Annotated in this window: 57 protein-coding genes (2 of these 57 running past the window's edge); 25 read left to right on the plus strand and 32 right to left on the minus strand. The window is 62.7% G+C overall.

Features of this window, described 5'->3' with window-relative positions; genetic code table 11:
• The 3 genes in view from ACQKPS_RS04435 to ACQKPS_RS04445 are tightly spaced (at most 9 nt apart) and all read right to left on the minus strand, a layout consistent with a single transcriptional unit that may run on beyond the window.
• Positions 1-575, minus strand: partial view of a COX15/CtaA family protein gene (locus tag ACQKPS_RS04435; RefSeq protein WP_283723534.1) — the 5' portion only. It extends 505 nt beyond the left edge of the window; only the first 575 of its 1,080 coding nucleotides appear in the window; the start codon lies at positions 573-575; its stop codon lies beyond the left edge, outside the window.
• Positions 576-584: 9 nt separating this feature from the next.
• Complete coding sequence (locus tag ACQKPS_RS04440) at positions 585-1,166, minus strand: hypothetical protein (protein ID WP_254482457.1); 582 nt, start codon at positions 1,164-1,166, stop codon at positions 585-587.
• Positions 1,135-1,872 carry an SURF1 family protein gene (locus ACQKPS_RS04445; RefSeq protein ID WP_254482455.1) on the minus strand — a complete coding sequence of 246 codons (738 nt, stop codon included), beginning with the start codon at positions 1,870-1,872 and terminating at the stop codon, positions 1,135-1,137. Before ACQKPS_RS04445 ends, ACQKPS_RS04440 begins: the two co-directional genes overlap by 32 nt.
• Positions 1,873-1,935: 63 nt before the next feature.
• Here ACQKPS_RS04445 and ACQKPS_RS04450 point away from each other — a divergent pair, with 63 nt between their 5' ends.
• Complete coding sequence (locus tag ACQKPS_RS04450; protein WP_254482453.1) at positions 1,936-2,139, plus strand: twin transmembrane helix small protein; 204 nt, start codon at positions 1,936-1,938, stop codon at positions 2,137-2,139.
• Here the strand turns inward: ACQKPS_RS04450 and ACQKPS_RS04455 are convergent, their stop codons facing one another.
• From ACQKPS_RS04455 to coxB, 4 genes are read right to left on the minus strand one after another with little or no spacing between them, the layout of a single operon-like run.
• Entirely contained in the window at positions 2,140-3,027 is an 888-nt protein-coding gene (locus ACQKPS_RS04455; protein WP_254482452.1) for a cytochrome c oxidase subunit 3, read from the minus strand.
• Between the two features lie 16 nt (positions 3,028-3,043).
• Positions 3,044-3,610 carry a cytochrome c oxidase assembly protein gene (locus ACQKPS_RS04460; protein WP_254482451.1) on the minus strand — a complete coding sequence of 189 codons (567 nt, stop codon included), beginning with the start codon at positions 3,608-3,610 and terminating at the stop codon, positions 3,044-3,046.
• A 10-nt stretch (positions 3,611-3,620) separates the two neighbouring features.
• Positions 3,621-5,210 (minus strand): cytochrome c oxidase subunit I, encoded by a 1,590-nt coding sequence (gene ctaD, locus ACQKPS_RS04465; protein ID WP_254482450.1) that lies wholly within the window; start codon positions 5,208-5,210, stop codon positions 3,621-3,623.
• A 43-nt stretch (positions 5,211-5,253) separates the two neighbouring features.
• Positions 5,254-6,381: a cytochrome c oxidase subunit II gene (gene coxB / locus ACQKPS_RS04470; RefSeq protein ID WP_254482449.1), complete on the minus strand. Its 1,128-nt coding sequence runs from the start codon at positions 6,379-6,381 to the stop codon at positions 5,254-5,256.
• 369 nt (positions 6,382-6,750) lie between these two features.
• On the opposite strand from coxB, the gene ACQKPS_RS04475 reads away from it, so the two are divergent.
• Positions 6,751-7,395 carry a hypothetical protein gene (locus ACQKPS_RS04475; RefSeq protein ID WP_254482445.1) on the plus strand — a complete coding sequence of 215 codons (645 nt, stop codon included), beginning with the start codon at positions 6,751-6,753 and terminating at the stop codon, positions 7,393-7,395.
• Positions 7,396-7,503: 108 nt separating this feature from the next.
• On the plus strand, positions 7,504-8,586 hold the full coding sequence (locus ACQKPS_RS04480; protein ID WP_254482442.1) for a hypothetical protein: 1,083 nt from the start codon (positions 7,504-7,506) through the stop codon (positions 8,584-8,586).
• A gap of 2 nt (positions 8,587-8,588) precedes the next feature.
• Here ACQKPS_RS04480 and ACQKPS_RS04485 read toward each other — a convergent pair whose 3' ends face one another.
• The 6 genes from ACQKPS_RS04485 to prlC all read right to left on the minus strand — a co-directional run bounded on the left by ACQKPS_RS04485 (position 8,589) and on the right by prlC (position 16,920).
• A complete protein-coding gene (locus ACQKPS_RS04485; protein WP_427602942.1) occupies positions 8,589-10,109 on the minus strand; it encodes a SulP family inorganic anion transporter in 1,521 nt (506 codons plus the stop codon).
• A 191-nt stretch (positions 10,110-10,300) separates the two neighbouring features.
• Positions 10,301-11,020: a carbonic anhydrase gene (locus ACQKPS_RS04490; RefSeq protein WP_176508424.1), complete on the minus strand. Its 720-nt coding sequence runs from the start codon at positions 11,018-11,020 to the stop codon at positions 10,301-10,303.
• A gap of 283 nt (positions 11,021-11,303) precedes the next feature.
• Positions 11,304-12,362: a PA0069 family radical SAM protein gene (locus ACQKPS_RS04495; RefSeq protein ID WP_427602945.1), complete on the minus strand. Its 1,059-nt coding sequence runs from the start codon at positions 12,360-12,362 to the stop codon at positions 11,304-11,306.
• 79 nt (positions 12,363-12,441) lie between these two features.
• Entirely contained in the window at positions 12,442-14,445 is a 2,004-nt protein-coding gene (locus ACQKPS_RS04500) for a M3 family metallopeptidase (RefSeq protein ID WP_427602947.1), read from the minus strand.
• A 145-nt stretch (positions 14,446-14,590) separates the two neighbouring features.
• Positions 14,591-14,872: a YheV family putative zinc ribbon protein gene (locus tag ACQKPS_RS04505; RefSeq protein ID WP_054884391.1), complete on the minus strand. Its 282-nt coding sequence runs from the start codon at positions 14,870-14,872 to the stop codon at positions 14,591-14,593.
• Positions 14,869-16,920, minus strand: coding sequence for an oligopeptidase A (gene prlC, locus ACQKPS_RS04510; RefSeq protein WP_427602949.1), 2,052 nt, complete (start codon positions 16,918-16,920; stop codon positions 14,869-14,871). The genes ACQKPS_RS04505 and prlC overlap by 4 nt, the downstream gene beginning before the upstream one ends.
• A gap of 102 nt (positions 16,921-17,022) precedes the next feature.
• Between prlC and ACQKPS_RS04515 the strand changes: the two genes are divergently transcribed.
• Together ACQKPS_RS04515 and ACQKPS_RS04520 are read left to right on the plus strand one after the other, a co-directional pair.
• Entirely contained in the window at positions 17,023-17,571 is a 549-nt protein-coding gene (locus ACQKPS_RS04515) for a gamma carbonic anhydrase family protein (RefSeq protein WP_283723524.1), read from the plus strand.
• A gap of 20 nt (positions 17,572-17,591) precedes the next feature.
• Positions 17,592-18,242 carry an HAD family hydrolase gene (locus tag ACQKPS_RS04520; RefSeq protein ID WP_427602951.1) on the plus strand — a complete coding sequence of 217 codons (651 nt, stop codon included), beginning with the start codon at positions 17,592-17,594 and terminating at the stop codon, positions 18,240-18,242.
• Positions 18,243-18,276: 34 nt separating this feature from the next.
• On the opposite strand, the gene ACQKPS_RS04525 is transcribed toward ACQKPS_RS04520, so the two are convergent.
• A complete protein-coding gene (locus ACQKPS_RS04525) occupies positions 18,277-19,359 on the minus strand; it encodes an aminopeptidase (protein WP_427602953.1) in 1,083 nt (360 codons plus the stop codon).
• A 67-nt stretch (positions 19,360-19,426) separates the two neighbouring features.
• Here ACQKPS_RS04525 and ACQKPS_RS04530 point away from each other — a divergent pair, with 67 nt between their 5' ends.
• On the plus strand, positions 19,427-19,840 hold the full coding sequence (locus ACQKPS_RS04530; protein WP_254482426.1) for a hypothetical protein: 414 nt from the start codon (positions 19,427-19,429) through the stop codon (positions 19,838-19,840).
• A 55-nt stretch (positions 19,841-19,895) separates the two neighbouring features.
• The gene (locus ACQKPS_RS04535) at positions 19,896-20,309 is read left to right on the plus strand and encodes a DUF2057 domain-containing protein (RefSeq protein ID WP_254482425.1); all 414 of its coding nucleotides are present in this window, start codon (positions 19,896-19,898) and stop codon (positions 20,307-20,309) included.
• Between the two features lie 30 nt (positions 20,310-20,339).
• Here ACQKPS_RS04535 and ACQKPS_RS04540 read toward each other — a convergent pair whose 3' ends face one another.
• Together ACQKPS_RS04540 and ACQKPS_RS04545 are read right to left on the minus strand one after the other, a co-directional pair.
• Positions 20,340-20,573: a DUF1161 domain-containing protein gene (locus ACQKPS_RS04540; RefSeq protein ID WP_254482424.1), complete on the minus strand. Its 234-nt coding sequence runs from the start codon at positions 20,571-20,573 to the stop codon at positions 20,340-20,342.
• A 73-nt stretch (positions 20,574-20,646) separates the two neighbouring features.
• Positions 20,647-21,072 (minus strand): OsmC family protein, encoded by a 426-nt coding sequence (locus tag ACQKPS_RS04545; protein ID WP_427602956.1) that lies wholly within the window; start codon positions 21,070-21,072, stop codon positions 20,647-20,649.
• A 153-nt stretch (positions 21,073-21,225) separates the two neighbouring features.
• On the opposite strand from ACQKPS_RS04545, the gene ACQKPS_RS04550 reads away from it, so the two are divergent.
• The gene (locus ACQKPS_RS04550; RefSeq protein WP_427602958.1) at positions 21,226-22,230 is read left to right on the plus strand and encodes an LLM class flavin-dependent oxidoreductase; all 1,005 of its coding nucleotides are present in this window, start codon (positions 21,226-21,228) and stop codon (positions 22,228-22,230) included.
• A gap of 37 nt (positions 22,231-22,267) precedes the next feature.
• Here ACQKPS_RS04550 and ACQKPS_RS04555 read toward each other — a convergent pair whose 3' ends face one another.
• Entirely contained in the window at positions 22,268-22,489 is a 222-nt protein-coding gene (locus tag ACQKPS_RS04555) for a DUF1161 domain-containing protein (RefSeq protein ID WP_427602960.1), read from the minus strand.
• 104 nt (positions 22,490-22,593) lie between these two features.
• Entirely contained in the window at positions 22,594-22,809 is a 216-nt protein-coding gene (locus ACQKPS_RS04560; protein WP_003253076.1) for a dodecin, read from the minus strand.
• A 149-nt stretch (positions 22,810-22,958) separates the two neighbouring features.
• On the opposite strand from ACQKPS_RS04560, the gene ACQKPS_RS04565 reads away from it, so the two are divergent.
• Positions 22,959-23,282 carry a DUF883 family protein gene (locus tag ACQKPS_RS04565; protein ID WP_054884402.1) on the plus strand — a complete coding sequence of 108 codons (324 nt, stop codon included), beginning with the start codon at positions 22,959-22,961 and terminating at the stop codon, positions 23,280-23,282.
• On the opposite strand, the gene ACQKPS_RS04570 is transcribed toward ACQKPS_RS04565, so the two are convergent.
• Positions 23,279-24,175, minus strand: a complete 897-nt coding sequence (locus ACQKPS_RS04570; protein ID WP_254482418.1) for a LysR family transcriptional regulator — start codon at positions 24,173-24,175, stop codon at positions 23,279-23,281. The genes ACQKPS_RS04565 and ACQKPS_RS04570 overlap by 4 nt on opposite strands.
• 110 nt (positions 24,176-24,285) lie before the next feature.
• Here ACQKPS_RS04570 and trpB point away from each other — a divergent pair, with 110 nt between their 5' ends.
• Positions 24,286-25,503, plus strand: coding sequence for a tryptophan synthase subunit beta (gene trpB / locus ACQKPS_RS04575; RefSeq protein WP_054884404.1), 1,218 nt, complete (start codon positions 24,286-24,288; stop codon positions 25,501-25,503).
• Positions 25,500-26,309 carry a tryptophan synthase subunit alpha gene (trpA, locus tag ACQKPS_RS04580; protein ID WP_254482417.1) on the plus strand — a complete coding sequence of 270 codons (810 nt, stop codon included), beginning with the start codon at positions 25,500-25,502 and terminating at the stop codon, positions 26,307-26,309. The genes trpB and trpA overlap by 4 nt, the downstream gene beginning before the upstream one ends.
• A gap of 119 nt (positions 26,310-26,428) precedes the next feature.
• Here trpA and ACQKPS_RS04585 read toward each other — a convergent pair whose 3' ends face one another.
• On the minus strand, positions 26,429-26,761 hold the full coding sequence (locus ACQKPS_RS04585) for a DOPA 4,5-dioxygenase family protein (RefSeq protein WP_254482415.1): 333 nt from the start codon (positions 26,759-26,761) through the stop codon (positions 26,429-26,431).
• Between the two features lie 50 nt (positions 26,762-26,811).
• On the minus strand, positions 26,812-27,711 hold the full coding sequence (locus ACQKPS_RS04590) for a choline sulfate utilization transcriptional regulator (RefSeq protein ID WP_427602963.1): 900 nt from the start codon (positions 27,709-27,711) through the stop codon (positions 26,812-26,814).
• A 108-nt stretch (positions 27,712-27,819) separates the two neighbouring features.
• Between ACQKPS_RS04590 and betC the strand changes: the two genes are divergently transcribed.
• On the plus strand, positions 27,820-29,337 hold the full coding sequence (gene betC, locus ACQKPS_RS04595) for a choline-sulfatase (RefSeq protein WP_427602965.1): 1,518 nt from the start codon (positions 27,820-27,822) through the stop codon (positions 29,335-29,337).
• A gap of 14 nt (positions 29,338-29,351) precedes the next feature.
• Entirely contained in the window at positions 29,352-30,287 is a 936-nt protein-coding gene (gene choX / locus ACQKPS_RS04600; protein ID WP_427602967.1) for a choline ABC transporter substrate-binding protein, read from the plus strand.
• Between the two features lie 133 nt (positions 30,288-30,420).
• Here the strand turns inward: choX and aroE are convergent, their stop codons facing one another.
• Both aroE and hemF read right to left on the minus strand, forming a co-directional pair.
• A complete protein-coding gene (gene aroE, locus ACQKPS_RS04605; protein ID WP_283723515.1) occupies positions 30,421-31,245 on the minus strand; it encodes a shikimate dehydrogenase in 825 nt (274 codons plus the stop codon).
• A gap of 25 nt (positions 31,246-31,270) precedes the next feature.
• Positions 31,271-32,182 carry an oxygen-dependent coproporphyrinogen oxidase gene (gene hemF, locus ACQKPS_RS04610; RefSeq protein WP_254482406.1) on the minus strand — a complete coding sequence of 304 codons (912 nt, stop codon included), beginning with the start codon at positions 32,180-32,182 and terminating at the stop codon, positions 31,271-31,273.
• Between the two features lie 135 nt (positions 32,183-32,317).
• On the opposite strand from hemF, the gene ACQKPS_RS04615 reads away from it, so the two are divergent.
• Positions 32,318-33,295, plus strand: a complete 978-nt coding sequence (locus ACQKPS_RS04615; RefSeq protein WP_254482405.1) for an NADPH:quinone reductase — start codon at positions 32,318-32,320, stop codon at positions 33,293-33,295.
• 123 nt (positions 33,296-33,418) lie between these two features.
• Here the strand turns inward: ACQKPS_RS04615 and ACQKPS_RS04620 are convergent, their stop codons facing one another.
• Positions 33,419-33,976: an L-threonylcarbamoyladenylate synthase gene (locus tag ACQKPS_RS04620; RefSeq protein WP_427602970.1), complete on the minus strand. Its 558-nt coding sequence runs from the start codon at positions 33,974-33,976 to the stop codon at positions 33,419-33,421.
• A 43-nt stretch (positions 33,977-34,019) separates the two neighbouring features.
• Positions 34,020-35,117, minus strand: a complete 1,098-nt coding sequence (dprA, locus tag ACQKPS_RS04625) for a DNA-processing protein DprA (RefSeq protein ID WP_427602972.1) — start codon at positions 35,115-35,117, stop codon at positions 34,020-34,022.
• Between the two features lie 207 nt (positions 35,118-35,324).
• Here dprA and def point away from each other — a divergent pair, with 207 nt between their 5' ends.
• From def to ACQKPS_RS04650, 5 genes are read left to right on the plus strand one after another with little or no spacing between them, the layout of a single operon-like run.
• Entirely contained in the window at positions 35,325-35,831 is a 507-nt protein-coding gene (gene def, locus ACQKPS_RS04630) for a peptide deformylase (RefSeq protein WP_054884415.1), read from the plus strand.
• A 60-nt stretch (positions 35,832-35,891) separates the two neighbouring features.
• The gene (gene fmt / locus ACQKPS_RS04635) at positions 35,892-36,824 is read left to right on the plus strand and encodes a methionyl-tRNA formyltransferase (protein ID WP_427602974.1); all 933 of its coding nucleotides are present in this window, start codon (positions 35,892-35,894) and stop codon (positions 36,822-36,824) included.
• Positions 36,821-38,131 (plus strand): 16S rRNA (cytosine(967)-C(5))-methyltransferase RsmB, encoded by a 1,311-nt coding sequence (gene rsmB, locus ACQKPS_RS04640; RefSeq protein WP_254482399.1) that lies wholly within the window; start codon positions 36,821-36,823, stop codon positions 38,129-38,131. The genes fmt and rsmB overlap by 4 nt, the downstream gene beginning before the upstream one ends.
• 24 nt (positions 38,132-38,155) lie before the next feature.
• The gene (gene trkA / locus ACQKPS_RS04645; protein WP_099816075.1) at positions 38,156-39,529 is read left to right on the plus strand and encodes a Trk system potassium transporter TrkA; all 1,374 of its coding nucleotides are present in this window, start codon (positions 38,156-38,158) and stop codon (positions 39,527-39,529) included.
• Positions 39,530-39,540: 11 nt separating this feature from the next.
• Entirely contained in the window at positions 39,541-39,855 is a 315-nt protein-coding gene (locus ACQKPS_RS04650) for a tetratricopeptide repeat protein (protein WP_283723510.1), read from the plus strand.
• Positions 39,856-39,901: 46 nt separating this feature from the next.
• On the opposite strand, the gene ACQKPS_RS04655 is transcribed toward ACQKPS_RS04650, so the two are convergent.
• Both ACQKPS_RS04655 and ACQKPS_RS04660 read right to left on the minus strand, forming a co-directional pair.
• Positions 39,902-40,789, minus strand: a complete 888-nt coding sequence (locus ACQKPS_RS04655) for a lysophospholipid acyltransferase (protein WP_427602977.1) — start codon at positions 40,787-40,789, stop codon at positions 39,902-39,904.
• Positions 40,790-40,829: 40 nt separating this feature from the next.
• A complete protein-coding gene (locus ACQKPS_RS04660; protein WP_254482396.1) occupies positions 40,830-41,381 on the minus strand; it encodes a DNA-3-methyladenine glycosylase I in 552 nt (183 codons plus the stop codon).
• 83 nt (positions 41,382-41,464) lie between these two features.
• Here ACQKPS_RS04660 and glyQ point away from each other — a divergent pair, with 83 nt between their 5' ends.
• The 4 genes from glyQ to ACQKPS_RS04680 all read left to right on the plus strand — a co-directional run bounded on the left by glyQ (position 41,465) and on the right by ACQKPS_RS04680 (position 45,825).
• Positions 41,465-42,412: a glycine--tRNA ligase subunit alpha gene (gene glyQ, locus ACQKPS_RS04665; RefSeq protein WP_003253126.1), complete on the plus strand. Its 948-nt coding sequence runs from the start codon at positions 41,465-41,467 to the stop codon at positions 42,410-42,412.
• Positions 42,409-44,460: a glycine--tRNA ligase subunit beta gene (glyS, locus tag ACQKPS_RS04670; protein ID WP_427602979.1), complete on the plus strand. Its 2,052-nt coding sequence runs from the start codon at positions 42,409-42,411 to the stop codon at positions 44,458-44,460. The genes glyQ and glyS overlap by 4 nt, the downstream gene beginning before the upstream one ends.
• Before the next feature lie 3 nt (positions 44,461-44,463).
• Entirely contained in the window at positions 44,464-44,991 is a 528-nt protein-coding gene (gmhB, locus tag ACQKPS_RS04675) for a D-glycero-beta-D-manno-heptose 1,7-bisphosphate 7-phosphatase (protein WP_254482394.1), read from the plus strand.
• Between the two features lie 63 nt (positions 44,992-45,054).
• Complete coding sequence (locus ACQKPS_RS04680) at positions 45,055-45,825, plus strand: lysophospholipid acyltransferase family protein (RefSeq protein ID WP_254482393.1); 771 nt, start codon at positions 45,055-45,057, stop codon at positions 45,823-45,825.
• A 177-nt stretch (positions 45,826-46,002) separates the two neighbouring features.
• Here the strand turns inward: ACQKPS_RS04680 and ACQKPS_RS04685 are convergent, their stop codons facing one another.
• Together ACQKPS_RS04685 and ACQKPS_RS04690 are read right to left on the minus strand one after the other, a co-directional pair.
• Complete coding sequence (locus tag ACQKPS_RS04685) at positions 46,003-47,622, minus strand: MFS transporter (RefSeq protein ID WP_427602981.1); 1,620 nt, start codon at positions 47,620-47,622, stop codon at positions 46,003-46,005.
• Between the two features lie 96 nt (positions 47,623-47,718).
• Entirely contained in the window at positions 47,719-49,365 is a 1,647-nt protein-coding gene (locus tag ACQKPS_RS04690; protein ID WP_427602983.1) for a GMC family oxidoreductase, read from the minus strand.
• A 119-nt stretch (positions 49,366-49,484) separates the two neighbouring features.
• Here ACQKPS_RS04690 and ACQKPS_RS04695 point away from each other — a divergent pair, with 119 nt between their 5' ends.
• The gene (locus ACQKPS_RS04695) at positions 49,485-50,372 is read left to right on the plus strand and encodes a LysR family transcriptional regulator (RefSeq protein ID WP_254482390.1); all 888 of its coding nucleotides are present in this window, start codon (positions 49,485-49,487) and stop codon (positions 50,370-50,372) included.
• Here ACQKPS_RS04695 and ACQKPS_RS04700 read toward each other — a convergent pair.
• The 3 genes from ACQKPS_RS04700 to ACQKPS_RS04710 are packed head-to-tail and all read right to left on the minus strand — an operon-like array spanning position 50,361 to position 53,357.
• Positions 50,361-51,179, minus strand: a complete 819-nt coding sequence (locus tag ACQKPS_RS04700; protein ID WP_283723505.1) for a sulfite exporter TauE/SafE family protein — start codon at positions 51,177-51,179, stop codon at positions 50,361-50,363. The two genes, ACQKPS_RS04695 and ACQKPS_RS04700, sit on opposite strands and share 12 nt — an antisense overlap.
• Complete coding sequence (locus ACQKPS_RS04705) at positions 51,176-52,432, minus strand: NAD(P)/FAD-dependent oxidoreductase (protein ID WP_427602986.1); 1,257 nt, start codon at positions 52,430-52,432, stop codon at positions 51,176-51,178. The genes ACQKPS_RS04700 and ACQKPS_RS04705 overlap by 4 nt, the downstream gene beginning before the upstream one ends.
• A 40-nt stretch (positions 52,433-52,472) precedes the next feature.
• Positions 52,473-53,357 (minus strand): MBL fold metallo-hydrolase, encoded by an 885-nt coding sequence (locus tag ACQKPS_RS04710; RefSeq protein WP_254482387.1) that lies wholly within the window; start codon positions 53,355-53,357, stop codon positions 52,473-52,475.
• Positions 53,358-53,580: 223 nt separating this feature from the next.
• Between ACQKPS_RS04710 and ACQKPS_RS04715 the strand changes: the two genes are divergently transcribed.
• Positions 53,581-54,687, plus strand: partial view of a sigma-54 interaction domain-containing protein gene (locus ACQKPS_RS04715; RefSeq protein WP_427602988.1) — the 5' portion only. 183 nt of this gene lie beyond the right edge of the window; 1,107 of the gene's 1,290 nt are visible here — the first part of the coding sequence; its start codon is at positions 53,581-53,583; its stop codon lies off the right edge, out of view.

Genomic DNA, 54,687 nt, shown 5'->3' on the forward strand with positions numbered 1-54,687 from the left:
ACCCAGCCGCCCAGGGCGATCTGGCCAATCACCACCAGCAGGGCCAACGCGGCTATCCGCCGTAGGCTGAGCGGCAACTTCGGCAAGGGCGCAAAGGCCCGCGACAGACGCAGGGACAACAGGAACAACAGGCTCAAGGTGGTAAACCCGCCCAGCAGATGCGCGGTAACCACTTGCGGCCACAGCTTGAGGGTGACGGTCCACATGCCAAACGCTGCCTGCGCCAGCACCACGCCCAGCAACAGCAGGGGCAGGCGATAAGGCTGGCCATCGCGGGCATGCCGGCGCAGCGCTTGCAGGGCAAGCAGGGCGATCACCACGGCGAGCGTGCCGGCAAAGTAGCGGTGGACCATCTCGGCCCAGCCCTTGGCCTCTTCCACGGGGTGGTCGGGAAAGTGCAGTTCGGCATGCGCCAGCTGCGCTTCGCTGTTGGGCACGCTGATGAAACCATAGCAGCCAGGCCAGTCGGGGCAGCCGAGCCCGGCGTGGGTCAGGCGGGTATAGGCACCGAGCAGGACGACCAGCAGTGCCAGCAGGGTGGCGAACACAGCAAGGCGGAATCCGGGTCTGGCCATGGCAGGCTCCTAGCCGATATTGGACAGCTTGAGCAGGTGGCGCAGGTCGTCGAGCACGTGTTTGCCGTTGACCTTGCCGTCGTAGCGCAGCACCAGGTTGCCGTGCGGGTCGACAATCCACAGTTGCGGGCCGGGTTCGCCGACCTTCTGCAGGTAGCGCGGGGCATCCAGCGGATAGCGTTGCAGCTGTGGATACTCACGCCCCAGCAGCACCTGATAGTCGCTGGACAATGGCTGGGCAGCGGCCAAGGCATGGCTGGCTCGGCCGGCGTCGCGGCCCAGGCCGACCTGGATCTGCCGCACCAGGTACACCAGGCGTTGGCAATCCTCGGCGCAAGCACCGGGCGCGGTCACCAGCAGTTGCCAACGCGGGTCCTCGCCTGCAATGCCTATGTCGGCGCGGCTCTCGCCATTGCCGATCATCGCGCCGTGGTAGCTACGCCCTTCCGGCACCCAGAACTTAAGTTTGTACATGCAGGTGGCCAGGATCATTGGCCCGAGCACCACCAGCAGGATCAAGATCAGCTGCAAACGCCCGCGGGCTCTGGGCTTGCTACGTTCAGGCAGGTCCAGTGGAGTGGCGGTGGCCATGCTGTTTCTCCTTGTTGTTGTGCCAGCCGAAATAGAGGTAGAGCAGTACCAGAGCAATGGCCAATGCGAACCACTGCACGGCGTAACCGAGGTGTTTTTCCGGTCCCATGGCGACGATCGGCCAGTCCAGTCGATACGCAGCCGGGCCGGGTTCCAGGCGTAATTCATGGGCAAAGCCTTCGCGATCGAGCTGCTGCCACACGTGAGTAGCGTCGACCGCAGTGAGCAGGTGCGGCCATTGCCCGCCGACGGGGTCGGGATGGAGCTGGAAACTGCTGCCTGGCGCCACATACACCGACGCGTTCAGCGCCAAGGCTTGCTCGGGGGTGTCGAAATGCACCGGCAAGCGACGGTCCGGCCATGGCAGCCAGCCACGGTTGACCAGCAGCCATAGGCCACTGGCCTGGTCATGGAAGGGTTGCAACAGCTCGACGCCGGCCTGGCCGTCACGCATGCGGTTGTCCAGCAGCACGCTGTGCCCGGCGTCAAAACGGCCGTAGAGGTGGACCCGGCGGTAGGCTGAGTCAGGCGTCTGCAACAACTGGGTGGTGGCCAGCGGGGCATCGGCCTCACGCTGGGCATAGACCTCCAGCAGGACGCGCTTCTCTTCAGCCCGGCCAAGCTGCCAACAGCCAAGCGCGATCAATCCCGGCAGCAGCGCGAGCACTACCAGGGTCGGTATCCAGCCTGGTCGGAACCGCCTCATCGCAGCCTCGCCGGGCCAATCGCTATACTTATCCACATCACCGCATCCCCCCGGAGTATCGCCATGCTCAAGGCCGCGATTGTCCTGATGCTGTTGGCCACGGTCGCCAGCCTGTTCAGTGGCCTGGTGTTTCTGGTCAAGGACGATGACAACTCGACCCGCTTGCTGAAAGCCCTGACCGTGCGGGTGACCCTCGCGGCCCTGACCATCGGCCTGGTGGCCTGGGGCTTCATTAGTGGCCAGCTGGTGTCTCACGCACCGTTCTGATCACAGCACATACACAAAGATGAACAGCCCGACCCACACCACATCGACGAAGTGCCAGTACCAGCTCGCGGCCTCGAAACCGAAGTGCTTGTCGGGGTTGAAGTGCCCGCGCAGGATGCGCACGAACATCACCATCAGGATGATCGTACCCAAGGTCACGTGGGCACCGTGGAAGCCCGTGAGCATGAAGAACGTGGCGCCATAAATGCCCGAGCCCAAGGTCAGCCCCAGCTTGGTGTAGGCCTCGTGGTACTCGTAGGCCTGCAGCGTGATGAAGCTGACACCCAGCAGGATGGTCAGCGCCATCCAGAATTTCAGCGGCCCACGATGGTCACGGCGCAGGGCGTGGTGAGCGAGGGTAATGGTCACGCTGGAGCTGACCAGCAGGATGGTATTGATGAGCGGCAGGTGCCAGGGGTCGATCACTTCCTTGGGCGGCGGGAACAGTTTCGGGTCGGGCGTGTGCAACAGCGGCCAGGTAAACTCGAACGTCGGCCATAGCATGTGCGCTACCCCTTTGGCCCCATCACCGCCCAGCCACGGCCCGGCGAGCACCCGCACATAGAACAGCGCACCGAAGAAGGCCAGGAAGAACATCACTTCCGAAAAGATGAACCAGCTCATGCCCCAGCGGAACGAGCGGTCCAGCTGCGGGCTGTACAGCCCGGCCCGGCTCTCGCGGACCACCGAGCCGAACCAGCCGAACAGCATGTAGGCCAGGAACAGCGCACCGATGAAGAAGATCAGCGGCCCGTGCGACGAGGGGTGGCCGGCCTTCATGTCGTTGAACCAGATGCCAAGCCCGAACACCGTGATGAACATGCCGATGGTGGCGATGATCGGCCATTTGCTCTGCGCAGGAACGTAGTAGTGCTCATGACTTGCCATTGCTGTTCTCCTTCCCTCAACGGGCGCCCTGGACGTCCTGTACCGCGGCATGGGCGACCGGCGGGTGACGCGCAGTGATGTCGAACAAGGTGTAGGCCAGTGTCAGGTGTTTCACGCTGGCCGGCAGGTCGCGGTCGACGATGAAGCGCACCGGCATCTCGATGCGTTCGCCAGGCTGCAGCACCTGCTGGGTGAAGCAGAAGCACTCGGTCTTGTGGAAGTACGCCGCGGCCTCGGCCGGGGTGATGCTGGGTATCGCTTGCGCACTCATCGGCCGGTTGGTCGGGTTGTGCGCGATGAAGATCATCTGGTTCACCGCTCCCGGGTTGACCTCGAGCTCGTCACCGGTGGAGTAGAAGTCCCAGACCATGTCGCTGGCGTTGGTCGACATGAACTGCACCCGCACCGAGCGCGTCGGGTCGCTGACCTGGCTGCCCTCGTACTGCACGCCCGTCTTGCCGTTGATGCCGAAGGCCTTGCACATCACGTCATACATCGGCACCAGGGCAAAGCCGAAGGCGAACATCACCACCGTCAGCAGCAGCAGGCGAGTGACCAGGCGCTTGAGTGACGAGCCGTTCATGGCGGCGCTCCTACTTCACTTCCGGCGGGGTCTGGAAGGTGTGGTAGGGCGCCGGCGATGGGATCGACCATTCAAGGCCCTCCGCTCCATCCCAGGGCTTGGCCGGGGCGGGTGCGCCGCCACGGATGCACTTGATGACGATGAACAGGAAGAAGACCTGCGTGGCGCCAAACAGGAAGGCGCCGATCGACGACACCATGTTGAAGTCGGCGAACTGCAGGTTGTAGTCCGGAATACGCCGCGGCATACCGGCCAACCCCACGAAGTGCATGGGGAAGAAGGCCATGTTCATGCCGACGAAGGACAGCCAGAAGTGCAACTTGCCCAGGGTTTCGTCGTACATGTGGCCGGTCCATTTCGGCAGCCAGTAGTAGGCCGAGGCAAAGATGCCGAAGATCGCCCCGGGCACCAGCACATAGTGGAAGTGCGCCACCACGAAATAGGTGTCGTGGTACTGGAAGTCCGCCGGGGCGATGGCCAGCATCAACCCGGAGAAGCCGCCAATGGTGAACAGGATGACGAAGGCGATGGCGAACAGCATCGGCGTCTCGAAGCTGAGCGAGCCCTCCCACATGGTGCTGACCCAGTTGAACACCTTCACCCCGGTGGGCACGGCGATGAGCATGGTGGCGTACATGAAAAACAGCTCGCCGACTACCGGGATGCCGACCACGAACATGTGGTGGGCCCACACGATGAACGAGAGGAAGGCAATCGCGCCGGTGGCGTAGACCATCGAGGTGTAGCCAAACAGTGGCTTGCGCGAGAACGCCGGGATGATCGAGCTGACCGCACCGAACGCCGGCAGGATCATGATGTACACCTCGGGATGGCCGAAGAACCAGAACACATGCTGGAACAGCACCGGGTCACCGCCACCAGCGGCGCTGAAGAAGCTGGTGCCGAAATGGATGTCCATCAGCATCATGGTCACTACCCCAGCCAGCACCGGCATTACCGCGATCAACAGGAATGCGGTGATCAGCCAGGTCCAGACGAACAGCGGCATCTTCATCAGGGTCATGCCCGGGGCGCGCAGGTTGAGGATGGTGGCGATCACGTTGATCGCGCCCATGATCGAGCTGATGCCCATCAAGTGGATGGCAAAGATGAAGAAGGTGACGCTGGCCGGCGCATAAGTGGTCGACAGCGGGGCGTAGAAAGTCCAGCCGAAATTCGGCCCGCCGCCCGGGCTGAACAGGGTCGAGACCAGCAGCAGGAAGGCCGCCGGCAGCAGCCAGAAGCTGAAGTTGTTCATGCGCGGCAGGGCCATGTCTGGCGCGCCGATCATCAGCGGGATCATCCAGTTGGCCAGGCCGACGAACGCCGGCATCACCGCGCCGAAGACCATGATCAGGCCATGCATGGTGGTCATCTGGTTGAAGAACGCCGGCTCGACGATCTGCAACCCGGGCTGGAACAGCTCGGCGCGAATCACCATGGCGAACGAGCCGCCGAGCAGGAACATCATGAAGGCGAACCACAGGTACATCGTGCCGATGTCTTTGTGGTTGGTGGTCAGCACCCAGCGCATCAAGCCCTTGGCCGGGCCGTGGGCGTGGTCATGGCCGTGGGCGTGGTCGTCGATCACTGCACTCATGTCCTGTCTCCTGCAATCCACTGATTGCCGCGCAAAACCCGGTTCACTTGGCTTCTGCCTGCTTGAGCGCCAGCACGTCCTTCGGCGTGACCATGTCGCCCTTGTTGTTGCCCCAGGCGTTGCGCTCGTAGGTAACCACGGCGGCGATGTCGACTTCCGAGAGCTGCTTGCCGAACGCGGCCATTGCGGTGCCGGGGCGGCCATGGAACACCACGCCCAGATGGTCTTCCTTCGGCCCGGTGGCCACTTTCGATCCCTTGAGCGCCGGGAACATCGGTGGCAGGCCCTGGCCCTCGGCCTGGTGACAGGCCACGCAGGTGGTGTGGTAGACCTTGTCGCCACGCTCGACCAGTTCTTCGAGGGTCCAGTCCTTGCTGGTCAACTCCTTGAGCTTGGCCGCCTCGGCCTTGCGTTCGCCGAGCCAGGTGTCGTAGTCGGCCTTGGACTTGACCTCGACCACCACCGGCATGAAGCCGTGGTCCTTGCCGCACAGCTCGGTGCACTGGCCGCGGTAGATGCCGGGCTTCTCGATACGGGTCCAGGCTTCGTTGACGAAGCCGGGGATGGCGTCGCGCTTGACCGCGAAGGCCGGCACCCACCAGGAGTGGATGACGTCGGCGGCGGTTACCAGGAAGCGCACCTTGGCACCCACCGGCAGTACCAGCGGCTGGTCGACTTCGAGCAGGTAGTGCTCGTCCTTGGGTGCCTTGTTGTGGATCTGATCAGCCGGGGTTGCCAGGTTGCTGAAGAACTCCACGTCCTGGCCCAGGTACTTGTAGTGCCACTTCCACTGGTAGCCGGTGACCTGGATGTCGATGTCCGATTCGCTGGCATCGTAGATGTCGATCAGGGTCTTGGTGGCCGGAATGGCCATGGCCACGAGGATCAGGAAGGGGACGATGGTCCAGAGGATTTCCACCCAGGTGTGCTCGTGGAAATGTGCTGGCTGCTGCCCGGTGGAGCGGCGATGGATGACCATCGACCAGAACATCGCGCCGAATACCACGACGCCGATGATCACGCAGATCCAGAAGATCGTCATGTGCAGGTCGAACACGGCGTTGGAGACTTCCGTCGCCCCCGGGTGCATGTTCACGGTCCAGGCGGCGTTGGCCTGGCCAAGAACCGACCACAACAGCAGGCCCATCCAGACAGGTGGATGTCGCATCATTGCGGGTTCCCCTTCTCGTTCTTGTAGTCCCGGAGGCGTGGCCTGCGGCAAGAGGGAACGGCGGTCAAGACTGCCTGGCTTCGACGACCGAGCCCCTGCAAAAAGCAGTCGGGCCTCATCAACGAATCACGTTCAAGCGGAGTATAGACAGCGACCAATGCCACGCAACGACGCTGGCGAAATCAACCTGAAGAAACGCTCGAACCCGAGCAAAAGCCCGGGCTTGAGCGGATATGGCAAAATAGTGGCGATCGCATATGCCGAACTGCGCACACGTTTGCGGGATTTATAACAAATGCGTCTTAGGTATTCTGTATACCGAGCTAACTTAGTGTCTTCCGTTTGAAACGTCTTGTCCCTGGAGTTGTCATGAACATCGCTGCTGTACGCGAGCAGATTAGCCAAGCCCACGATCATGAAAGCCGCACCGGCCAACTGAAAAAGCGTCTCGAGCTGCAACTGCCTCACCTGCACCCCTCGATCCAACTGCCTGAGCAGGACGCCCAGGGTACTTTGGCGCGCTTCGTCAGCGCTTACATCGATCAGGTTCCGGAACTGCTGGAAGCCGCCCACACTGTGGCGCGCGAAGCCGGGATCGAGTCGCAGATCAAACCTGTACTGAAAATTGCCGAAGCCTATTTCCTGCAGCCGCCAAGCGTGATGCAGGGGCATGTCGGCCTCGACTGTCTGCTGGATGAAGCCTACCTGGCGCACCGTCTGGTAGAGGAGGTCAACGACCTGTACATCCGCCACTTCCAGCAACCCCTGATCCCGGTCGATACCACGGTGGCCAACCTCATCGCCCACCAACTGATCGGCGAAACCTTCGCCAACCAGCTGGATGAGGTGGTGCATCATTCGGTGGACGAGATGCTGGACGACGAAAGCTTCGCCGCAGAGTCGGTGGAAGCCTACCGTGAAACGCTCAGCAGCCCGCAAACCGGTGAAGCCTGGAAACGCTGGCCATGCCTGTCGCGCCAGCTGAATGTGGAGTTCGGCCAGGCCAGCGCCTGACCTGCAGCCCGGGCGAGGGAAAACGCTCCCGCTGCTGCACCCCGCCTTCGATCATTACTGTCATCAGGCCGCCTCCGGGCGGCCATTTTCCACTTTCAGGTGATGACAATGACGATCAGAAGAAACAGGATTTATACGGACCTGCTGCGCGGAACCTATCCAACGATATGGGGCAACTGGGGCCTCAATCCCTCCATCAAGCCGGGCGCGGTCGGCATCATCGACGCCGACACCGGCGACTTCAAGCTGGTCGTCGATTGCCTTCCGGGCGTCGAAATCAGCAAGAGTCAGCAAAGCCGCAAGTGGGATTTCAAGTCATCTGGCGTGACGTGCAACCGCATCAACGCCAATGTCGGCGGGATGATCTTTGACCCGAACACAGGTGCCGAGGTCAAACCCGATGCTGCGCTGGAATGGACCTTCGACAAGGAGAATTCCATTACCTCGGAGTTCGCGATCAGCGGTGAGCACGCCATCAGCAACCTTGCCATCGTTGCCGATCAGTACGATTGGCTGCTCGGCCAGGCGCGCAAGTTGAACATGGCGACCAGCGCTGGCATCTCCGAAGGCTTCGGCGTGGTGACCTCGGTGATCTACGCCAGCAGTGGCCTGAATGCGGTGGCAAAGAAGAGCAAAGCCAGCTTCACCGTCTCAGGTAGCGCAAGCGGGCTCAACCGCCTGCTCGGTGAAGACGGCATCAACGGCAGTGGCAAGGCGAGCTACGTGTTCACCAGCAACGCCAGTGAAGTCGAGATGCATACCTTGCCGGCAAAAAGCGGTGAGGTAGCAACCGAACCACTGCCTGTCGCCTACACCTTTGCCTCGTTCGCAGGCAGCCGCGTGCTGATCCCCAGCTGGGTCGGCAAGATCGGTGTGCTGAACCTGCTGGTGGATAGCAAGGCGTCATCCTTCACCACCTACACCACCAAGGTCACACTGACCTACCAGACCCCCGAAGGCCCGATCAAAGAGTCCAGGACCATCGTCGGCGGAAGTTCGACCAGCTTCGGGGAAATCCCCCTGACCGCCACTGAGATGGTACTGACCGCGGAGTTCATCAACCTCGGCTCCAACACGCGCAAGTCGATGAGGTGGAACACGCCCGCCAGCGAGTGGCTGGGCGGCACCCGCACCGTGAACCTGACAGGTACATGGCCGGGTGCACCGGGGATGATCGAGGTCAAGCGCTGACCTCAGGCGCCAGCAACACTGCGCAAGCGGCCCTCCACCCTGCGCTTGAGGCCTCGCTGCTCGATACGCAGCGTGGAGCCGCTGGTCTTGCTCCAATCCTCCAGCAGTTCCAGGCATGAATGGTCGATGTAGGTCAGGTTGGCCAGCGGAACATGCAGGGTGGTGCCGGCTGGCACGCTATCCAGCACCTGGGTCAGTGCTGGTACCTTGAGGAACGTAGCCGCCCCGCTCAGGCGCAACTCCATATGGCCGCGGGGCTCGAGCTGGACAAGGCAGATTTTCAGGCGCGCGGCCTTGAACGCCAGCTTCAGCAGTGTCAGGGCAAAGCCCAGCAGTACCCCCGTCAACAGGTCGGTGAAGATGATCGCCATGGCCGTCGCCACGTAGGTGAACATCGGCATCCGCCCATAGCGGCTCAGGCCTCGCAGCGCCTTGAAATCGACCAGTTTGATGCCGGTGAACACCAGCACACCCGCCAGGCTCGCCACCGGAATCTGCTGCAGCACGCTACTCAGCACCACCACGAACGCCAGCAACCACAGTCCATGCAAGATCGCCGAGACACGGGTTTGCGCGCCTGCCTGGACGTTGGCCGAACTGCGCACGATCACCCCGGTCATCGGCAGGGCGCCGAGTACACCACAGAGCATGTTGCCGATACCCTGCGCCGACAGTTCACGGTCGAAGTCCGAGCGTTGGCCGCTGTGCATGCGGTCTACCGCTGCTGCCGACAGCAGCGTCTCGGCACTGGCGATGAAGGCCAAGGCGAATGCCGCCACCAACAAACCTGGATCAGCAAGCTTCAGCAGGTCGTCCGGGCGTATCCAGTCGATGGCTTCGGACAGGTCTGCCGGTACTTGCACCCGATTCACCGGCAGCGCCAGCCACATGGCGATCGCGGTCATCGCCGTCACGCCCAGCAAGGCGCCCGGCACGAAGCGCAGCTTTTGCGGCCGCAGGCGTTCCCAACCCCACATGATGGCGATCGTGCCCAACCCCAGCGCGCCAGCCATCCAACCGGAGCCGGCGCTTTCCTGAGGCAGGGCCGCAGCCAAGGTGGCTGGGAACTCCAGAAGGTTCTGCAGGCCCGACGGCTGGGGCGCCGTGTCGAACATCACGTGCACCTGTGACAACACGATCAGCACACCAATACCCGCGAGCATGCCGTACACCACGGCAGGCGCCGTGACACGGAACCAGCATCCCAGGCGCAAGCGCCCAGCCAGCAATTGCAGAATCCCCGCGAGTAGCAGGATAGGCCCAAGCATCGCCATGCCATGTTGACGCACCAGCTCGAACACCAGCACCGCCAGGCCTGCTGCCGGGCCGCTGACTTGCAGCGGCGAACCCGCCAGGAAGCCAACCACAATGCCACCGATGATACCGGTGATCAGCCCCTTGGCTGGCGGCATGCCCGACGCAATCGCAATACCCATGCATAACGGCAGGGCGACCAGAAAGACCACCACCGACGCCAGCAACTCGCGCGGCAGGGCCGCTTTCAACTGTGTCATGTTCACCATCGTTCTCCTTTCTCTGTCGCACGGCCATTCCCCTGGCCGTGGGCACGTGTGGCCCCTGACGAGCGCGCAGGCGCGAGCCGCCAGCGAGTTCGCCGGCAGGGCAGTCAGGGCATTTTCAAGGCAGCCGAAGGCCGCGCCACACCCGCGATGGGTGCAGCCGGCTATTCAATGTTCAGCTGTGGACGGGTCGCTTAGTAGCGGCCTCTCGGAGTAGCGCAGGGCACGGGCTCGCCTGCGGTCAGTGGCATGAAGCTGTCACTGGCTGCGTCGTAGGCCTCGATCTTGCTGGTCTCGATGTCGTAGACCCAGCCATGGATGAACAGCTCACCCGCTGCCAGGCGCGAAGCCACCGACGGGTGGGTGCGCAGGTGATGCAGCTGGGCGATGACGTTTTCCTTGGTCAGCACTTGCATGGTTTCGTGCTCGCTACCGCAAGAACAGTTGTTCTCGACCACGGTGCGGGCCACTTCGGCGTGACGCAACCAGGCGGAAACAGTCGGCATCTTGGTCAGCGACTGCGGGTTCAGCACCGCTCGCATGGCGCCACAGTCAGAGTGGCCGCAGACGATGATGTGGTGCACTTTCAGCGCCAGCACGGCGTACTCGATGGCGCTGGAAACGCCGCCGTTCATCTGGCCATAAGGCGGCACTACGTTACCGACGTTACGGGTGACGAACAGGTCGCCCGGCGAGCTCTGGGTAATCAGCTCGGGAACGATACGCGAGTCGGCACAGGTGATGAACATGGCGCGCGGGGTTTGCGCGGTGGCGAGCTTCTTGAACAGCTCCTGCTGCTCAGGGAAGACGTCATGGTGAAAGCGCAGGAAGCCGTCGACGATGTGCTTCAGAGCGGCATCGGCGCTCTCCGCTGGAGCTGGCGGAACGACCTTGGATGGGTCCTTTACGGGCATGATTCATCCTCTTGACGGTGTGTTGGTAAATCCATTTTACCGGTGAAAGATTCTGGCTATGCGCAGATTTAGATGACACGCACGGGCGATAAATCACAGTCTTCGTTGACCGGATCCCTACGCTAGCGAGGAAAACTTAATTGAAACTTAATTCGGAGGCTCTAGAACGGGTGTTCCAGATCGAAAAGGCGGGATCTGAATAATAGCAAAAAAGCATCAACTGCCAAGCGTCATTAGCACAATTATTATCTCGGATTAGCTGAGCTGGGGATGGCCCTTGTTATCAGAACAGCGCCATTTGCCCGCCCGGCGGGCAGAACGCCGAGCAGTCAAGGGCCTGTGCCTCGCGCCCGGCAAAGTCCAGGCGCTTCATCGCCTTGGCAAAACGTTGTGCGAGCAATTCGGCAAAGACTCCTTCGCCACGCATCCGTGCACCAAAGCGGCTGTCATACAACTCGCCACCTCGGCTCTGCCGTATCAGGCTCAGCACATGGGCCGCGCGTTGCGGGTAATGGTCCTGCAGCCACTGCTCGAACAATGGCGCCACTTCCAGCGGCAGGCGCAGCATCATGTAGGCGGCGCTCTGCGCACCCGCCTCCTTGGCAGCCTCCAGCAAGTGCTCCAGTTCGCTGTCGTTGATCATCGGAATCATCGGCGAGCACAAGACACCTACCGGCACACCGGCTTCGCGCAAGACGCGGATGGCCCGCAACCTCGCCTTGGGTGAAGCTGCGCGGGGCTCAAGCACCCGCTTGAGGTCGTCGTCCAGGGTAGTGAGGCTGATCATCACCCGTGCCAGGCGTTGCCTGGCCATGTCCGCCAGCAGGTCGAGGTCGCGCAAAACCAGCGCGCCCTTGGTGACGATGGTCACCGGATGGCGAAAACGCAACAGTACTTCCAGCACCCTTCGTGTCAGCTGTTGCTCACGCTCGATGGGCTGATAGGGGTCGGTGTTGGAGCCCAGGTTGATCGGCGCACAGACGTAGCCCGGTTTGCTCAACTGCTGTGCAAGCACCTCGGCGGCATTGGTCTTGGCTATCAGCTTGGTCTCGAAATCCAGGCCAGGGGAGAGGTCCCAGTAGGCATGCGAAGGGCGGGCATAGCAGTAGATGCAGCCATGCTCGCAACCTCGGTAAGGATTGATGGAACGGTCGAAGGGCAAGTCCGGTGAGGTGTTGCGGCTGATGACCGACTTCGCGGTTTCAATCCGCACCTCGGTACCCTGCGTCTGCGGTACTTCTTGATACCAACCGTCATCCTCGGCAACCGAATGGCTCGGGGCGAAGCGGTTGTGCGGATTGTGCGCCGTGCCACGGCCCTTTTTTGCTGCAGGAAAGATCATCGGCAGGCCTCATGCTGTATGCATGAACAGTATATCGGCTTGGATGATCTTTCCAGCACCTCTGGTCAGCGCAGCCTGCTCAGGCCAGACCATGCCAGTGCAGATAGGGACCGAGGTCAACCGGTCGCCCGAGAAACGCTTCAATGCTTGTCAACAATGGACGCGCCGAGCCATGGGCAAGCAATTCTTCTTGCAGTGCCCGCCCCGTCGCACGGTCCAGCAAGCCATTGGTCCTGAACCGCGAGAACAGATCGAAAGCATGCACATCGGACCACACGTACGCGTAGTAGCCGGCGTCATAGTGGTCGACCAGGTAATCGAATGCATGCGCCGGGTTCTCGAAATCCTCCAGAGGCCAGTAGCCGCAAAGTTCCCGTGCAGCATCGAGCCGCTGCTGCAAGCTCTGGCCGTCATCCGGCGAGGCATGCAGGTCCAGATCGAACAATGCCATCACCAGGTTCTGCGCGGCGCCTTCAACCTCTTCTCGCTGCAATGCGGCCAGTAGCGTCCTTGTTTCTTCCAGGCCCAGTTTCTCGCCGGAATCCTTGTGTGACGAGATATCGACTAGATAATCCGGCTCCCACGCCCAACGTTCCAGCAGCTTGCCGTACGTCTCCACACCATCGGTGCCCAACAGGCTCACCGCAGAGCCGACGTGAGTCGTGGTACGCACCAGCAGATGGTGCAATGCGTGCCCGAATTCATGATGAATCTTGCGTAGAGCAAAGTGGTCGAGCAGTGGCGGCTCCTGGCCGAGGCCGGCAGGCACATCGGTGAATACCATCACCACCGCCGCCTGATAGACGCCTTCGGCATCGACCCGGCGATTGCGCACGTAGCGCGTCTCGACCAGATCGGCCTGTTTACCAGGGTACTGAACGGCATCCAGATACAGCAGCCCAATGTAGGCATGGTCCTGCCAGACTTCAAAAGCCATCACGCTCTCGTGCCAGGTCGCGATCGGCTTGGCGTCGTTACCGGCTTTCAGCGTCAAGCCGAACACTTGTTGCGCCATTCGCGCCAGGCTGGCGACGACTTTGGCCAGAGGGAAATACTCGCGAAACGTTGCCATTGGCAGCGACGCCTGCGCGGTGTCGCCAGCCCTGTGTACATACAACCGGTCCCAGGGCCGCAGCTGGTCGATCCCGAGGCCCTCGGCGCGAGCATCCAGCTGCTGGCGTAACTGGCCCATGGCGGGTTTGATGTTGCCGGCCAAGACCTGCAGGAACCCTTGCACCTGTTGAAGGCTGCCGGCACTCTTCTCGCGCAGGCTCAGCGATGCGTGATCGGAAAAGCCCAGCAATTTCGCTTTCTCTGCGCGAACGGTTGTCAGCTCTGCAAGGATTTTCCCATTGTCCTGCGAATCGTCCGCGCTGACTCCGCGCGTGTGATATCGACGATAGACGACTTCACGCAGTGCCCGATTGCTGGCCACAGCCATTACGTCACGGGTCCAGTGGTCGTCCGCCGGGATCAGCCAGCCTAGCGTACCGGAAGCTTCGGCATTGGCGCGCAATTCTTCGCGCATGCGCGGGCTGAACCCACCCAGCAGCTGCTCATCCGACACAAGAACGCCTTCCCGGGCGATGTTGGCCCGGTAGCGGGCCTCCAGATCGTGGATCCTGGCTTGCGCATCCGCCAGCAATTGCAACTCGGCCTCATCGAGCAAGGCGCCCTTGAGCCTGAATTGCCTGATGTACCACTGGATGACTGCGCGTTCATGCGCATCCAGGTTCTGGCCCTGGGGGCTCTGCGCCAACTGCACATAGCAAGCCTGCAGCGCCTTGTTCGACAGCTTCTGTTCATAGCGAAGTATCAGCTTGCCATACAGCTCACCCAGCAGTGCGGCCCAGGCGTCACCCTTGAAGGTAAGCGGGGAGGCAGCGAACAGCACAGCCTGCAGCTGTGCATCCAATGCATCCACCGCCAGCACCAGATCGTCCCAGGTCGGCAACGTTTGTTGCGCGGCGATGATCCGTAGGATGCCCTGCTGATGGGCATCGAGCGCCACATCGAACGCTGCGCGCAGGTTATCCAGCGTCACCGCCGCATAGTCGACCGGTGTTCCGCTGCCTTGCAGCAATGGATTGGAGTTTTGCACGGCACATCACCTTGTTCTGTTTGAGGAACAAGCGAGCTTGCTATGCCAGACAAAAAGTGGGGGGGTGACTATCTACCACCCCGGGCACATGCCTGCCCGGGCACCCGGCCCGGGCGGCACGACGGCTTCACTCAGCCGGTTTCTTCAGTTTTGGGTTAGGAAAGAACTGTACAGTCTGAACCTTGGCTGGTGCCGCCTTGGGCGCCAGCTGGTTGACCCGCGTGCCGAGCTCCTTGGGCACCGACAGGCCCTGTTCGTTGAGGGTGTCGGTGAAGCCACAGGCCACGCACTCGCGATGCGGCACGTCGTCTTCGCTCCACATCATAAGCTTGTCGGGCTCGCTGCACGCCGGGCATACCGCCCCGGCGATGAAGCGTTTCTTGGTCTTGTTCACAGCTACCTCGCTCATGCCGCAGCGTCCTCGGTCAGGCCGCTGTGGCGTAGCAATGCATCAATGGAAGGTTCACGCCCACGGAAGTCCACGAACAGCTCCATGGGTTCGCGCGAACCGCCGCGGGCCAGGATCGCTTCACGGAATGCGCGGCCAGTGTCGGCATTCAGCACGCCTTCTTCCTCGAAGCGCGAGAAAGCATCGGCCGACAGCACTTCAGCCCACTTGTAGCTGTAGTAGCCCGCCGCGTAACCGCCCGCAAAAATGTGCGCGAAGCTGTTGGGGAAACGGTTGTACGCCGGCGGGCGCATCACCGAGACCTCGTCGCGCACGCCGTCGAGTACCTGCAGCACGCTGCGGCCGTCACCGTGGCTGGCGTGCAGCTCGAAGTCGAACAGCGAGAACTCCAGTTGGCGAACCATCATCATGCCCGACTGGAAGTTTTTCGCTGCGAGCATCTTGTCCAGCAAGTCCTGGGGCAGGGCCGCGCCGGTTTCGTAGTGGCTGGAGATCAACGCCAGGCCTTCAGGCTCCCAGCACCAATTCTCCATGAACTGGCTCGGCAGCTCGACCGCGTCCCAAGCCACGCCGTTGATGCCGGACACACCGGCATGCTCGATGCGGGTCAGCATGTGGTGCAGGCCGTGACCGAACTCGTGGAACAGGGTGGTCACCTCATCGTGGGTCAGCAGCGCAGGCTTGCCAGGCGCGGCCGGGGTGAAGTTGCACACCAGGTTGGCCACCGGGCTCTGCAGCTCGCCGCCTGCTGTACGGCGGCGGTCACGGGCGCCGTCCATCCAGGCACCGCCACGCTTGTTGGCGCGGGCATAGAGGTCGAAGAAGAAGCGGCCGACGTGCTGGCCGTTTTCCTTGATCTCGAACAGGCGAACGTCCGGGTGCCAGCTGTCGAAGCCTTTGAGTTCGGCGATTTCGATGCCGTACAGGCGCTGGACAATGCTGAACAGGCCGCTGAGCACTTTGTCGATCGGGAAATAGGCGCGCAGGGTCTCCTGCGACACGCTGTAACGCTGCTCGCGCAGCTTCTCGCCGAAATAACCGGCGTCCCAGCTGGCCAGCTCAGGGCAGCCCTGCTCGGCGGCGTAGGCCTTGAGCTGCTCCAGGTCCTGGGCGGCAAACGGCTTGGAACGCTTGGCCAGGTCGCGCAGGAAACTCAGCACCTGGTCGCTGGACTCGGCCATCTTGGTCGCCAGGCTCAGCTCGGCGTAGTTCTTGTAACCCAGCAGCCCAGCCAGTTCCTGGCGCAGGTCGAGGATCTGCTGCATCACCGGGCCGTTGTCGAACTGGCCGGCGTTCGGGCCTTGGTCCGAGGCACGGGTGCAGTAGGCCGCGTACAGCTCTTCACGCAGGGCGCGGTCGCTCGCGTAGGTCATCACCGCGTAGTAGCTGGGGAATTCCAGGGTGATCAGCCAGCCGTCGAGGCCCTTGGCCTGGGCGGCAGCGGCCATCTGCGCCTTGGCTGAATCGGTCAGCCCAGCCAGCGCGGCTTCATCGGTGACGTGCTTGGTCCAGGCCTGGGTGGCGTCGAGCAGCTGATTGGAGAAGCGGCTGCCCAGTTCGCTCAGCTTGCTCTGCACCTCGGCATAACGCTGCTGCTGGTCGGCCGGCAGATCGATACCGGACAGGCGGAAGTCACGCAGAGCGTGGTCGAGGATAGTCTTCTGCGCCACGTCGAAGCCAGCGGCTTCCGGGCTGTTGGCCAGTGCCTGATAGGCTTCGAAAAGCGCACGGTTCTGGCCCAGTTCGGTAGAGTAGGCGCTCAGCGCTGGCAGGCAGGACTCATAGGCCTCGCGCAGCTCCTGGCTGTTGCACACTGCATTGAGGTGACTGACCGGGCTCCAGGCGGCGGCCAGGCGGTCGTTGAGTTCGTCCATGGCCAGCACCAGGCCGGCCCAGGTAGGGTGGTCGCCCTGCTGTTCGAGAATCTGGGCAATGGCTTTACGGTTGTCGGCCAGGATCGCTTCGATCGCCGGCAACACGTGTTCGGCACGGATTTGCGAGAAGGGCGGCAGATCGTAGGACTGCAGAAGTGGGTTGTTCGCACTCACGGTTTGGATACCTTGGCAGAAGAAACACTGCCCCATCTTAATTACAATCGACGCCGACCGCAGCAGGCAGCCTGCCTATCGGTACAGATGAGAGACGCTATCATGGCCATCCGCAGCTTCCAGCAACACACTCCGAAAGTGGGACTCAGGGCGTTTGTCGACCGTTCGGCGGTGGTCCTGGGCGACGTCGAAATCGGCGAGGACAGCTCTGTCTGGCCGCTGACGGTGATCCGCGGCGACATGCACCGCATCCGCATCGGCGCGCGCACCAGCGTGCAGGACGGCAGCGTGCTGCACATTACCCATGCAGGCCCGTTCAACCCTGACGGTTTCCCGCTGATCATCGGCGACGAGGTGACCATCGGTCACAAGGTCATGCTGCATGGCTGCACCTTGGGCAACCGCATCCTGGTTGGCATGGGTTGCACGATCATGGATGGCGCCATCGTCGAAGACGAAGTGATCATCGGTGCCGGCAGCCTGGTGCCGCCGGGCAAGCGCCTGGTCAGTGGCTACCTGTACATGGGCAGCCCGGTCAAGCAGGTGCGCCCGCTGAACGATCAGGAACACGCTTTCTTTCCCTACAGCGCCGGCAACTACGTCAAGCTCAAGGACCAGCACCTGGCCGAAGGCTACGACCAACCGGATTGAACCTGACTACCGAGACGAACATGCACCAGCAGAACATCCTCTTCGACCTCGACGGCACCCTGACCGACCCGCGCCTGGGCATCACCCGCTCGATCCAGTATGCCCTGGCCAAGCTTGGCATCGACGAGCCCGACCTGGCCCGCCTCGAACACTTCATCGGCCCGCCGCTGCTGCAGGCCTTCATGCAGTTCTACAGCTTCGATGAAGCCAAGGCGTGGGAAGCGGTGAACTTCTACCGGGAGCGCTTCCGTGTCACTGGCTTGTACGAGAACCTGGTGTTCGAAGGGGTGCCTGAGCTGCTCGAAGCCCTGAATGGCCAAGGCCGCACGCTGTATATCGCCACGTCCAAACCTTGGGAATTCGCTCGGGAAATTGCCCGCCATTTCGCCTTCGATCACCATTTCAAGGTGATCTATGGCAGCGAACTGGATGGCACGCGGACCAACAAGGTCGAGCTGATCCGCCACCTGCTGGATGAGGAAGGGCTGGACCCGGCGCAAACGTTGATGATCGGTGACCGCAAGCATGACCTGATCGGGGCCCGTGCCAATGGGTTGCAGGCAGTGGCGGTGGGGTACGGGTTTGGTAGCCAGGAAGAGCTGGTGGCCGAGGCGCCGGCCTTCCACTTCGCGACAGTTGCAGATCTTCATCACGCTTTCTGCAACATCTGAGGGCCGGGGGCTGCTTTGCAGCCCCAGCATCAGGTCACATCAACCGCTGCAATGCTGCCTTCCTGTCAGCAGCCGGCAACCGTCCAAGCTGCTCGACCCGCTCATAAAACCGCCGCCAATCCCCGCCTGCTTCGCGGAACAGGGCCGCAAACGCCGGTACCCACTGGTCATAAAGCCCGAACGGCAGCAGCTTGGCATTGCTCAAGGGCGCATAGATCCAGGCGTCATAGCGCTTGTCCCCGTTCCACTGGCTGTCCCTGAGCTGCTTGTACTCACTGCGCAAGCGCTCGAACTCAGCCTGCTTGGCCGCCCGTTTGTGCGCATCGTCCAGGGGCCCTGCATAAATCGCCTGCAACCGCTCACGGCTGGCCAGCACCAATCGGGTGAACTGGTCGCTCTGCTGCGACTGATGCTCGCCGATCACCGCAAGCCCGCGGGCTGCGCGCCATTGCCGCGTACCCTCCTGCTCGACGAAGGTAGCAAACGACTCGTTGAATTCGGTGTCGTCCTGCACGTAAAAACGCTGATGAGCCAACTCATGGAAGATCAACGTGGCCAGCCGCTCATCTCCCCAGCCGACCATCGAAGACAGTATCGGGTCATCGAACCAGCCCAGCGTCGAATAGGCTTCGACGCCGCTCACGTACACGTCCAGGCCCTGCTGGCGCATCAACGCCGCCTCACCACGGGCCGCACCCTGGCGGTAGTAGCCGCGGTAGGCGACGCAGCCGGCAATGGGAAAACAATGGGTCACCGGCTGCAGCGACAGCTCAGGTGTGGCGAACACGTTCCACACCACGTAGGGGCGGTGCAGATCAGCGTAGAGCCGATAGCTTCGGTTATCAGGCAGCTTCAGCTGATCGCTCGCAAAAACCCGCGCTGCTTCGGCATGGGCGAGGCGGGCCCGCAATTGCGGGCTGCTGGCCGGGTCGGCGATCACCTTGTCCACCGGTTGGCGCGCCCGCAGCAGTTGCAATTGCCCCTCGGCCAGTTGGCTGTAGTAGCCCACGGTGCTGCAACCGTTCAGCAGAAAGGCACACAGCAGCGGAACCAAACGCCTGAAAACGTAGTCGAGTGGCCCGGGGCCTGAGCGCTTGAGAAGAACAAAGAGATCCATCTGGGGCTATCCAACCTGCTCATGGCCAATGCGCTCCAAGACTATCTCGCCGAGGGGGAGTTTCGCCATGCGTGCACTGTTGGTCACCGGTTCACTGCTACTGGTTTCAGCCTGTTCAACCCTGCCGGACCCGGACCCGAACTTGGCCTGGGTCGATCTGACCCCCTATGACGAAGCTTCGCTGGACGCCAAACAGGTGGACGAGCGCGACTGGGCCGACACTCGCTATTTCGAGGTGCCGCCCGGCAGCCACGAGCTGACCGTGCGCTATCAGTTCCCGGTCGCGCCGAGCAACATCGGCCCGGTCGACGCGCCATTGTGGCGTGATTGCCAGGTCAAGCTGACCTTCAAGGACTTCAACGCTGGCCAGCGCTACCAGCTGCAGGCCGGCAGCATTGGCTTCCGCCCCTGGATCAAACTCTACGACCACCAGCAGAAACTGGTCGGGCAAGGTCTGCCAGCAGGTTGCCAACGCACCTGACCTGCACAAACGGCGCTATGCTTGTAACTCGTGTATCGCGAGAGGGAGTTTTGCCATGCGCCAGCCCATGATGCTGATTGCCCTCAGTGCCCTGGGGGCTTGCGCCAGCCCCTTGCCGCCCGTAGACCCAGCCAAGGCCTGGGTCGACCTCTACACCGTGACCCCTGGCCGCCTGCTCATGGCCGACCGCCTTGACGGCCAGCGCCTGGAAGACGGCCGCTACTTCCAGCTGACCCCTGGCAAGCATGAACTGGTGGTGCGGTTCGACTACGAAATCTATGCCGGCGGCATGCTCACCAGCCCGAAGGAACGGACTTGCTACCTGACCGTTCGCTTCGACGGCTTCAAGGCCGGCGAGCGCTATCGCCTGGAGGCGCGGGCACCGGTGATGGACCCGCAGGTGCTGCTGTACGACGCCAGCCGCAAGGTGGTGGTGAACGAGCCAAGTGACGTGTTCTGCATCCCGTAAGTATTGGGGCCGCATCGCGGCCCCAATCATTTATCGATCATTCTTCTGGTAAATGATCTTCTTCGTCCCGCCATCACAGGTGCCGACGATCATGTTCTGATCCTTGACCTCACTGTTGGGCACGATTTCCAGCGTGTAGGACGTCACACCCTGGGCCTGGATCTTGGCTTCGATCTCCGTCTTGAGTTCTTCGCACGGTTTTACCGCCGCCCATGCAGAAGTGGCCAAAAGCGAAGCCAGCACGGCGATTGCTACGCGAATCATGGAACGGCTCCTGATAGGGCAGCAGCGCTGCCGACGCTGTTTAGACTACAGCAAACCGTCGCCGTTGCGCCGCCTAGCCCACCAATGCAGCGTCCAGGCTGATCTTCGCGTTGAGCACCTTCGACACCGGGCAACCCGCCTTGGCCTTGTTGGCTATTTCGAGGAACTGCGCCTCATCGGCGCCCGGCACCTTGGCCTTGAGGATCAGGTGCACGGCGGTGATGGCGAAGCCGTCGGGTTGCTTGTCCAGCGTGACTTCGGCAGTGGTGTCGATGCGCTCTGCGGTGAACCCTGCCTCACCGAGCATCATCGACAGCGCCATCGAGAAGCAACCGGCATGGGCTGCGCCGATCAGCTCTTCCGGGTTGGTCCCCGGCGCGCCCTCGAAACGGGTATTGAAACCATAAGGGTTCTGCTGGAGTGCGCCGCTTTCGGTGGAAATCAGGCCTTTGCCATCCTTCAGGCCGCCTTGCCAGATCGCCGATGCTGTCTTTTTCATGATGCCTCCGGGTCATAGGGTGTTTACCTATGTTTTCGAGGCCAGCGTCCTACACCAAGTTCAGAGCAATCGCTCCGTGAGCATTGAATACGGCGAATGTGCCCATACAGAGTCTAAAAGGCCTCCGGGCCAACCACTCTTGCGGAGGCTCCAATGACGCAGCTGCGTGACCTGAAGATATCCACCCTCGACCTGGTGCCAGTGCGCGCCGACCAAGGCCCGGCGCAATCGCTGCACAACTCGCTGGACCTGGCCCGGCATGTCGAGCGGTTCGGCTACAACCGCTTCTGGGTGGCCGAACACCACAACATGGACGGCATCGCCAGCTCGGCCACCTCGGTACTGATCGGCTACCTTGCCGGCGGCACGTCGACCATTCGCGTCGGCTCCGGCGGCATCATGCTGCCCAACCATGCGCCGTTGGTGATCGCCGAGCAGTTCGGCACGTTGGCCAGCCTGTATCCCGGGCGAATCGACCTGGGCCTGGGCCGGGCGCCAGGTTCCGACCAGATGACCGCCTACGCCCTGCGCCGTGACCGTGCCGGCAGCGCCGATGACTTCCCGGATGATGTCGAGGAACTGTCGCGTTACCTCGGCCCGCGCACCGATGATCAAAAAGTGATCGCTGTGCCCGGCCATGACACCGAGGTGCCCCTGTGGCTGCTCGGTTCGAGCCTGTTCAGCGCCCAACTGGCCGGCATGCGTGGCATGCCGTATGCCTTTGCCTCGCATTTCGCACCGCGCTACATGCATGAGGCGATCCGCATCTATCGCGACCACTTCAAGCCGTCAACCACGTTGGACAAGCCCTATGTGATGCTGGGGATTCCGATGGTAGTGGCGGAAACCGACGAAAAGGCCGAATACCTGGCTACATCGGTGTATCAGCGCATTCTGGCGCTGATCCGGGGCCAGAGCCTGATGCAGAAACCGCCTGTACCGAGCATGGACGGGCTATGGCTCCCCCATGAACGCGACGCCGTGGGAAGTTTCCTGGGCCTGGCGATGATCGGCAGCCCGCAGAAAGTGCGGGCCAAGGTGGAAGTGCTGCTGGAGCAGACCGGGGCGGATGAGCTGATCTTTACCTGTGACCTGTATGAGCACGCGGACCGGATTCGGTCCTATGAGCTGATGGCGCAGGCCCTCAAGGGCGAGTGAGCTTCTTCGCGGGCGTGCCCGCGAAGAATCCAACGTATCAGCTACGGCGGTAGACGATTTCCTTGCGACCCGCTTCACAGCTGCCAACCACCTTGCCAGCCGGCTCGCCCTTGTTGACGATCTCCAGCTTGTAACCCTTCACACCCTTGGCATCGAGCTTCGAGGCGATCTCGGCCTTGAGCTCTTCACAGGGTTTGCCAGCGGCCATTGCCCCACCGGCCAGTACCAACAAACCCACCGCCAGCATCAGTTTCGTCATCGATCGCATTCCTTGTACAGATGAGAAAGAGCAGAAGGGCGCCGCCAAGGCGCCCTCCGGTGTTATAACGCCATCACGCCGGGCTATTCCAGCCCAGGAACGTTTCAGCTGTTGGCGATGCGGAAGCCGACCTTCAGCGTCACCTGGAAGTGCGCCGCCTTGTTGTCGCGGATGTGGCCACGGGTATCGACCACTTCGAACCATTCCAGGTGCTTGATGCTCTTGCCGGCTTCGGCCAGAGCATTGTTGATCGCTTCTTCGATGCTGGTGGGCGACGACCCCACCAGCTCGATCTTCTTGTAGGTGTGATGATCGGTCATGAACGCTCTCCTTGGTGACAGTGATAATGAGCCTAGCAGTGCAAGCCCGCTTTACCTGCGAGCCGCTGCCGTTCGGTAAAGTTCGATCGCACTTTCCCGCCGCTCGGGAGTCGCAATCCTTACAGTCCATACTGCAAAGGAGAGTCAACATGCCCCGCAACTCGCTGCGTAAAACGTCCCTGGAGAGCATGGAAGCGGAGATCGAAAGCCTCCTGAAAAGCCTGGAGAACCTGAAGCACGATGCGTCCGAGGAAACCCAGAAGTCAGTGAAGGCGATGCGCAGCAATGCCGAAAGCGCGCTGCGCCATTCGCGCAGCCTGATCAGCGATGCCTATGAGGAAGTGAAGGAGCGCACCCGCCAGACCGGCATCGCCACCCGCGACTATGCCCAGGAACACCCGTACACCACCGCAGGCGTTGCCATCGGTGCACTTGGCCTGTTGGCAGCGTATCTGCTGTGCAAGCGTAACTAAGCGCTCTGCCTGGCCAGCTCGGCGCGTAGCCACTGCGCCAATTGCTCGGCGCGCCCGTCCGCGGCGCGCCGAGGCACCCACAACGCCAACGCGGCCGGCGTCGGCGAAAAGCCCCACGGTGCACTCAAACGCCCGGCTCGCAGATCGTCGGCAACCAAGGGCTGTGGGGCGATCGCCACCCCCAGGCCGGCAACTGCCGCCTCGAGCAAGTAATACAGGTGTTCGAACGCCTGACCGTACTTCAATGCGCCAACCTCAATACCCTGCTCAGAAGCCCAGGTCGGCCAGGCCTGCGGGCGCGAGGTGGTATGCAGCAGGGCTTCGTCCAGCAAGGCTTCGGCGGGCGCCGCCTGCAAGCGGTCGAAGCCGGCGAAATGCGGGCTCAGCACCGGGCCGATACGCTCCTGCGCCAGCACGTGAACCTGCATGTCCGCTGGCCATGGCGGTTCGGCATAGACCAGCAATGCATCCAGCCCAGGGCGGCGCGGATCGAGGTCACCTTCACCCGCCGAGAGATGCAGGCGCAGCTCGGGCAGGTCAGCCTTCAACCGCCCCAGGCGGGGGATGAACCAGCGCGCCAGCAGGCTGCCGGAACAGCCCAGCACGAACGGTGCCTCGCTCTCATCCCGGCTCAACTCGGCGCACACGCTGCGCAAGCGGTCGAATGCCTCGCCGCTGGCGTCGCGCAGACGCATGCCGGCATCTGTGAGTTTGATGCCACGCCCGTCCTTGACGAACAGGGCTACGCCCAGGTGCTCTTCCAATACCTTGATCTGCCGACTGACAGCGCCATGGGTAACGTGCAGCGCCTCGGCCGCTTGGCTGACGCTGTTGAGCCTGGCAGTGGCCTCAAAGGCGCGCAGCGCATTGAGGGGAGGGAGGTCGTGGGCCATTTTACCTGTGAGTTTTTCTGACAAGTTTGCGCAATCTTATCGGTTTTCAGCCGGGCTTGCCGTGGTTAGAGTAAAGCCCATCACTCATTGATCACGCCCTGGAGCGACCCATGACCCAGTCCCAATACCGCCCCGGCCCGGATGCCAACGGCCTGTTCGGCTCGTTCGGTGGCCGCTACGTGGCGGAAACCCTGATGCCGCTGGTGCTCGACCTGGCCCGTGAATACGAAGCGGCCAAGGCCGACCCGAAGTTCCTCGAGGAACTGGCGTACTTCCAACGCGACTATATCGGCCGGCCGAACCCGCTGTACTTCGCCGAGCGCCTGACCGAGCACTGCGGTGGCGCGAAGATCTTCTTCAAGCGTGAAGAACTCAACCACACCGGCGCGCACAAGGTGAACAATTGCATTGGCCAGGTGTTGCTGGCCAAGCGCATGGGCAAGAAGCGCCTCATCGCCGAAACCGGCGCCGGCATGCATGGCGTGGCCACCGCCACCGTGGCGGCGCGCTTCGGCCTGCCGTGCGTGATCTACATGGGCGCCACCGACATCGAGCGCCAGCAGGCCAACGTGTTCCGCATGAAGCTGCTGGGCGCCGAGATCGTCCCGGTCACTGCTGGCACCGGCACCTTGAAAGATGCCATGAACGAGGCCCTGCGCGACTGGGTCACAAACGTCGAAGACACCTTCTACCTGATCGGCACCGTGGCCGGCCCGCACCCGTATCCGGCGATGGTCCGCGACTTCCAGTCGATCATCGGCAAGGAAACCCGCGCCCAGCTGCAAGAGAAGGAAGGCCGCCTGCCAGACAGCCTGATCGCCTGCGTCGGCGGTGGCTCCAACGCCATGGGCCTGTTCCATGAGTTCCTCGAAGAACCGAGCGTGCAGATCATTGGCGTCGAAGCCGGCGGCCACGGTGTGCACACCGACAAGCACGCTGCCAGCCTGAACGGCGGCGTACCGGGTGTGCTGCACGGCAACCGCACCTATCTGCTGCAGGACGAGGACGGCCAGATCACCGACGCCCACTCGATTTCCGCCGGCCTCGACTACCCGGGCATCGGCCCTGAGCACGCCTACCTGCACGAAGTGAAGCGCGTCGAGTACGTCAGCATCACCGACGACGAAGCACTGGATGCGTTCCATGCCACCTGCCGCCTTGAAGGCATCATTCCGGCCCTGGAAAGCTCCCATGCCCTGGCCGAAGCGATCAAGCGCGCCCCGAAACTGCCCAAGGATCACCTGATGGTGATCTGCCTATCCGGCCGCGGCGACAAAGACATGCAAACCGTGATGAACCACATGGCAGCCCAGGAGAAACAGGCATGAGCCGTCTTGAACAACGCTTCGCCGAACTGAAGGCCGAAGGCCGCTCCGCGCTGGTCACCTTCGTCACGGCTGGCGACCCGGGCTATGAGGCTTCGCTGCAGATCCTCAAGGGCCTGCCGGCAGCGGGGGCCGATGTGATCGAACTGGGCATGCCGTTCACCGACCCGATGGCCGATGGCGTGGCCATCCAGCTTGCTACCCTGCGGGCCCTGGAAGCCGGCCAGACCCTGGCCAAGACCCTGCAGATGGTTCGCGAATTCCGTGCGGATAACCACACCACGCCAATCGTGCTGATGGGTTATTACAACCCGATCCACCGCTTCGGTGTGGATAAGTTCGTCGCAGAAGCCAAGGAAGCCGGGGTCGATGGCCTGATCATCGTCGACCTGCCACCTGAGCACGACGCCGAACTGGCCACCCCGGCCCAGGCCGCAGGCATCGACTTCATCCGCCTGACCACCCCGACCACCGACGATGCACGCCTGCCACGCGTACTGGAGCGCAGCTCCGGGTTTGTCTACTACGTGTCGGTGGCGGGTGTGACCGGTGCCGGTTCCGCGACTACCGAACACGTGACCGAGGCGATTGCCCGCCTGCGTCGGCATACCGACCTGCCGATCAGCGTTGGTTTCGGTATTCGTACACCGGAGCAGGCCGCTGCGATCGCGCGCCTGGCCGATGGTGTGGTGGTGGGTTCGGCGCTGGTCGACAAGATTGCCCAGGCCAAAGAGCCAGCTCAAGCCGTGAACGATGTACTGAGCCTTTGCTCGGCACTGGCTGAAGGCGTGCGTGGCGCCCGTCGCTGAACCGCACCGCCTGCTTCGCGGGTGAACCCGCCCCCGCAGGTCCCCACAGTTTTCAGCATCTGTGCGGTCCCTGTGGGAGCGGGTTCACCCGCGAAGAGGCCAGTAGAGGTTTCACGGGCCTACCCCCCAAAAATCGACAGATTCAACGGCCGCACGGCCCCCATCCAGATCGCATGATCCCGATGATCCGCCAGCTCATCGCCGGTAAGCGGATGCAGAAACACCACCAAGCCCCTCCGGTACAGCGCCAACCAAGGCAACACTACCCCCACGAACTCCGGCTCGAAGGCCAGCTGGCAGCTCCAGTCCGGGTGCGGGCCGACCGGTTTCTGGTGCATGCGCCCCATGGTCACGGGAAACAGCCGCGCTGCCTCCTCGCAGAGTTCACGGGCCTGCTCGATGGTCGAGGCATCGTAATAAACGTGGGCGTGGTAGCCCTTGATCCTCTGCACGATAACTCCTGAATCCTGACAGTCCGCAAGACTATACGCCGAACGCGCCGCTATTGGCCTCGCTCCTGCTCCAGCCAATCAACAAACCGCTCGATCAACGCCCCACGCCGTTTACGCGGCGGCAGCACCGCATAATACCCCCGCGTCGAGCGCAAACTCCCTTCCAACGGCCGGCACAGCAACCCTTGCTCCACCAGCCCGTCCACCAGATGCCTCCAGCCAATCGCTACCCCTTGCCCAGCTATCGCCGCCTGGATCAGCAAGGTGTAGTTATCAAACCGCAACTGGCCAGGCGGCGGCGGGCTGGCCAGACCAAAGCCGCGAAACACCCCTGCCCAGTCAAACCAGCGGCTAGCATGCTCGCCACGCAAATGGAGCAACGGTAATCGTTGCAAAGCCACGGCTGACAAGGGTTTGCCATGAGTGAGCCGGGGGCTGCAGACCGGGAAAACCTCCTCATCGAACAGCCAGCGGCTCTCGCCCTGATGGAAGCGGCCATCGCCGAACAGCACCGCAACATCGATATCCGGGCGCAACATCCCCTGGCTGCGCTCACCCGTCACCAGGCTCACATCGACCTGTGGATAAGCCTCATGAAAGCGGTGCAGCAGTGGCATCAGCCAGAACGCCGCGAAGGCAAAGTCGGTGGCCACCTGTAGCACTTCACGCTGGCCGCGCCCACTGGCCTGGGCAATCCCGTCATCCATGGCCTGGAGACCTTGATGCACCTGCTCGAACAACAACTGGCCAGCTTCGGTCAGCTCGATGCCCCGGTAGATCCGGTCGAACAGGCGTGTGCCCAGCTGCGCTTCCAGGCGCTTTACCTGCTGGCTCACCGCAGGTTGCGTAGTGCCCAGTTCCAGCGCCGCTGCGGTAAAGCCACGCAAGCGCGCCGCGGCCTCGAACACGCGCAAGGCATCCAGCGACAACCCGGTAAGGTGATCAAACATAAGCTTGGCTAATCCCAGACATTGCCCGGCATGGGCTTTACCCATGTTATCCACAGTCGCATCTTGGCAGGCAAGCGGTTCGCATAACCCCTAACGATGGAAGCCACCATGACGCGCCCGAATATCCTGTTCATCATGGCCGACCAGATGGCCGCGCCCCTGCTGCCGATCTATGGCCCTTCGCCGATACAGATGCCGCACCTCAGCCGCCTTGCCGAGCAGGCAGTGGTGTTCGACTCGGCCTACTGCAACAGCCCGCTGTGCGCACCGTCACGCTTCACCCTGGTCAGCGGCCAGCTGCCGAGTCGCATCGGCGCCTACGACAATGCCGCCGATTTCCCCGCCGACGTGCCGACTTATGCACACTACCTGCGCCGCCTGGGCTACCGCACCGCGCTGTCAGGCAAGATGCACTTCTGCGGCCCGGACCAGTTGCACGGCTACGAGGAGCGCCTCACCAGTGACATCTACCCGGCCGACTATGGCTGGGCGGTGAACTGGGATGAACCCGACGTGCGCCCGAGCTGGTATCACAACATGTCCTCGGTGCTGCAGGCCGGGCCTTGCGTGCGTACCAACCAGCTGGACTTCGACGAGGAGGTCGTCTTCAAAGCACGCCAGTACCTCTACGACCATGTGCGCGAAAACGATGGCCGGCCGTTCTGCCTGACCGTGTCCATGACCCATCCGCACGACCCGTACACCATCCCCAAGCGCTACTGGGATCGCTACGAGGCTGTGGATATCCCCATGCCCCGCGCCGAATTGAGCCAGACCGAACTCGACCCGCATTCGCAACGCCTGCTCAAGGTCTACGACCTGTGGAACAAGCCATTGCCTGTGGACAAGATCCGCGACGCCCGCCGCGCCTACTTCGGCGCCTGCAGCTACATCGATGACAACATCGGCCAACTGCTACAGACCCTGGAGGAGTGCAACCTGAGCGACAACACCCTGATCGTGTTCTCTGGCGACCATGGCGACATGCTTGGCGAGCGCGGCCTCTGGTACAAGATGCACTGGTTCGAGATGTCGGCGCGTGTCCCGCTACTGATTCATGCCCCTGAACGCTTTGCACCGCGCCGGGTCGCTGCCTCGGTATCGACCTGCGACCTGCTGCCAACCCTAGTGGAACTGGCCGGTGGCGCTGTGGATAACCGTCTCATACTCGATGGCCGTTCGTTGCTCGGTCACCTGCAAGGGCAGGGCGGCCACGACGAGGTGATCGGCGAGTACATGGCCGAAGGCACGGTCGGCCCACTGATGATGATCCGCCGTGGGCCGCACAAATTCGTGTACAGCGAGGATGACCCCTGCCTACTCTATGACCTGAGCCGCGACCCGCACGAGCGGGAGAACCTCACCGGCAGCCCGGACCACCAGGCGCTGCTGCAGGCATTTGTCGATGAAGCACGCCAACGCTGGGATATCCCCGGCCTGCGCCAGCAAGTGCTGGCCAGCCAACGCCGCCGCCGCCTGGTGGCCGAGGCGCTGGCCATCGGCAAGCTGAACAGCTGGGACCACCAACCCTGGGTGGACGCCAGCCAACAGTACATGCGCAACCATATCGATCTCGACGACCTCGAGCGCAAGGCACGTTATCCACAGCCCGCACCCCTGGATTGAGAAGAGAGTCCGACATGCACAAGTTCTCCCCCGTCGTATTCGCCCTGGCGCTGCCTCTTGGCCTGGCCACCGCCATGGCCCACGCCGCCGACAGCGACGCCCAATGCAGCACCGTGAGGATGGCCGACCCCGGCTGGAGCGACATCGCCTCGACCAACGCCATCGCCCGGCTGCTGCTGGAAAGCCTGGGCTACCAGGTGAAGATCGACAGCCTGGCGGTGCCGATCATCTACGGCGGCCTCAAGGACGGCCGGGTCGATGCTTTCCTTGGCAACTGGATGCCGGCGCAGCAGGGCTTCCATGACAAGTTCATCGCCAATGGCGAGGTGCAGCAGCTGTCGCGCAACCTGGAAGGCACCGAGTTCACCCTGGCCGTACCGGATTATGTGTGGAATGCCGGCGTCAAGGATTTTGCCGACCTGCAGAAGCACGCTGACCAGTTCGACAAGAAGCTGTACGGCATCGGCTCGGGCGCGCCTGCGAACTTGTCGCTGAAGCAGATCATCGACAAGAACGAATTCAACCTCGGCCAGTGGAAACTGGTGGAATCCAGCGAGCAGGCGATGCTGGCGCAGGTAGACCGGGCGGTGAAGAAGCAACAGTTCATCACCTTCCTCGGCTGGACGCCGCATCCGATGAACGTGAAGCTGAAGATGCATTACCTGACGGGCGGCGAAAAATGGTTCGGCAGCCAGGGCGAGGTGTTCACCCTGACACGCAAGGGTTATCCACAAGCTTGCCCGAATGCGGCGAAGCTGCTGAGCAACCTGAGTTTCACCCTGGATATGGAAAACGCCATCATGGCGCAGGTTGTGGATAACAAGATCAGCTTCGATGACGCAGCCAAGGCGTGGGTGAAGCAGCATCCAGAGCGGCTGGAAGGGTGGTTGGCGGGTGTGACCACCAAGGCTGATGGCAATGCCCTTGAGGCCGTCAAAGCCAAGCTCTGATACCCGAGCATGTGTATTTCTACTGTGGGAGCGGGCGCGCCCGCGAACACCGGCGAAGCCGGTGCCATCCACCGCGGTGGCATCTTCGCGGGCTTGCCCGCTCCCACAGGGATTAGTGCAATCCTGGGAGGGATCAGCCCCGAGCCAGTTGCCGGCGCAGTTCAGCCAACACAGGCGCCGTATCCGGCCGTACCCCTCGCCAGATAAAGAAGGCTTCAGCTGCCTGCTCAGCCAACATCCCCAGCCCATCCAGCACCTTGGCCGCCCCCAGCTTGGCAGCCCACTGACAGAACGGTGTCGGTTCCTTGCCATACATCATGTCGTAGCACACCGTGCGCCCCGCCTCGACCAGGCTGTCGGCAATCGGTGGCAGCTCACCGGCCAGGCTTGCCGAGGTGGCGTTGATGATCACATCTACCGGCTCCTGCAACCAGGCAAACCCACTGGCTACCACCGGCCCCAGTTCATCGAACTCCCGCGCCAGCTGCTCGGCCTTCTCCACGGTACGGTTGGCAATCACCAGCGACTGCGGCTGGTGCGCCAGGATCGGCTCCAGCACCCCGCGCACGGCACCGCCAGCTCCAAGGATGAGAATGCGCTTGCCGGTCAGCTCTACCCCGGCGTTCACCGTCAGGTCGCGCACCAGCCCAGCGCCGTCGGTGTTGTCGCCCAGCAGCGTGCCGTCGGCCAGCTTGCTCAGCGTATTCACCGCACCTGCACGCTGGGCCCGGGGGGTCAGGCTGTCGCACAGGCGGTAGGCCTCTTCCTTGAACGGCACGGTGACATTCCCGCCGCTGCCTTGCTTGAAGAAGCCGCGCGCGCAATCGCTGAACTCGTCCAGCGGTGCCAGCAAGGTGGCGTATTCCAGATCCTGGCCGGTCTGTTCAGCGAACAGGCGGTGGATCAACGGTGACTTGCTGTGCCCGATGGGGTTGCCGAAAACGACGTACTGGTCCATGACGATTCCTTGTTTATCCACAGGCTTACTGGCCAAGCCAGTCGCGATCCTGCAGGAAGTATTCGGTCAGGCGCGCTTCCTCGCTGCCAGGAGCAGCTTTCCAGTCGTAGCCCCAGCGCACTTGTGGCGGCAGCGACATGAGGATCGACTCGGTGCGGCCACCGGACTGCAGGCCGAACAGGGTGCCACGGTCATAGACCAGGTTGAACTCCACGTAGCGGCCGCGGCGGTATTCCTGGAACTCGCGCTGCTGCGGGGTGAAGGGGGTGTTCTTGCGGCGCTGGACGATCGGCAGGTAGGCCTCGACATACGCATCGCCGATGGCGCGCAGGAAGGCGAAGCACGTGTCGAAGTCCCACTCGTTCAGGTCGTCGAAGAACAGCCCGCCAATGCCACGCGGCTCGCCGCGGTGCTTGATGTGGAAGTAGCGGTCGCACCAGGCCTTGTAGCGTGGATAGACATCAGCGCCGAACGGCGCGCAGGCCTGCTCGGCCACGCGGTGCCAATGGATGCAGTCTTCTTCGTTGCCGTAATACGGGGTCAGGTCGAAGCCGCCGCCAAACCACCAGACCGCCTCTTCACCTTCCTTCTCGGCGATGAAAAAACGCACATTCGCGTGGGACGTCGGCACATGCGGGTTGTGCGGGTGGATCACCAGCGACACGCCCAAGGCCTCGAAGCCACGGCCCGCCAGCTCCGGACGGTGGGCACTGGCCGAAGGCGGCAGGCCGGCGCCGAACACGTGGGAAAAGTTGACCCCGCCTTTCTCGATCAGCTTGCCGTCGCCGATCACCCGCGTGCGGCCACCGCCACCGGCTTCGCGCACCCAGGCATCCTCGACGAAGCGGGCGCCACCGTCTTCGGCTTCGAGGGCAGAGCAGATGCGGTCTTGCAGGTCGAGCAGGTAGGCTTTCACGGCCTCGGTGCGGCTAGTCATCGGGTCACCAGGAACGGGCAGGGAAGAATTCGCCGGGTAGCATACCACCGCCAGCGCGCGCGCCGCAGTTGACGGCGGTCAAGCAAAGGCGTCCGATAGAAGGCCTTTTCCCGATCCCGACAACAGGAGTGCGAGATGGCCAAGCGTATCCAGTTCAGCCAGCATGGCGGCCCGGAAGTGCTGCAGCTTGTGGAATTCGAGCCAGCCCCACCGGGGCCGCAGCAGGTGCGTGTGCGTAACCATGCGATCGGCCTGAATTTCATCGACACTTACTTCCGCAGCGGGCTGTATGCACCGCCGTCCCTGCCTTCCGGGCTGGGGACCGAAGCGGCGGGCGTGGTCGAGGCAGTGGGCGAGGGCGTGACCCGCCTGAAGATCGGTGACCGCGTCGCCCATGCTGGCGGCCCTCTTGGCGCCTACAGTGAGGTGCATACGCTGCCGGAGGCCAACCTGGTCAAGCTGCCCGAAAACATCAGCTTCGAGCAGGCGGCAGCGGTGATGCTCAAGGGGCTGACCGTGCAGTATCTGTTGAAGCAGACCTATGAGGTGAAAGCAGGTGACGTGATCCTGTTCCATGCCGCAGCGGGTGGGGTGGGTTCTCTGGCGTGCCAGTGGGCCAAGGCATTGGGCGCCAAGCTGATCGGTACCGTCAGCTCTGCCGAGAAGGCCGAACGGGCCAAGGCGCTGGGGGCGTGGGCAACCATCGACTACAGCCGTGAGGACGTGGCCAAGCGGGTGCTGGAGCTGACCGATGGCAAGAAGTGCCCGGTGGTGTATGACGGCGTCGGCGCCGACACCTGGCTGACTTCGCTGGACTGCCTGCGCCCGCGAGGGTTGATGGTGAGCTTCGGTAATGCTTCGGGCGCGGTGAGCGGGGTGAACCTGGGGATCCTGTCGCAGAAGGGTTCGCTGTATGTGACCCGGCCGACGTTGGCGACCTATGCCAACAATGCCGAGAATACCCAGGCCATGGCGGATGACCTGTTTGCGATGATTGCCAGTGGCAAGCTGGTTGTGGATATCCAGCAACGGTATCCGTTGAGCGAGGCGGCGAAAGCGCAGGCGGAGTTGTCGGCGCGAAGGACTGTGGGGTCTACCGTTCTGCTGCCTTGATTTGATAGGACCGCGTTAGGGCGGCCAGGTGCATGCCTTGAGGTGTTTTGCGCCTGTGAAATCGAGCGCCGCGCGGGCGGCGCTCGATTTCACAGGCGCTGAAAATCCAACGGCAGGCACCTCTCAGCCCGGGCGAACGACCTCGCCAGTAGCGAGATTCCGAATCACACTCGGATTCTTCCGCCCCCCCAGCGCCCCGCCGAGCACCAGGTCCAGCTGACCATGGAAGTACTGCTCAACCCGCAACCGAGTCTTTGCCGCCGGGCGCCCGCCCGGATTGCACGAGGTGGAAATCAGCGGCCCGACCAGCGCGCACAGTTCACGCACCAGCGGATGATCGCTGACCCGCAATGCCACAGTGTCATGCTGCCCGGTCACCCACTCCGGCAGCAGGTCCTGGTGCGGCACCAGCCACGTATTCGGCCCGGGCCAGGTGCTGCCCATGCGGTCGATCCAGTCCTGCGGAAAATCTTCGAACAGGAAGTCGAACTGGCGGATGTTGTCGGCGATCAGGATCAACCCTTTATCCACAGGCCGCGATTTCAGCGCCAGCAGGCGATACACCGCGTCCTCGTTCCATGGGTCGCAGCCCAGGCCCCAGACCGCTTCCGTCGGGTAGGCGATGACTGCGCCCGCCCGGATCTCACGTGCGGCTTGTTGCACACGAAAACTGCTCACCATTTGCGTCTCTCCGCCTATCAACCTTAGCTTGCGCGCAGTTTACTCAGCCAGCGCGGGCAAACCAACGCCCGGCAACATTGCTGACACGGCCCTCAAGCTCCAGTTCCGTCAGTTGCGCCAGCACTTCGGCCAGGGGCAGGTCGCCGAAATGGGCCAGGTTCTCGCTAGTCTGTGGGGCGGCATGCAGCAGGGCAAGCAGCGGATGCTCCGGTTTATCCACAACCGCTGGCGGCAGGTTCTGCCAACCACGCAGGCTTTCCAGAATCTGCTCCACGCTCTCCACCAGCAGGGCGCCATCGCGGATCAGCTGGTGGCAACCCTTGGCCGCCGGGTGGTGGATGGACCCTGGAATCGCGTAAACCTCGCGGCCTTGCTCAGCCGCCAGGCGGGCGGTGATCAGCGAGCCACTGGCAAGGCTGGCCTCAACCACCAGCACGCCAAGCGACAGGCCGCTGATAATGCGGTTGCGCCGCGGGAAGTTGCCAGGCAGTGGCCCGGCATCCAGCGGATACTCGGACACCAGTGCACCGCCCATGTCGATCATCATCCGGGCCAGGTCGCGGTGGCGCTGTGGATAAAGTTTTTGCAAGCCTGTGCCGAGCACCCCGATCGTGCCCCCTCCGACCTCCAGCGCTGCCCGATGAGCGGCACCATCAATGCCGAGGGCGAGCCCACTGGTGATGGTGAAGCCGGCCTGCGTCAGGCAGCGGGAAAATGCCCTGGCGGTGTCGAGCGCGGGAGGAGTGGCACGCCTGCTGCCCACGATGGCCAGTTGAGGTCGGTCGAGCAGGGCTGGATTGCCAGCAACGAAAAGCAGTGGTGGAGCATCGTCGATTTCCGCCAGCAGCGCCGGGTACTCAGGGCCGTCCCACATCAGTAAATGCTGGCCCGGAACCTCTAGCCAGGCCATTGCAGCCAGTGCGCCCTCACGCACTTCGGCACTGCGCCGAGCATCGATGGTGGCTTGAGGAATGCCTAACGCACGCCAGGCGGGGCCAGGTGCGCTGAGCGCAGAACTGGCGCTGCCAAACGCATCGATCAAGGTGCGAAATCGTCGCATCCCCGTCTCGGGCAGGCGATGTAAGCGCAAGCGTGCCTCCAGTTCGGCAGGTGGGTAATGCGACGAATGGTAAATCGGCATGGGATCATCCTTGATCGAAAAGGGGGCCATCTACGTGGCACAACCTGTGGATAAGTTTGTGAGTAACACTTTGAAAAGCTGTCCATGATTTGGTGGCTATCGGGCCCATAGAGACCCTAGCCGAGCTTTCACAGGTGCTGAAATCCCCGTTTCCCTTTATTATGTGTGCTCAGTTTTCAACCGACCGCACAGTGACTGCCTGACCTTATGGCCATCTTGAACATTCTCGAATTCCCGGACCCGCGCCTGCGCACCATTGCCAAACCGGTAACGGTGTTCGACGACGCCCTGCGTCAGCTGATCGACGACATGTTTGAAACCATGTACGAAGCCCCTGGTATCGGCCTGGCCGCCACCCAGGTCAACGTGCACCAGCAGGTCGTGGTCATGGACCTCAGCGAAGACCGCAGCGAGCCGCGCGTGTTCATCAACCCGACTGTCGAAGAACTGACCCACGACATGGGCCAGTACCAGGAAGGCTGCCTGTCGGTTCCTGGCTTCTATGAGAACGTCGACCGCCCCCTGCGTGTGCGGGTCAAGGCCCAGGACCGCGACGGCAAGCCATTCGAGCTGGAATGCGAAGGCCTGCTGGCGGTGTGCGTGCAGCACGAATTCGACCACCTCAACGGCAAGCTGTTCGTCGACTACCTGTCGCAGCTCAAGCGCGACCGGATCAAGAAGAAACTGGAAAAGCAGCACCGCCAGCAAGCCTGATCCCCACCTCCCAGAAGGCTTGCTCCGGCAAGCCTTTTTCTTTTTGCAAGCGAGAACTCCATGCGCATCGTCTTTGCAGGCACTCCAGAGTTTGCCGCCGAACACCTCAAGGCCCTGCTCGACAGCCCGTACGAGATCGTGGCCGTCTACACCCAGCCCGACCGCCCTGCCGGCCGTGGCCAGAAGCTCATGCCGAGCCCGGTCAAGCAATTGGCCGTCGCCCACGACATCCCTGTGTTCCAGCCGCCGACCCTGCGCAACGCCGAAGCTCAGGAACAACTGGCCGCGCTGAAGCCGGACCTGATGGTGGTGGTCGCCTATGGCCTGATCCTGCCGCAAGTCGTGCTCGATATCCCGCGCCTGGGTTGCATCAACAGCCACGCCTCGCTGCTGCCACGCTGGCGCGGTGCGGCGCCAATCCAACGCGCCGTGGAAGCCGGCGACGCCGAGAGCGGCGTGACCGTGATGCGCATGGAAGCCGGCCTGGACACTGGCCCGATGCTGCTCAAGGTGGTCACCCCGATCAGCGCCGACGATACCGGCGGCAGCCTGCACGACCGCCTCGCCGCAATGGGGCCTGGCGCTGTGGTCCAGGCCATTGCCGGCCTGGCCGACGGTTCGCTGCACGGTGAAGTCCAGGACGACGCCCTGGCCACCTATGCCCACAAGCTGAACAAGGACGAAGCGCGCATCGACTGGAGCCGCCCGGCCGTCGAGCTGGAGCGCCTGATCCGCGCCTTCAACCCGTGGCCGGTGTGCCATAGCACCCTGGATGGCGAAAGCGTCAAGGTGCTGGCCGCCAACTTGTCCACAGGCAAGGGCGCCCCCGGCGAGATCCTCTCCGCCAGCAAGGACGGGCTGGTGGTCGCTTGCGGTGACCAGGCACTGAGCCTGACCCGCCTGCAACTGCCCGGTGGCAAAGCGCTGAGCTTCAGCGACCTGTTCAACAGCCGCCGCGAGAAGTTCGCCGCCGGCAAGGTGCTGGGCCAATGAATCCACGCCTCGCCGCCGCCCGTGCGCTTGCCGCTGTACTCAGCGGCAAGGCCTCGCTGAACAGCTCGCTGCCAGCGCAGCTGGACAAGGTCGAAGAACGCGATCGGGGCCTGACCCAGGACCTGGCGTTCGGTACCGCCCGCTGGCAGCCTCGCCTCGATCTATTGGCGGCACAACTGCTGCAGAAGCCGTTCAAGGCCGCCGATGCCGATGTGCAGGCGCTGCTGCTGGTCGGCCTGTACCAACTGTTCTACACCCGCATTCCGGCCCACGCCGCCATCGGCGAGACCGTCGGCTGTGCCGACAAGCTGAAGAAGCCTTGGGCCAAAGGCCTGCTCAATGCCGTGCTGCGCCGCGCCCAGCGCGAAGGCGAAGCATTGCTCGCCGGCATGGAGCGCGATCCGGTGGTGCGCACCGCGCATCCGCGCTGGCTGCAGAAATCGCTGAAGGCCTTCTGGCCGGAGCAGTGGGAGGCCATCTGCGCTGCCAACAATGCCCACCCGCCCATGATTCTGCGGGTCAACCGCCGCCATCACAGCCGTGACGCCTACCTGGCGCTGCTGGCCGAAGCCGGCGTCGGCGCCAGCGCCTGCCAGTACAGCCGTGACGGCATCATCCTCGCCGAAGCCTGCGATGTGCGGGGGCTGCCAGGTTTCGCCGAAGGCTGGGTCAGCGTGCAGGACGAAGCCGCGCAGCTGTCCGCCGACCTGCTCGAACTCGCCCCCGGTCAGCGCGTTCTCGACGCTTGCTGCGCCCCCGGCGGCAAAACCTGCCACCTGCTCGAAGCAGAACCGGGCCTGGCCCACATGACGGCCATCGACCTCGAAGCCAAGCGCCTGACCCGTGTGCGCGAGAACCTCGACCGCCTGCAGCTGGACGCCGAGCTGATCGCCTGCGATGCCCGCGATACCGCCAGCTGGTGGGACGGCAAACCGTTCCAGCGCATCCTGCTCGACGCACCGTGCTCGGCCACTGGTGTGATCCGCCGCCACCCGGACATCAAGCTGACCCGTCAGGCCGAGGACATTCCGGCCCTGGCCACACTGCAAGGCGAGCTGCTCGATGCCCTGTGGCCGACCCTGGAAGTGGGCGGCATGCTGCTCTACGCCACCTGCTCGAGCCTGCCGACCGAGAACACCGAAGTGATCGATGCCTTCCTCGCCCGCACCCCGGGCGCCCGTGATCTGGACCTGGCCACCGAAGCCGGCCTGCGCCAGCCCCACGGCCGCCAGCTGCTGGCCCAGGAAGGCGGCCACGACGGTTTCTACTATGCCAAGCTGATCAAGATCGCCGCCTCGCGCGGGTAAAGCACACAGGGTAGGGAGTAGCGGATGAAGATCATCATCCTCGGCGCAGGGCAGGTGGGCGGCACGCTGGCTGAACACCTGGCCAGCGAAGCCAACGACATCACCGTGGTCGACACCGATGGCGACCGCCTGCGTGACCTCGGCGACCGTCTGGACATCCGCACCGTGCAGGGCCGCGGTTCGCTGCCGACGGTGCTGCGCCAGGCCGGTGCCGACGACGCCGACATGCTGGTGGCGGTGACCAACAGCGACGAAACCAACATGGTCGCCTGCCAGGTGGCCTACACGCTGTTCCACACCCCGACCAAGATCGCCCGGGTGCGCGAGTCGGCCTACCTGACCCGCGAAGAACTCTTCGACAACGACCATATCCCGGTCGATGTGCTGATCAGCCCCGAGCAGGTGGTGACCAATTACATCAAGCGACTGATCGAGCACCCAGGCTCGCTGCAGGTGATCGACTTCGCCGAAGGCAAGGCCCAGCTGGTGGCGGTGAAGGCCTACTACGGCGGCCCGCTGGTGGGCCAGCAGCTGCGCCAGATCCGTGCGCACATGCCCAACGTCGATACCCGCGTGGCGGCCATCTTCCGCCGCGACCGGCCGATCACCCCGCGTGGCGACACCGTGATCGAAGCCGACGACGAAGTGTTCTTCATCGCCGCGAAGAAGGACATCCGCGCCGTGATGGGCGAGCTGCGCCGTATCGACGAGACCAACAAGCGCATCGTCATCGCCGGGGGCGGGCAGATCGGCGAGCGTCTGGCCGAAGCCATCGAAAGCCGCTACCAGGTGAAGATCATCGAGATGAGCGCGGCCCGCTGCCGGCACCTCTCCGATACCCTTGAAAGCACCGTGGTGCTGCAAGGCAGCGCTTCGGACAAGGACCTGATGCTGGAAGAGAACATCGCTGACGCCGACATCTTCCTGGCCCTGACCAACGACGACGAAGCCAACATCATGTCGTCGCTGCTGGCCAAGCGCCTTGGCGCGGGCAAGGTCATGACCATCATCAACAACCCTGCCTATGTCGACCTGGTGCAAGGCGGCGAGATCGACATTGCCATCAGCCCGCAGCTGGCCACCATCGGCACCTTGCTGGCGCACGTGCGCCGTGGCGATATCGTCAGCGTGCACTCGCTGCGGCGCGGCGCGGCCGAAGCCATTGAGGCGGTGGCACACGGTGATTCAAAGTCGAGCAAGGTGGTCGGCAAGGCTGTGGAAAACATCGCCTTGCCCCCGGGTACTACCATCGGCGCCATCATCCGCGACGAGGAAGTGCTGATCGCCCATGACGACACGGTGATCGAGTCAGGTGACCATGTGATCCTGTTCGTTGTGGACAAGAAGCACATTCGGGATGTGGAGAAGCTGTTCCACGTCGGCTTGAGTTTCTTCTAGGAGAAGACGGCATGCGCGAATCGCTGGAAAAGATGCTGGCCAAGGGTGTGGATAACCCGCTGCTGAGGTTTGGCCTGGGCAAAGCCTGGCTGGACGAGGGCAATGGCGCGCAGGCGGCGGTGCATCTGGCGCGCTGCGTGGAGCAGGATCCGAAGTATTCGGCGGCCTGGAAGCTGCTGGGCAAGGCCTATCAGTTGGTCGGCGACCTGGCGGCGGCGCGCAAGGCCTGGGAGGACGGGATCGTTGCGGCCCAGGCCCACGGGGACAAGCAAGCCGAGAAAGAGATGACCGTGTTCCTGAAGAAGCTCAACAAAGCATCAGGTTAACGCGGTCCCTGTGGGACAACCCGCTCCCACAGGGCCCCCAACAATCTCAATACCAGCGCGGCTCGCCGGCCGGGCGCTTCTTGAAGCGCTTCATGCTCCACATGTACTGGCTCGGGTACTCGCGCACATAGCGCTCGACCACCTTGCTCATGGCCGCCGCCGACACGTTCACGTCGGTGCTGTACATCTCTTCAGGAGCCGCTTCCAGGAACACCTTGAAGCCCGATCCGTCCGGCAGACGCAGCGCATGCAGGAACACCCCCACCGCCTTGCCACCGGCCAGCATGTTCGGCACGAACTTGCTGGTCAGCGCCTGGGTGCCCAGGAACGGCACGAACACCCCCGCCGATTCCGCCGGCTCCGGGTCGGCAGGAATACCCACTTGCCCACCGCGACGCACCTCCTTGATGACGCTGAGGATGCCTTCCTTGGTAGATGGGGCCACGCGATTGCCCATCTGCACACGCTGCTCGCGCAGCAGATCATCCACCGCCTTGAGCTTCGGTGGCCGATAGAAGATGATCGGTTTGCACTGGTTGCAGTAGAAGTGGTTGAGCACTTCCCAGTTGCCGAGGTGGCTGGTGATGCCGACCACACCCTTGCCCGAGGCCAGGGCCTGCTCCAGCACTTCCAGCCCATGCACTTCCTTGACCAGCTCAAGCGAACGCTGCGGCGGCCAGATCCAGGCGCAGGCACTTTCGACGAAGGATTTACCGATATCCTTCAGCGCGCGGCCGACCAACTGCTCGCGCTCGACCGGATCCATCTCCGGGAAGCACTTGGCCAGGTTGATGCGCACGACATTGCGCGAGCCGTTGGGGATTTTCCACATCAGCCAGCCGATACCGGCGCCAACGCGCTGCACAGCGCCCCAGGGCAGCTTGGCAAACAGACGCAGCACCCCGACCATCAGGGCGCCCTTGAACTTTTTCACAGGCAATTCCTTATTTCAGCAAGGCGCGCATTGTAACCCTTCAGCGCGACAAGGCGGCGTAGCGATCGCAATCGGTGGTGTGGTCCATGACCATGCCGGTGGCCTGCATGAATGCGTAGCAGATGGTCGGACCGACGAAGGTGAAGCCCGCTTTCTGCAGGGCCTTGCTCATGGCCTTGGCTTCGTCGGTGACCGCTGGCACGTCGCCACGGCCCTGGAAGTGGTTGATCTTCGGCTCGCCGCCAACGAACGACCACAACCACTCGGCAGGGTTATCCACAGCCAGCCAGGCCTGCGCGTTACGCCGGGCAGCCTTTAGTTTGAGTCGGTTGCGGATGATACCGGCGTCCAGCATTAGCTCCTCGATGCGTTCGTCGCTCATGGCCGCCAGTTTCACCGGGTCGAAGCCATGCATCACCTCGCGATAACGCTCGCGTTTGCGTAAGACGGTGATCCACGAAAGCCCTGCCTGGAACCCTTCGAGCAAAAGCATCTCGAACAGCAACGCCGGGTCACGCTGTGGCGTTCCCCACTCCTGGTCGTGGTAGGCCTGGTACAACGGATCGTCGGTACACCAAAAGCAGCGTGGCATAAGGCTCCAGTGAGTAGAGGGCGAGGCGAATCAGGTTATACTCCCGCTCTTTACATCCGCATCCCCAGATACAGGTGAATTTCGTGAGCCAGCCTACGCCAGCCGTGCGTACCTTCCAAGACCTGATCCTCGCCCTGCAAAACTACTGGGCGGCTCAAGGTTGTGTGGTGCTTCAGCCCTACGATATGGAAGTAGGCGCCGGCACATTCCACACCGCTACATTCCTGCGCGCCGTGGGTCCAGAAACCTGGAACGCCGCCTATGTGCAGCCTAGCCGTCGCCCTGCCGACGGGCGGTATGGCGAAAACCCCAACCGCCTGCAGCATTACTACCAGTTCCAGGTGGTCCTCAAGCCGAACCCGGCCAACTTCCAGGAGCTGTACCTCGGCTCGCTGAAGGCCATTGGCCTGGACCCGCTGGTCCACGACATTCGCTTCGTCGAAGACAACTGGGAGTCGCCGACCCTGGGCGCCTGGGGCCTGGGCTGGGAAATCTGGCTGAACGGCATGGAAGTCACCCAGTTCACCTACTTCCAGCAGGTAGGTGGCATCGAGTGCTACCCGGTCACCGGTGAAATCACCTACGGCCTCGAGCGCCTGGCCATGTACATCCAGGGCGTCGACTCGGTCTATGACCTGGTGTGGGCCGACGGCCCGTTCGGCAAGGTCACCTACGGCGACGTGTTCCACCAGAACGAGGTGGAGCAGTCGACCTACAACTTCGAACATGCCAACGTCGACAAGCTGTTCGAGCTGTTCGACTTCTATGAAAGCGAAGCCAACCGCCTGATCAAGCTGGAGCTGCCGCTGCCGACCTATGAAATGGTCCTGAAGGCCTCGCACACCTTCAACCTGCTGGACGCCCGCCGCGCCATCTCGGTAACCGAGCGCCAGCGTTACATCCTGCGCGTACGTACCCTGGCCCGGGACGTGGCGCAAAGCTATCTGCAAGCTCGCGCACGCCTGGGCTTCCCGATGGCCACCCCTGAACTGCGTGACGAAGTGTTGGCGAAGCTGGAGGCTGCACAATGAGTGCTCAAGATTTCCTGGTAGAACTGGGCACCGAAGAGCTGCCGCCCAAAGCCCTGGCCAGCCTCGGCGACGCGTTCCTGGCCGGCATCGAGAAAGGCCTGCAGGCCGCTGGCCTGAACTACACCGGCAAGCAGGTGTACGCCGCGCCGCGCCGCCTGGCCGTACTGATCCGCCAGCTCGACGTGCAGCAGCCTGACCGCAGCATCAACATCGACGGCCCACCCATGCAGGCGGCCTTCAAGGACGGCGAGCCGACCCAGGCAGCCCTGGGCTTTGCCAAGAAATGCGGTGTAGAGCTGGCGGAAATCGACCAGAGCGGCGCCAAGCTGCGCTTCTCGCAGCACATTCCGGGCAAGGCTACCGCCAGCCTGCTGCCGACCATCGTCGAGGATTCGCTGAACGACCTGCCTATCCCCAAGCGCATGCGCTGGGCCGCCAGCCGTGAAGAGTTCGTGCGCCCGACCCAGTGGCTGGTGATGTTGCTCGGCGACCAGGTGGTCGACTGCACCATCCTGTCGCAGAAAGCCGGCCGTAAATCCCGTGGCCACCGCTTCCACCACCCACAGAACGTGGTCATCACCACGCCGGCCAACTACGTCGAAGACCTGCGCAAAGCTTATGTGCTGGCCGACTTTGCCGAGCGCCGCGAACTGATCAGCAAGCGCACCGCCGAGCTGGCCATGCAACAGGAAGGCAGCGCCATCGTGCCGCCTGCGCTGCTGGACGAAGTGACCGCGCTGGTCGAGTGGCCGGTGCCGCTGGTGTGCTCGTTCGAGGAGCGTTTCCTCGAAGTGCCGCAAGAAGCCCTGATCACCACCATGCAGGACAACCAGAAGTACTTCTGCCTGCTGGACAGCGAAGGCAAGCTGCTGCCGCGCTTCATCACCGTGGCCAACGTCGAGAGCCGTGACCCCAAGCAGATCGTGCAGGGTAACGAGAAGGTCGTGCGCCCGCGCCTGACCGACGCCGAGTTCTTCTTCAAGCAGGACAAGAAGCAGCCGCTGGAGACCTTCAACGAGCGCCTCAAGAACGTGGTGTTCCAGGCGCAGCTGGGCACTGTCTACGACAAGGCCGAGCGCGTTTCCAGGCTGGCAGCCTTCATCGCCCCGCTGATCGGCGGCAACGCCCAGCGCGCTGGCCGTGCCGGCTTGCTGTCGAAGTGCGACCTGGCCACCGAGATGGTCGGCGAATTCCCTGAAATGCAGGGGGTTGCCGGCTACTACTACGCGCTCAACGACGGTGAGCCGGAAGACGTTGCCCTGGCCCTGAACGAACAGTACATGCCGCGCGGTGCTGGCGCCGAGCTGCCGCAGACCCTCACCGGTGCTGCGGTGGCCATCGCCGACAAGCTCGACACCCTGGTCGGCATCTTCGGCATCGGCATGCTCCCCACCGGCAGCAAGGACCCGTACGCCCTGCGTCGTGCGGCCCTGGGCGTGCTGCGCATCCTGATCGAGAAGCAGCTGGACCTGGACCTGACCGCTGCGGTCGAGTTCGCGGTCAAGCAGTTCGGTGCCAAGGTCAAGGCCGCTGGCCTGGCCGAGCAGGTGCTGGAGTTCATCTTCGATCGCCTGCGTGCGCGCTACGAAGACGAAGGCATCGACGTTGCCACCTACCTGTCGGTACGTGCCCTGAAGCCGGCTTCGGCCCTGGACTTCGACCAGCGCGTGCAGGCTGTGCAGGCGTTCCGCAAACTGCCGGAAGCCGAAGCCCTCGCCGCGGTGAACAAGCGCGTGTCGAACTTGCTGAGCAAGGCCGAAGGCGCCATCGCAGATCAGGTCGAGCCGAAGTACTTCGACAACGCCAACGAGTTCTCCCTGTACTCGGCCATCCAGCAGGCCGACCAGGCCGTGCAACCGATGGCAGCTGCGCGCCAGTACAGCGAATCGCTGGCCCGTCTGGCGGCCCTGCGTGACCCGGTCGACGCCTTCTTCGAGGCGGTGATGGTGAATGCCGAAGACGCCAAGGTACGTGCCAACCGTTATGCCCTGCTCAGCCGCCTGCGCGGCCTGTTCCTGGGCGTGGCCGACATTTCGCTGCTGGGGTAAGCCTTGAAACTGCTGATTCTCGATCGTGACGGGGTAATCAACTACGACTCCGACGCCTACATCAAGACGCTGGAAGAGTGGATCCCGATCCCTGGCTCGGTCGAGGCCATCGCGCAGTTGAGCAAGGCGGGCTGGACGGTGGCTGTGGCCACCAACCAGTCCGGCATCGCCCGTGGCTACTACCCGCTGGCTACCCTCGAGGCCATGCATGCGCGCTTGCGCGAGCTGGTGGCCGGGCAGGGCGGCGAAGTCGGCCATATCGTGTATTGCCCGCACGGGCCTGATGAAGGCTGCGATTGCCGCAAGCCCAAGCCAGGCATGCTGCGGGCGATCGCCGAACATTATCAGACGGGCCTTGAAGGCGTCTGGTTCGTCGGCGACAGCAAAGGTGACCTGGAGGCCGCCCTGGCCGTCGGTGCACAACCCGTGCTGGTGAAAACCGGCAAGGGCGAGCGGACCCTGGAAAAAGGCGTCCCGGAAACTACACTGATTTTCGACGATCTGGCAGCCATCGCCAGAGAACTAATTTAAACAGTGCGCCCCCAGGGGCGCATTTTTCCTAGGCGGGCATGCCCCGCAACGGTACTTGCCACTATGTCGATCCTGCAGGCGATCAGAATCGTTCTTTTTTACCTGCTGCTGGGCACCAGTTCGCTGCTGTGGTGCTCGCTGAGCTTTTTCGTCGCGCCATTCCTGTCGTTCCCCAAGCGCTACACGTTCATCAACGTGTACTGGTGCCGCTGCGCACTGTTCCTGGTGCGCACCATCCTCGGTATCAATTACAAGGTCACGGGCGCCGAGAACGTACCGGATGAGCCCTGCGTGATCCTGTCCAACCACCAGAGCACGTGGGAAACCTTCTTCCTTTCCCAGTACTTTTCGCCGCTGAGCCAGGTGCTCAAGCGCGAGCTGCTGTATGTGCCGTTCTTTGGATGGGCCATGGCCATGCTGCGGCCCATCGCGATCAACCGCGACAACCCCAAGGAAGCACTGCGTCAGGTGGCCAGCAAGGGTGACGAGTTGCTCAAGCAGAAAACCTGGGTGCTGATTTTCCCTGAAGGTACCCGCGTACCGTTCGGTACCGTGGGCAAATTCTCCCGCGGCGGTACCGCGCTGGCGGTGAATGCCGGCTTGCCAGTGCTGCCGATTGCTCATAACGCCGGCAAATTCTGGCCGAAGACTGGCTGGGGCAAGCGCTCAGGCACCATCGAGGTAGTGATCGGCAAGCCGATGTACGCCGAGGGCTCGGGGCCGCGAGCCATTGCCGAGCTCAACGACCGTGCTGCAGCGTGGAACGAAGCCACCCAGAGGGCCATGGGATCGCTGCCACCAGTGGATGAGAAACCGCAAGAGCAGATGGCTTGACGATCTGTGGATAAGTTGTGAGCAATTTTTTGACCGAGTGCCTGGATTCAGCGCTAAGTGCATGAATTAGCTATTTATTTCTGCTCATGACAATTTTCTGAAAAACGTGCATAAGTTTTTTCAGGGCATAAGAAAACCGGCTTTTACAGCCGGTTTTTTTATGGCTCGGTGATAGCGTCAGACTTTGTCGATATCCACGTCTATGGTTTCCTTCAAGCAGAACATTCCCACCACCAGGCTGATGCCGGTCACCAGCACCGGGTACCACAAGCCATAGAAGATATCCCCGGTATACACCACCAGCGCGAACGACACGGTCGGCAGGAAGCCACCGAACCAGCCGTTGCCGATGTGGTAGGGCAGCGACATCGAGGTGTAGCGGATACGGGTCGGGAACAGCTCGACCATCACCGCCGCCAGTGGCCCGTAGGTCATGGTCGCGATCAGGATCATCGCCACGATCAGCACCACCACCATCACCTGGTTGACTTGCCCCGGCTCGGCCTTGGCCGGGTAGCCCGCCTGCTCGATCGCCGTGCGCATGGCCGCTTCGTCGAAGCCATTGATGGTTTTGTCGCCAATGTTCACCACCACATCACTGCCGGCCACGTTCACCGAGCTGTATGGCAGACCCTGCTTGACCAGGAAGGTCTTGACCTTGTCGCAGGGGCTGTCGAAACGTGCCTTGCCAACCGGGTCGAACTGGAAGGTGCAGCCTTGCGGGTCAGCAGTCACCACGATGGGTGCCTGGCGGCTGGCGGCATCGATCTGCGGGTTGGCGTAGTGGCTCAGGGCCTTGAACAACGGGAAGTACAGCACGGTGGCCAGCAGCAGGCCGAGCATCAGGATAGGTTTGCGCCCGACACGGTCGGAAAGCCAACCGAAGAAGACGAAGAACGGTGCGCCGATCACCACGCTTATGATCAGCAAGGTATTGGCCTGAGCAGGGTCCATCTTGAGCATCTGGGTCATGAAAAACAGCACGTAGAACTGCGCCGTGTAAAAGGTCACAGCCTGCCCGGCGTTGATGCTGAACAGCGCGGTAAGCACGACTTTCAGGTTGGGCCAGGAGGTGAACGACTCGCGGATCGGTGACTTGCTGACCTTGCCCTGAGCTTTCATTTTCACGAAGGCTGGCGACTCGTGCATGCTCATGCGGATCCAGGTGGATATCCCCAGCAAGATGATCGACAGCAGGAACGGCAGACGCCAGCCCCAGGTTTCGAACTGGTCACCACTGATGTAACGGCTGCCCAGCACTACCAGCAACGACAGCAGCAAGCCCAGGGTCGCCGTCGACTGGATGAAACCGGTATGGAAGCCACGCTTGCCGGGGGGCGCGTGCTCGGCCACGTAAGTGGCGGCCCCCCCATATTCACCGCCCAGCGCCAGCCCCTGGAGCATGCGCAGGATCACCAGGATGATCGGTGCCGCGATGCCAATGCTGGCGTAAGTTGGCAACAGGCCTACAGCGAACGTCGACAGGCCCATCAGGACGATGGTCACCAGGAAGGTGTACTTGCGCCCGATCATGTCACCCAGGCGGCCGAACACCAGCGCACCGAATGGCCGCACCAGGAAGCCAGCAGCAAACGCCATGAGGGCGAAGATGAAGGCCGTGGTGTCGTTGACCCCGGCAAAGAACTGCTTGCTGATAACGGCGGCCAGGGCCCCATAGAGAAAAAAGTCATACCACTCGAAAACTGTCCCGAGGGACGACGCGAAAATGATCTTGCGTTCTTCACGACGGCTGGAGGTGCTTGCCGTTGCACCCTGCTCTTGGATGTAATCCGACATCGTTGCTGTCCTCGGCCCGCAGGCCACAGTGATTATTCTTGTTGTTCCACTGTCGGCAGCTTGTGACCGCGAGCTGCCGGTGTTGCATGCTCCCGGTCAGGGGGTCGGTATGGCGTCTTCGTTCAGGTAAGTCTGGGTTGCCGCTCCTTTGAGGATCAGTTGCGCCGCCTTCTCGGCGATCATCAGGGTGGGGGAACAGGTATTGCCGGAAGTGATTTGCGGCATGATCGAAGCGTCGGCCACACGCAAGCCAGGTATGCCATGCACGCGCAGCTGGTTATCCACAACGTCCAGGTCGCTGTTACCCATGCGGCAGGTGCCGACCGGGTGGAAGATGGTGGTGCCGATCTTACCGGCCGCCTCGAACAATTCTTCCTCGGTTTGCAGCGTTGGACCTGGCAGATACTCCTGGGGATCGAAAACGGCAAGGGCAGGGGCTTGGACGATGCGCCGGGTCAGGCGGATGGCATCGGCGGCGACGCGCAGGTCCTGGGGGGCGCTCAAGTAGTTGGGATCAATCAGCGGTGTGCTGTGCATGTCTGCACTGCGGATATCAATGCGCCCACGGCTGGCAGGGCGCAGGTTGCACACCGAGGCGGTGAACGCCGGAAACTGATGCAGTGGCTCGCCGAAGCGCTCCAGTGATAGCGGCTGCACGTGATACTGCAGGTTCGGTGTGGCCTGCTCCGGGCTCGAACGTACGAAGGCACCCAGTTGGCTAGGCGCCATGGCCAGCGGGCCACTGCGGTCGTAGAGATAGCGCAGGCCCATGCCCAGCTTGCCCCACAGGCTGTTGGCCATCTGGTTGAGAGTGCGGGTATTGCGGATCTGGTAGATCAGCCGCAGCTGCAGATGATCCTGCAGGTTGCCGCCTACTCCGGGCATGTCGTGGCGTACGCCAATGCCCAGGCTTTCGAGCAGCTTGCGCGGGCCAATGCCAGACCGCTGGAGAATGCCGGGCGAGCCCACGGCGCCAGCACAAAGAATGATCTCGCGCCGCGCTGCAAACTCGTGCCAGGCGCCTTGCCACTGCGCCTTGACTGCACGGGCACGGGTATTGTTCAACAACACTTGGTCAACCTGCACGCCGGTCAGCACGGTGAGGTTGGGGCGGTCCTTGATCGGCCGAAGAAAAGCCTTGGCGGCGTTCCAGCGCACACCGCTGCGCTGATTGACCTGAAAGTATCCACAGCCCTGGTTATCGCCGGTGTTGAAGTCATCGACCTTGCCAATGCCACTCTGCTCGGCTGCGTCACGGAAGGCATCGAGGATCGGCCAGCTATAGCGCTGACGCTCCACTCGCCATTCGCCGTTACCGCCATGGTGCTCGCTGGCGCCAGCAAAGTGGTTCTCACTGGCCTTGAATAACGGCAGCACATCCTTCCAGGCCCAACCCTCGTTGCCTTGCTCAGCCCAATGGTCGTAATCGGCGCCCTGGCCACGCATATAGATCATGCCGTTGATGGATGAACAGCCACCGAGTACCTTGCCCCGGGGATATCCCAGGGCGCGACCGAGCAGGCCGGGTTGTGCTTCGGTCTTGAAGCACCAGTCGGTGCGTGGGTTGCCGATGCAGTACAGATACCCGACGGGGATATGAATCCAGGGATAGTTGTCGCGACCACCGGCTTCAAGCAGCAGGACACGGCTGGAAGGGTCGGCGGACAAACGATTGGCCAGCAGACAGCCGGCGGGGCCAGCACCTACGACCACGTAGTCGAAGACAGAATCGGCTGATGGCATGTGCAACCTCGCGCCTGATTATTATTCTTGTCCCGATCCATCTTAGTGAGTAATTTCGCCAAGGGAACACGAGATTTCGCGCAGCCGTTGTGCGTTTTAGCACAGCCATAAGGATCAGCATGTTCGACTGGAACGATCTGCGGTTTTTCCTCGAGTTGCAGCGCAGCGGCCGCCTGCTCAGTGCGGCCAAGCGCCTCAATACAACGCACAGCACGGTCGCCCGACATATCGAGAGCATCGAGAAGAGCCTGGGCACGCCGCTGTTCGTGCAGCACGCCCAAGGCTATGAACTGACTCCGTCGGGCCAGGCTCTGCTCAAGCACGCCGAAGCCATGGAGAACGTCGCCCTGCTGGCGCAGGAAGAAATCACCCAGGCCATCACCCCACTTGGCAAGATTCGCCTGGGTGTGACCGAAGGCATCGGCATCATGTTCTTCACCCCGCGCATGAGCGAGCTGTTTGCCCGCTATCCGGGGCTGGAGGTGGAATTGGTGGCGGTACCGCGCTTCGTCAGCATCCTCAACCGCGAAGCCGAGATCAGCATCCATCTGGAGCGTCCCAACGCCGACCTGCTGATCACCCGCAAGCTCACCGACTACCGCCTGGCGCTGTACGCCAGCCAGGACTACCTGGACCGGGCACCGCCACTGCGTAACCGCGAGGACCTGGCTCGGCACAGCTGGATCGGCTATGTCGATGACTTGCTGTTCAGCCAGGAACTGCTGTTTCTCAACAGCTTTTGCCGGGCACCGAACGTGGCCTTTCGCAGCACCAGCGTGATCGCCCAGCAAACCGCCGCACGTGCGGGACTCGGCATCGCCGTGCTGCCCAACTACATGGCTCGTCATGATCCGGCGCTGGTCCGGGTGCTGCCCAGCGAGACCATCCAGCGCAGCTACTGGATCTGTACTCGCCGCGAGTTGCACAAGTCGGTGCGCCTGCGGGTGGTATGGGACTACCTCCTGGCACTGTGCGCGGCGGAACAGGACGAGCTGCTAGCCGAGTAGCGCCTTGGCAGCCAGCAGTACGGCTGCCAGCCAACCGGCGACAGCGAACATCTGCTGCAGGCGTGGGCCGGCAATCCGTGTGGCAAGCGGCCTGGCCAGCAACAGGCCGATCACTGCCCCTATGGCAAAGGGTGCACCGATCCGCCAATGCATCACACCGGCCACGCTGGCGCTGACCACACTCCCCGTGGAAACCAGCGCAATGACCGCCAGCGAGGTCGAGACAATGCTCTTCATGCGCAGGTTGGTATAGCGATTCAAGGCCGGGATGATCACAAAGCCCCCGCCGACGCCCAGCAGGCCGGAAAGCAAGCCGGACATGACGCCGGTAAACGCCAAGGCTCGAGCGCAAGGTAACGTCCAGCGCAATCGCCCCTGCAGCGGGTTCAGCACGCAGGGTTCGATGTAGCGATGGGCCTCGCTGCCTTCACCACGCAGCGCTTTGCCCGCCTTGCTCCAGATGCGCAGGCAGGCGTAGATCAGCACGGCAGCGAACACCAGCGCCAAGGGTGTATTGGGCAAGCGGTGGGCCAGCATCAGGCCGAACGGTGCCGCTGCAATACCGATCAGGGCGATGAACAGGGCGGCGCGATAACGCACCAGCCCTTCGCGCAGGCCCAGTACCGCACCCACCGCCGCAGCAAGCCCCACGGCGAGCAGGCCGATGGGTGCCGCTTCGACCATCGACAGCCCAAGCCCGAACACCAGCAGCGGTACGGCCAGGATGCCACCACCGGCGCCGGTCAGCGCCAGCACCGCACCGATGATCGCACCCAGTCCCGCGCCCAACAGTTGATGTTCGATCACTGTGCGCCCTCGGCGTCCAGCGGTTGTGGGCGCGCCAGCCACTCTCGACCTTTGAGCATCCCCTGCCAGTACAACGGCGGCAGCACCCGTGCCTTGAGCAGCCAGGCCAGGCGTGTCGGCTGACGGCCATCGAGCAGCCAGCGGGGGAAGCTCGGCGCGACCTTGCCGCCATAGGTGAACTCGGCCAGGACGATCTTGCCGCGCTCGACGGTCAGCGGGCAGGAACCATAGCCGTCGTACTGGGCCAGGGTAGGGAGGCGGCCGAGCGCTACCAGCACGTTGTTGGCTACCACTGGCGCCTGCTTGCGCGCCGCCGCGGCAGTCTTGGCATTGCTGGTGCTGGCCACATCGCCCAGTGCGTGGATGTTGGCGAACCGGCGGTGGCGCAAGGTATGCGGATCGACATCAACCCACCCGGCTGCATCGGCCAAGGGGCTCTGGCGGATGAAGTCCGGGGCAACCTGTGGCGGTACCACATGCAACAGGTCGAAGGATTCGCTACGGGTTTCAGTGCTACCGTCGGCCAGTGTGCGCACGAAGGTGGCACGCTGGCTGGGCCCATCCACGGCAACCAGCCGATGGCTGTAATTGAGATCGACGCCGTACTTGTCGATGTAGGCCATCAAGGCTGGCACATAGTCGGGAACGCCGAACAGCACTGCACCGGCATTGAAGAAACTGGCTTTCACGTCGCCTAGCCGCCCACTGCGCAGCCAATGGTCGCAGGACAGGTACAGGGCCTTTTGCGGCGCGCCAGCGCACTTGATCGGCATCGGCGGCTGGGTGAACAGTGCACGGCCTTGCTTGAGCGTTTGCACCAGCTCCCACGTGTAAGGTGCCAGGTCGTAGCGGTAGTTGGAGGTGACACCGTTGCGACCAAGGGTTTCGCCAAGCCCATCGATCGCGTCCCAGTCGAGCTTGAGGCCCGGGCAGACCACCAACTGTTCATAACTGATGGCGCGGCCACACTCCAGGGTGACCAGCTGCGCAGATGGGTCGAAAGCCTGGACACGCGCCTTGATCCACCGCACGCCGCGCGGGATGGTCGAAGCCATGGTACGGGCGGTGCTCGGCGTATTGAACACGCCGGCGCCGACCAGGGTCCAGCCGGGCTGGTAGTAGTGCACGTCGGCAGGGTCGATCAGGGCAATGTCCAGCGACGGGTCACGGGCAATCAGGCTGGAGGCAGTGGCGATACCGGCGGCACCGGCACCGACGATGACCACCTTGTGGTGGTCGGCATTGGCAGGCATGGCAGTCAATCCTGGAGTTTCTGGTTATAGGGCAGGGCAGTCAAAGCTTGTTCAGCGGGATCTTCAGGTAGCTCACGCCGTTTTCCTCAGGCTCCGGGAGCTGGCCGCTGCGCATGTTGACCTGCACCGATGGCAGGATCAGCACGGGCATGTCGAGGGTCTTGTCGCGGGCTTCGCGCATGGCCACGAAGCTGTCCTCGTCGATGCCTTGGTGGATGTGGATATTGCTGGCGCGCTGCTCGGCAACCGTGGTGACGTAGCGCATCTCGCGCCCGCCTGGCAGATAGTCGTGGCACATGAACAGCAGCGTCTGGTCGGGGAAGGCCAGCAACCGACGGATCGAGCGGTACAGCGTGCGCGCATCGGCGCCGGGGAAGTCGCAGCGGGCGGTACCGTAGTCAGGCATGAACAGGGTATCGCCGACGAACACCGCCGTCTCACCTGCGTCCGCGACCATGTAACTGAGGCATGCCGGTGTATGTCCGGGGGTGTGCAACGCACGGGCATGCAGGTTGCCGATGCAAAAGCCCTCTTCATCTTCGAAAAGCACATCGAACTGGCTGCCATCACGGGCGAAGCCAGGCTCGGCATTGAACAGCGTGCCAAAGACTTTCTGCACTTGGGTAATGTGCGCACCGATGGCGGTATGGCCGCCGAGCTTGCCTTTGAGGTAAGCCGCCGCCGAGAGGTGGTCGGCGTGCACGTGGGTTTCCAGCACCCATTGCACGGTGGCCTTGAGCTCTGTCACACGATCGATCAGGCGATCCGCCGAAGCGGTGCAGGTGCGCCCGGACTTGGGGTCGTAGTCCAGCACGCTGTCGATCAGTGCGCACTGAAGGGTTTCACGATCCATGACCAGATAGCTGATGGTCGAGGTCGCCTCGTCGTAGAAGGCGTCCACGTGAAGGTTGTTGCCGATGATCATCACGTTCTCCAGATTGTCTGCCTCGGCTTCTATGGGCGTAGGCAGTGGGAGGAGGTTTATCAAGATGCATGCCAGGCGCTTCTGCGAACCTGGGCCAATGAACATGGCCCTTTGATCACCGCTGTCCGTGCCGGTGGCAGTACATTTGGCAGTCGACTGTCAGCCAATGGCAGTGTTTGGCAGTCCTTGTTACCCTGCGCCAGGTTATCCAATCGGTGTCGTCATGCCTGAAACTCATCCACTCATCCTAGCCTTGGTTTCCTACCTTGAGCACGATGCCCTGCCTGCCATCGTGCTGGACACCGACTACAACATACTCGCCGCCAACGCGGCTTATCGCCGTCAGTTCGGTCGAGACGAGCAGGCACCACTGGGTGAGAAGTGCCACCGGGTGTCGCATCACTACGCTGTGCCATGTGACCAGGCCGGTGAGCACTGCCCGATGCGCAAGGCGTGGGACAGTAAAGTGCCGGAGCGTGTGCTGCATATTCATCACACGCCGCGTGGCCCTGAGCATGTGGATGTAGAGTTGCGGCCGATCCTCGATGAGCAGGGCAGGGTGGTGGCTTTCGTCGAGCGGCTGACCAGCATCACGCTGGCCTCCGCACAACCTCAAGAACAAGGGCTGGTCGGGCGAGCGCCAGCGTTCAAGACTGCGCTGGCCAGCCTTCAGCGTGCGGCACCCGCGCAGATTCCTGTGCTGCTGCAGGGCGAGTCGGGTACCGGCAAGGAGCTGTTTGCCCGCGCTATTCATATGGGTAGCCCACGGGCTAATGGTCCGCTGGTGGTCGTCGACTGTACCGGCCTGACCGAGTCGCTGTTCGAAAGCGAGCTGTTCGGTTACGAGAAGGGTGCATTCACCGGCGCCAATCAGCGCAAGATCGGTTTGGCCGAGGCTGCCCACGGTGGCACATTGTTCCTCGACGAAATCGGCGAAGTGCCATTGGCGATGCAAGTCAAACTGCTGCGCCTGATCGAGTCAGGGAGTTTTCGCCCGGTCGGCAGCCTGCGCACCGTGCATTCGGATTTCCGCCTGGTTTCGGCGACCCATAAGCCGCTGAAGAAAATGGTGGCTGAGGGGACGTTCCGGGAAGACCTGTATTACCGCATCAGCGGTTTCCCTATCCGCTTGCCGGCTTTGCGCGAGCGCGTGGAGGATTTGCCGCTGCTGGCCGAGAGTCTGCTGCAACGCATGGCTGGCAAGCCGACCCCGAGCCTGACTGAAGCGGCGCTGAAGCAACTCATGCTGCATGCCTTCCCCGGGAACATTCGCGAGTTGCGCAACATCCTGGAAAGGGCTCGGTTATTTGCCGATGACGGGCTGATCCGA

The organism is Pseudomonas sp. NPDC086566 (assembly GCF_050280885.1).
GTDB lineage: Bacteria > Pseudomonadota > Gammaproteobacteria > Pseudomonadales > Pseudomonadaceae > Aquipseudomonas > Aquipseudomonas vlassakiae.

What these genes read in the sequence shown, in the direction of transcription:
- ACQKPS_RS04440 (WP_254482457.1), bottom strand. Translation starts at nt 1,166, where the DNA reads ATGGCCACCGCCACTCCACTGGACCTGCCTGAACGTAGCAAGCCCAGA.
- ACQKPS_RS04445 (WP_254482455.1), bottom strand. Translation starts at nt 1,872, where the DNA reads ATGAGGCGGTTCCGACCAGGCTGGATACCGACCCTGGTAGTGCTCGCG.
- ACQKPS_RS04450 (WP_254482453.1), top strand. Translation starts at nt 1,936, where the DNA reads ATGCTCAAGGCCGCGATTGTCCTGATGCTGTTGGCCACGGTCGCCAGC.
- ACQKPS_RS04455 (WP_254482452.1), bottom strand. Translation starts at nt 3,027, where the DNA reads ATGGCAAGTCATGAGCACTACTACGTTCCTGCGCAGAGCAAATGGCCG.
- ACQKPS_RS04460 (WP_254482451.1), bottom strand. Translation starts at nt 3,610, where the DNA reads ATGAACGGCTCGTCACTCAAGCGCCTGGTCACTCGCCTGCTGCTGCTG.
- ctaD (WP_254482450.1), bottom strand. Translation starts at nt 5,210, where the DNA reads ATGAGTGCAGTGATCGACGACCACGCCCACGGCCATGACCACGCCCAC.
- coxB (WP_254482449.1), bottom strand. Translation starts at nt 6,381, where the DNA reads ATGATGCGACATCCACCTGTCTGGATGGGCCTGCTGTTGTGGTCGGTT.
- ACQKPS_RS04475 (WP_254482445.1), top strand. Translation starts at nt 6,751, where the DNA reads ATGAACATCGCTGCTGTACGCGAGCAGATTAGCCAAGCCCACGATCAT.
- ACQKPS_RS04480 (WP_254482442.1), top strand. Translation starts at nt 7,504, where the DNA reads ATGACGATCAGAAGAAACAGGATTTATACGGACCTGCTGCGCGGAACC.
- ACQKPS_RS04485 (WP_427602942.1), bottom strand. Translation starts at nt 10,109, where the DNA reads ATGGTGAACATGACACAGTTGAAAGCGGCCCTGCCGCGCGAGTTGCTG.
- ACQKPS_RS04490 (WP_176508424.1), bottom strand. Translation starts at nt 11,020, where the DNA reads ATGCCCGTAAAGGACCCATCCAAGGTCGTTCCGCCAGCTCCAGCGGAG.
- ACQKPS_RS04495 (WP_427602945.1), bottom strand. Translation starts at nt 12,362, where the DNA reads ATGATCTTTCCTGCAGCAAAAAAGGGCCGTGGCACGGCGCACAATCCG.
- ACQKPS_RS04505 (WP_054884391.1), bottom strand. Translation starts at nt 14,872, where the DNA reads ATGAGCGAGGTAGCTGTGAACAAGACCAAGAAACGCTTCATCGCCGGG.
- ACQKPS_RS04515 (WP_283723524.1), top strand. Translation starts at nt 17,023, where the DNA reads ATGGCCATCCGCAGCTTCCAGCAACACACTCCGAAAGTGGGACTCAGG.
- ACQKPS_RS04520 (WP_427602951.1), top strand. Translation starts at nt 17,592, where the DNA reads ATGCACCAGCAGAACATCCTCTTCGACCTCGACGGCACCCTGACCGAC.
- ACQKPS_RS04525 (WP_427602953.1), bottom strand. Translation starts at nt 19,359, where the DNA reads ATGGATCTCTTTGTTCTTCTCAAGCGCTCAGGCCCCGGGCCACTCGAC.
- ACQKPS_RS04530 (WP_254482426.1), top strand. Translation starts at nt 19,427, where the DNA reads ATGCGTGCACTGTTGGTCACCGGTTCACTGCTACTGGTTTCAGCCTGT.
- ACQKPS_RS04535 (WP_254482425.1), top strand. Translation starts at nt 19,896, where the DNA reads ATGCGCCAGCCCATGATGCTGATTGCCCTCAGTGCCCTGGGGGCTTGC.
- ACQKPS_RS04540 (WP_254482424.1), bottom strand. Translation starts at nt 20,573, where the DNA reads ATGATTCGCGTAGCAATCGCCGTGCTGGCTTCGCTTTTGGCCACTTCT.
- ACQKPS_RS04545 (WP_427602956.1), bottom strand. Translation starts at nt 21,072, where the DNA reads ATGAAAAAGACAGCATCGGCGATCTGGCAAGGCGGCCTGAAGGATGGC.
- ACQKPS_RS04550 (WP_427602958.1), top strand. Translation starts at nt 21,226, where the DNA reads ATGACGCAGCTGCGTGACCTGAAGATATCCACCCTCGACCTGGTGCCA.
- ACQKPS_RS04555 (WP_427602960.1), bottom strand. Translation starts at nt 22,489, where the DNA reads ATGACGAAACTGATGCTGGCGGTGGGTTTGTTGGTACTGGCCGGTGGG.
- ACQKPS_RS04560 (WP_003253076.1), bottom strand. Translation starts at nt 22,809, where the DNA reads ATGACCGATCATCACACCTACAAGAAGATCGAGCTGGTGGGGTCGTCG.
- ACQKPS_RS04565 (WP_054884402.1), top strand. Translation starts at nt 22,959, where the DNA reads ATGCCCCGCAACTCGCTGCGTAAAACGTCCCTGGAGAGCATGGAAGCG.
- ACQKPS_RS04570 (WP_254482418.1), bottom strand. Translation starts at nt 24,175, where the DNA reads ATGGCCCACGACCTCCCTCCCCTCAATGCGCTGCGCGCCTTTGAGGCC.
- trpB (WP_054884404.1), top strand. Translation starts at nt 24,286, where the DNA reads ATGACCCAGTCCCAATACCGCCCCGGCCCGGATGCCAACGGCCTGTTC.
- trpA (WP_254482417.1), top strand. Translation starts at nt 25,500, where the DNA reads ATGAGCCGTCTTGAACAACGCTTCGCCGAACTGAAGGCCGAAGGCCGC.
- ACQKPS_RS04590 (WP_427602963.1), bottom strand. Translation starts at nt 27,711, where the DNA reads ATGTTTGATCACCTTACCGGGTTGTCGCTGGATGCCTTGCGCGTGTTC.
- betC (WP_427602965.1), top strand. Translation starts at nt 27,820, where the DNA reads ATGACGCGCCCGAATATCCTGTTCATCATGGCCGACCAGATGGCCGCG.
- choX (WP_427602967.1), top strand. Translation starts at nt 29,352, where the DNA reads ATGCACAAGTTCTCCCCCGTCGTATTCGCCCTGGCGCTGCCTCTTGGC.
- aroE (WP_283723515.1), bottom strand. Translation starts at nt 31,245, where the DNA reads ATGGACCAGTACGTCGTTTTCGGCAACCCCATCGGGCACAGCAAGTCA.
- hemF (WP_254482406.1), bottom strand. Translation starts at nt 32,182, where the DNA reads ATGACTAGCCGCACCGAGGCCGTGAAAGCCTACCTGCTCGACCTGCAA.
- ACQKPS_RS04615 (WP_254482405.1), top strand. Translation starts at nt 32,318, where the DNA reads ATGGCCAAGCGTATCCAGTTCAGCCAGCATGGCGGCCCGGAAGTGCTG.
- ACQKPS_RS04620 (WP_427602970.1), bottom strand. Translation starts at nt 33,976, where the DNA reads ATGGTGAGCAGTTTTCGTGTGCAACAAGCCGCACGTGAGATCCGGGCG.
- dprA (WP_427602972.1), bottom strand. Translation starts at nt 35,117, where the DNA reads ATGCCGATTTACCATTCGTCGCATTACCCACCTGCCGAACTGGAGGCA.
- def (WP_054884415.1), top strand. Translation starts at nt 35,325, where the DNA reads ATGGCCATCTTGAACATTCTCGAATTCCCGGACCCGCGCCTGCGCACC.
- fmt (WP_427602974.1), top strand. Translation starts at nt 35,892, where the DNA reads ATGCGCATCGTCTTTGCAGGCACTCCAGAGTTTGCCGCCGAACACCTC.
- rsmB (WP_254482399.1), top strand. Translation starts at nt 36,821, where the DNA reads ATGAATCCACGCCTCGCCGCCGCCCGTGCGCTTGCCGCTGTACTCAGC.
- trkA (WP_099816075.1), top strand. Translation starts at nt 38,156, where the DNA reads ATGAAGATCATCATCCTCGGCGCAGGGCAGGTGGGCGGCACGCTGGCT.
- ACQKPS_RS04650 (WP_283723510.1), top strand. Translation starts at nt 39,541, where the DNA reads ATGCGCGAATCGCTGGAAAAGATGCTGGCCAAGGGTGTGGATAACCCG.
- ACQKPS_RS04660 (WP_254482396.1), bottom strand. Translation starts at nt 41,381, where the DNA reads ATGCCACGCTGCTTTTGGTGTACCGACGATCCGTTGTACCAGGCCTAC.
- glyS (WP_427602979.1), top strand. Translation starts at nt 42,409, where the DNA reads ATGAGTGCTCAAGATTTCCTGGTAGAACTGGGCACCGAAGAGCTGCCG.
- ACQKPS_RS04680 (WP_254482393.1), top strand. Translation starts at nt 45,055, where the DNA reads ATGTCGATCCTGCAGGCGATCAGAATCGTTCTTTTTTACCTGCTGCTG.
- ACQKPS_RS04685 (WP_427602981.1), bottom strand. Translation starts at nt 47,622, where the DNA reads ATGTCGGATTACATCCAAGAGCAGGGTGCAACGGCAAGCACCTCCAGC.
- ACQKPS_RS04690 (WP_427602983.1), bottom strand. Translation starts at nt 49,365, where the DNA reads ATGCCATCAGCCGATTCTGTCTTCGACTACGTGGTCGTAGGTGCTGGC.
- ACQKPS_RS04695 (WP_254482390.1), top strand. Translation starts at nt 49,485, where the DNA reads ATGTTCGACTGGAACGATCTGCGGTTTTTCCTCGAGTTGCAGCGCAGC.
- ACQKPS_RS04705 (WP_427602986.1), bottom strand. Translation starts at nt 52,432, where the DNA reads ATGCCTGCCAATGCCGACCACCACAAGGTGGTCATCGTCGGTGCCGGT.
- ACQKPS_RS04710 (WP_254482387.1), bottom strand. Translation starts at nt 53,357, where the DNA reads ATGATCATCGGCAACAACCTTCACGTGGACGCCTTCTACGACGAGGCG.